The following is a 43,675-nucleotide window of genomic DNA, read 5'->3' as shown; positions in this document are numbered from 1 at the left end:
CGACGGCACCACCTGGGTCACCGCGGGCAGCTTCACCCATGCCATGACGGTGTCGGCGACCGGGGTCTTCGCCTCGAACAGCTCTAACGCCAACGGCTTCACCGCGCTGGTCGACTATTTCGAGACCGGCACCGACCCGATCCAGAACGAGGACGGCACCATCACCCCGGTGAACCTGCCGCCGGTGGCCGGCGACGATGCGCTGACCACCGCCGAGGACAGCCCGCTGACCTTTGCCGCGGCCACGCTTCTGGGCAACGACAGCGACCCCAACGGCACCGCGCTGTCGATCACCGCCATCACCCAGCCGGCCAACGGCACGCTGACCAACCTCGGCAACGGCAGCTACACCTACACCCCCACCGCCGGCTTCTCGGGCAGCGACAGCTTCACCTACACCGTCTCCGACGGAACCCTCACAGACACCGCAACCGTCACGGTCCTGGTCGGCAACCCGATCAACGTCTGGTACGGGCTTGAGCAAAGCTTCGGCGCGCCCGGCGAGGGCCAGCGCATGATCAACATCCTCGGCAATGTCGGGGACGATGTGGTGTCGCTCAGCTATTCGCTGAACGGGGCCGCCTTCCAGACCCTCTCGATCGGGGCGGACACGCGGCGACTGCAGAACCCCGGCGATTTCAACATCGACATCGACTATGCGCGGCTGAACGGCACGGCGGTCGATGACGTGGTCACCATCCGGGCCACGCTGGGCAATGGCCAGATCTACACCCGGGATGTGATCGTCAACTACCAGGCCGGGCAGACCTGGGCGCCGAACTACAGCATCGACTGGGCGACGGTGACGAACCTGCAGGATGTCGTCCAGGTGGCGGACGGAACCTGGGCCCACAGTGCCGCCGGCGTGCGCCCGGTGGACCTGGGCTATGACCGGCTGCTGGTGCTGGGCGATCAGGCCTGGGACAACTACGAAGCCAGACTGACCATCACCATGCACAACCTGACGAACGAGGACCCGCGCGGACGCGACGGCGGGTCGTTGATGCTGGGGGCGCTGTGGGACGGGCATACCGATGACCCGATCCGGAACTGGCAGCCGAAATCCGGCTGGGAACCCGGCACGATCTTCCAGTACAACACGCCGAATGCCGCCTTCTCGATCTACAGCTACGACGACTACAGGGTCCGGCTGGACCGTGAACCTTTCGTCCTTCAGGAAGGCCACACCTACAACTTCACCCTTCGGGTCGAACAGACCGGCCTCTACGACCGGCTCTACAGCCTGAAGGTCTGGGAAGTGGGAACCTCGGAACCCGTCGGCTGGACGGTGCAGGGCCTGGAAACCTTTACCCTGGCCGAACGGCCGGCGACCGGCTCGCTTTATCTGAACGCGCACTACTACGACGTCACCTTCGGCGACATCGCGGTGACCGAAATCACCGGGCGCGACATCATCCAGGGCGACAGCACCGCCGAGCGTCTGGTCGCGGTGAATCCCGGCAGCGCCGCGCCGGGGCGCGGCGAGATCGACGTCTTCGTCGGTGACGGCGGGGCCGATGTCTTCGTCTTCGGCGATGCCAACGGCCGCTACTACGATGACGGCAACGCGCAGAATGCCGGGCAGGGCGACTATGCCTTCGTCTGGGATTTCGTCTCGGGCACCGACCAGATCGAACTGGCGGGCAGCGCCGCGAACTACCTGCTCACCAGCAACGCCGCCGGTCTGCCTGCGGGCACCGCCATCTGGTGGGACAACGCCGCCGGCCCGGATGAGCTGATCGCCGTGCTGAACGGGGTCTACGGGCTGAATCTGGGCAGCAGTGATTTCCGCTTCACGGAGACGTTGCTTGTCTGATGACCTTCCCTGCGGTCTGTCAACATCACCTTGAACATCCGCCGGAAATGGCGAAGGTTTGCATGTCTCCATAATTGTGCCCAAGATTCATACCAATGTCCTGTTGACCAAGCATCGCACCATTTAAGTGCAGCCCCAGTGGATCGGAGAGTTCTCCCATGAAGACCGCAATTCTGGCCGGCGGCAAAGGCACCCGTCTGGCCGAGGAAACCAGCGTTCGCCCCAAGCCGATGGTCGAGATCGGCGGCAAGCCGATCCTGTGGCACATCATGAACATCTATTCGCATTACGGCTTCAACGACTTTGCCGTCGCGCTGGGCTACATGGGCGACCACATCAAGCGCTACTTCGTCGAATACGGCATGCTGTCGGGCAGCCTGTCGCTGGACATGAGCCTGCATGACCCGGTGGTGCGGCGCGAGAAGGACATCTCGAAGTGGAAGATCGACCTGGTCGAGACCGGCGAGGAAACCCTGACCGGCGGGCGGATCAAGCGGCTCAAGCCCTATCTGGGCAATGAGACCTTCATGCTGACCTGGGGCGACGGGGTGTCGAACATCGACATTCCCCGGCTGATCGCCTTTCACAAGTCGCATGGCAAGCTGGCCACCGTCTCGGCGGTGCGGCCGCAGGCGCGCTACGGGCACATGCGCTTTGACGGCGACCGGGTGACTGCCTTCGAGGAAAAGCCGCAGACCGCCGAAGGCTGGATCAACGGCGCCTTCTTCGTGCTGGAACCGCAGGTGATGGACTATATCGAGGGCGACATGGTGATGTTCGAACATGCGCCGATGGAAAACCTGGCCAGGGACGGGCAGTTGATGGCCTTCCGGCACGAAGGCTTCTGGGCGGCGATGGACACGCTGCGCGACAAGCATACCTTGCAGAAACTGTGGGACTCGGGCGACCGGCCCTGGGCGATCTGGGAAAAATAAAATGCGTGTACTCGTGACGGGCCACCGCGGCTATATCGGAACGGTTCTGACCCCGATGCTGGTGGCGGCAGGGCATGATGTGGTGGGGCTGGACAGCGATCTTTACGAACGCTGCACCTTCGCGCCCGGGGGCGAGATGCCCCAGGTGCCGACGCTGCTGAAGGACATCCGCGATGTCACGCCGGCCGATCTGCTGGGGGTCGATGCGGTGCTGCACCTGGCGGCGCTGTCGAACGATCCCTTGGGCGATTTCCGCCCCGAGACGACCTATGAGATCAACTTCGAAGGCACGATGAAGGTGGCCCGTGCCGCCAAGGCCGCCGGCGTGTCGCGCTTCGTGTTCTCGTCCTCGTGCTCCAACTACGGCGCCGGCGGGGCGGATTTCATCGACGAGAACGGCGCCTTCAACCCGGTCACGCCCTATGGCGAAAGCAAGGTGATGTCGGAACGCGGTCTGGCCGAACTGGCCGACGACGGATTCTGCCCCACCTTTCTGCGCTCGGCCACCGCCTATGGCGTCAGCCCGCGCATCCGCTTCGACCTGGTGCTGAACAACCTGGTCGCCTGGGCGGTCACCACCGGCCGCATCCACATGAAGTCGGACGGCACGCCCTGGCGCCCGATCACCCATATCGAGGACATCAGCCGCGCCTTCGTGGCCACCTTGGCCACCCCGGTCGAAAAGATCCGCAACGAGGCGTTCAACGTCGGCGTGACCGAGCACAACTACCAGATCCGCGAACTGGCGCAGATCGTGGCCGATGTGGTGCCGGGCTGCGAGGTCTCGTTCGCCGAAGGCGCCGGCCCCGACAAGCGGTCCTACCGGGTGAACTGCGACAAGATCCGGCGCGTGCTGCACGGGTTCGAACCGCAATGGGATGCCCGCAAGGGCGCGCAGTCGCTGTATCAGGCCTATCTGGCGCAGAAGCTGACGCTGGAGGAATTCGAAGGCCCGCGTTACCAGCGCATCGGCCATATCAAGAAGCTGATCGCCGACGGCATCATCGACACCACGCTGCATCACACCCCGCAGGCGCTGGCCGACCGCCAGGCCGTTTCGGCCCAGGCCTCGGCGCCGGATTTCACCGCCGATGCGGCCAAGGTTTCCTGCATTTCCTGCGGGCATCACGGGTTGCAGCCGATTCTTGACCTTGGCCTGATGCCGCGCTCGGACGGGCTGCTGGATCAGGCGGCGCTGGCGCGGAAGGAATCGCTGGTGCCGCTGCGGCTGGGCTACTGCCCCGGCTGCACCCTGGTGCAACTGCTGGAAACCCGCCCCCCGGAAGAGATGTTCGGCGAGGATTACCTGTATTTCTCGTCCTTTTCCGAAGACCTCTTGCGGCACAGCCGCGACAACGCCGAAGCGCTGATTTCCCGGCGCGGGCTTGGGCCGCAAAGCCTGGTGGTCGAGATCGCCTCGAACGACGGCTACATGCTGCGCAACTTCAAGGACAAGGGCATCCGCGTCCTGGGGGTTGACCCGGCCCGGCAGCCGGCCAGCGCCGCGCAGGCCAAGGGCATCGACACGGTGATCGACTTCTTCGGCACCCGCGTCGCCGGCGAGTTGCGCGCCAAGGGCCTGCGGGCCGATGTCATCATCGCCAACAACGTGGTGGCCCATGTCGCCGACCAGAACGATCTGGTTGCCGGAATGGCCACGCTTCTGGCCGATTCCGGGGTGATCTCGGTCGAGTTTCCCTATGTCCGCGACCTGATCGACTTCATCGAGTTCGACACGATCTATCACGAACACCTGTGCTACTTCTCGGTCGGCTCTGCCAAGGCGCTGTTCGAACGCCACGGGCTTCACCTCAACGACGTGCAGCGGGTGCCGATCCACGGCGGCTCTCTGCGGCTGACCTTCGGCAAGACGGCAGCGCCCTCCGATGCGGTCGAAGGCATCCTGGAAGAGGAACGCCAGCTTGGCCTTGACCACTTCGACTACTACGCCGATTTCGGCCAGCGCGTGCGCGATTTCCGCGACCGGGCCCGCAGCCTGATCGCCGGCCTCAAGGCCGAAGGCAAGCGCGTCGCCGCCTATGGCGCGGCCGCCAAGGGCACGATCATGCTGAATTTCCTGGGCCTGAATGCCCGGGTCGTCGAATATGCGGTGGACAAGAACACCCACAAGCAGGGCAAGTTCATGCCCGGGGTGCGGGTGCCGATCGCCGACCCCGCGCGTCTGATGTCGGACCGGCCGGATTATGTGATGATCCTGCCGTGGAACTTCCGCGACGAAATCCTGCGCCAGCAGGCCGCCTTCGTGCAGTCCGGCGGGCGGTTCATCGTGCCAATTCCGGATCTTGAGATCGTCGCGGCCTGACCGGACAGGAGAGGACCATGACCGCAATCAGTCGCTGCCCGGCCTGCGGCGGAACCCACCTGTCCCAGCTCTATCGGCTTGAGGCGATTCCGGTGCAAAGCTGCGTCCTTCTCGACAGCAGCGCCGAGGCGCGCGATTTCCCGCGCCGGCCACTGCAGCTGATGTTCTGCGACGGTTGCGGCTTCGTCTTCAACGCGCTGTTCGATCTGGCGATGGTGGACTACGCCTCGACAACCGAGGAAAGCCAGCACTTCTCGGGCACCTTCAACCGCTTTGCCCGCGACCTGGTGGCCGAGATCGCCTCGCTCTATGCCCTGCGCGGCAAGCAGACGCTGGAAATCGGCTGCGGCAAAGGCGATTTCCTGCAGGAACTGGTGCGCCAGACCGGCGCCTTCGCGCTGGGCGTGGACCCCGGTTTCATTCCCGAACGCCTGCCCGGCGCGCATGGCCAGGACATCGCCTTTCAGCGCGAATACTTCACGCCCGCGACCATCGCCACGCCGCCCGATTTCATCGTCTGCCGCCACACGCTGGAACACATCCCGGAAGTGGGCCGGTTCCTGTCAGAGATCGGCAGCGTCATCGGCGGGCGCAAGGATGTGGGGGTGTTCTTTGAGACCCCCGACGTGCGCCGCGTGCTGGCCGAAGGCGCGTTCTGGGACATCTACTATGAGCATTGTTCCTACTTCACCCTGGGCAGCCACGCCCGGCTGTTCCGCCGCGCCGGGCTGGATGTGACGCGGCTCTATCTGGCCTATGATGACCAGTACATCATCCAGTATGCCGAACCCGCGGCAGGCCGCCCGCCATTGGCGGCCGAGGATGATCTGGACGCCGTCCGCGCCCTGGCCGCCGCCTTCCCGGCCAAGGTGGCGCAGGTCCGCGCCCATTGGACAGACTTCGTCCGGTCGCGCCATGCGGCCGGCAAGCGGGTGGCGATCTGGGGCGGCGGCTCGAAGGGCGTGTCCTTCCTCACCACCAACGGCCTTGGCCCCGAAGTGGCGCAGGTGATCGACATAAATCCGTTCAAGCAAGGCAAGTATCTTCCGGGCACCGGCCACCAAGTCAGCAGCCCCGACAGCCTGACAGACGCGCCGCCGGATACGGTGATCGTGATGAACCCGATCTACCTGCCCGAAATCGGCGCGCAACTGGCCGGCATGGGCCTGTCGCCCGAACTGGTGGCGGTATGAGCCTGGATCGCCATTGCCCGGTCTGCGGCACCGGCGCCCCGGTTCCGGTGTTCGACCTGGGCAACGTGCCGGTGGTCTGCAACCAGCTCTGGCCCGATGCCGCCAGCGCGCGCGCCGCACCGGCGGGCGATGTGCGGCTGGTGCGCTGCCCGGCCTGCGCGATGATCTGGAACGCTGCCTTCGATCCGGCCCGCATGGTCTATGCGCCGGGCTATGAGAACGCACTGCATTTCTCGCCCAGGTTCCAGGCCTTCGCGCGCGACCTGGCCGCCGGTCTGGTGGCGCGGCACCGGCTGGCCGGCCGCCATGTGGTCGAGATCGGCTGCGGTGACGGGCACATGCTGGCGCTGATGGCCGAGAACGGGGTGGCCAGCGCCACCGGGTTCGATCCGTCGATGGCCGGCAAGGACAGCCCCTTCGCCCGGCAACCGAAGGTGCAGATCGTCCCCGAGTATTTCCGCTCGGACCAGCTGGACCGGCCGTTCGACGCCATCGTCTGCCGGCATGTGCTGGAACACCTCGATACACCGCTGGCGCTGATGCAGGACATTCGCCGCGCCATCGGCCCGCGCGCCGTCCCGGTCTATTTCGAGGTTCCGAACGCCGGCTGGATGCTGGACGCGGTCTCGATGTGGGACGTCATCTACGAACACGTCGGATATTGGAGCGCGCCATCCATCGAAACCCTGTTCCGGCGTGCCGGTTTCGCCCCGGTTTCCGTCTCGACCGGCTATGACGCGCAGTTCCTGATGGTCGAGGCCCTGCCCTGCGACCCGCAGCCAGACGCCATCGCCCCCGGCACCGACCGGATCGCAGCCTCGGCCAATGCCTTTGCCGCCGCAGCCGCCGCCGAACTGGGCAAGTGGCGGGGCCGACTGTCCGGGCTTGCCGGCAAGGCCGTGATCTGGGGGGCCGGGTCCAAGGGCATCACCTTCGCCAATGCGCTTGGCCCAGAGGCCGCCGCGCCGCTGGCCGCGATGATCGACCTCAACCCCCGCAAGCACGGGCTGTTCGCGCCCGGCATGGCACTGCCCGTCTGCCCGCCCGCACAACTGGCCGAAATCCGCCCCGACCTTGTGCTGGTCGCAAATGCGCTTTACGCCAGCGAAATCATGGCTCAGGTGCAGGATATGGGCGTCGCTGCTGATTTCGGCGTGATCGCGGGATAGGACCGTTGGCTGAGCAAGACAGTTTCGTCGTCTCCAAACGCCTGGTCGTGATCAACTCGGCCAGTTCCCTGCTGGCGCGGATCGTGAACATGACCGTGCTGCTGTGGATGTACCAGTATCTTCTCAAGCGGATCTCGCCCGAAGAGTTCGCGGTGCTTCCGGTGGTGTCGGCGCTGATGGTCTTCGCGCCGCTGTTCTTTTCCTTCTTCACCGGAGGCATCAGCCGCTATGTCGTCGAGGCCTATGCCAAGGGCGACAGGGACCGGGTGACGACCATCGTCAGTTCGATCTTCCCGCTGCTCGCTGCGATGGCGGTTGTCTTCCTTGCCCTGGGCCTGCTGTTTGCGGTCAACATCGAGAAGGTGCTGAACATCGCCCCCGGAATGGTCATCCCGGCCCGGGTGATGATGGCGTTGCTGGTCGTCAACTTCTTCATCCAGATGCTGGTGATCCCCTTTGCGACCGGCTTTCACGTCCGCCAGCGGTATGTCGAACTGAACCTTCTTGGCATCGCGCGCGATGTGTTCCGGATCATGCTGCAACTGGTGTTCCTGCTGGGCATCGGCCCGCAGGTCGTCTGGGTCGTGGTCGCGACCGTGGTGGCCGAGACGATCTTTTCGGCAGTGATGGTCCGGCGGTCACTTGCGCTGGTGCCGGAACTTCGGTTGCGATCGGGCGCCTATGACTGGGGCCAGGCCCGGCGGCTGCTCAATTTCGGCCTCTGGACGACGCTCGGTCGTCTGGGTGCCGTGATGAGCACCAACGCCGCGACCATTCTGCTGAACCTCTATGGTTCGGCGGTGGATGTCACCAGCTACTATCTGGGGGCAACCTTCTATCGGCAGATCAACAGCACCGTCGCCCTGGCGACCCAGCCGCTGCAGCCGGTGCTGACCGCGATGCATGCCCTTGAGGACCGCCAGCGACTGCGTGCGACGGTGTTTCGGGGCGGGCGCTATGCGATGTGGGTCACGCTTGTGGTGGCGGTGCCGCTGGTGATCTATGCCAACGATTTCATCGCGCTCTATCTTGGTGGCGCCTATTCGCAGGCCGGAATGGTCACGATCCTGTTCATGCTGATCCTGCCTTTCACCCAGCCCACTGCCCTGCTGGCAATGACCGCCATGGCCAAGGAACAGGTCAAGGTGTTCTTCCTGCCGGCCTTTCTGTTCCAACTGGCCGGGCTGGTCCTGATGTTCGCCTCGCTGACGCTTACGGACACAGGGGCGATCGGGGTCGCGCTGTCGCTGACCGTATCGGTGGTCGGCTCCCAGATCCTCTACTACTGGCCGTTGTGTTTGACCATGACGGATGCCCGGATGTCCGATTTCCGCGATCAGGTGCTGGTGCCGGGGGTACTGCCCGCCGCGGCCGGCATGGTGGTCTGGGGCGGCTTGCGCCTGCTGCGCGCCCCCGACACCTGGTCCTCGCTGATCGGCTTCGGGGCCGCCGGGGCGCTGGTCTACGCCATCGTGCTGTTCGGCTTCTGCCTGAACCCGGGCGAACGCGCCGATCTGCGCAAGGTCTTCGGCCGGCTGCTGGGCCGCAACAGCGGCACCTAGGCCGTTACGCATTGTTTTCCCAATTGTTTCCACCTCGGGCGTTGCCCGAATCAAGCTCCTGTGGAAGCGTCGGATTTGTAAATATTCTGCAACGCTTTCGTGACATGCATTCCACTGAGACGTCGCAACGACCTGGCCTTTTGCGTCATCCCTCGATCAGGATGGCAGGCCTGGCCGGATTGGTGCTGTTCCTCATCCTGCTGTTCGGCGCCAAGCTTGGTCCCTTCCGGCCGGTCGATTTCCTGCGCGATCCGGCGGCGCTGCACGGGTTCAACCCGTTCCACGGGATGGTGTCGATACTGGGCATCCTTGCGCTGGCCTGCTCCGGCACCGTCTGCCTGTTCGCCGCGCGCCATTGCCGGCACGAGGCTTCGTTTCTTTCCGCCGCCGGTCTGTTCAGCCTGGTCATCGCCGCCGACGATCTATTCCTGCTGCACGAAGAGGTGGGGCCGCATTGGCTGGGCCTTCCCGAACCGGCCATCCTGGCCGCCTACGGCCTTGCGGCGGTGGCGATCGCGGTCCGCTTCCGCGACCGTCTCTTTGGCGCCGATCCTCTCGGCCTCTGGCTGGCGCTGGTCTTCCTGTCCGGCTCTGTCCTCAGCGACCAGTTCGAAGTGGTTCACGGACAGAACGGCTATATCCTGGAAGACGGGCTCAAGTTCGTCGGCCTGGTGACCTGGGCCGGGTTCTGGATTGGCCGGGCCGGCCAGGCGCTTGGCCGCCGCTAAGGCGGCGAGCTGCCGGCCGTCAGCCTCGGGATCGCTTCAGCAGGGCGGGGAAGACCCATCCGGCCGCACAGATCGCCGCTTCCCTTGTCCAGACACGCTGGGCCAGGGCCTCGCGGCACAGATGACGCGCGGTCCGGGTGTCTCCGGCGTTGGCATGCAGCTTGGCGCGGTAGCTCAGCAGTTGGACCAGCCGCCGCCGCACGGCCGTGCCGAATGGGTCGTGGCGGTGCCGCTCCAGGCTGCGCCGCAGGATGGCGATGATGTTATCCAGGTTCTGCTGCCGCCAGCGAAGCGAGGAAGGCTGGGTCAGGTTGCCGTCGGCGCCTTCGCCGCCGTCGCGGATCATCAGGATCGGCGACAGCAGGGCAAAGCCTCCCTCCTCGGCCAGCCGGAACAGCAGATCCATGTCCTCCGAAATCCGCAGCGTCGCATCGAAGCCGCCGATCCGGGTCAGCGCCGCACGCCGGACAAGGCAGGTCTGGATCAGCAGGCCGTGGCCGCGGCGGTGGCACAACTGAAAAAGCGGCGCGCGGTCGGTCTCGACCGGGTGGGGCGAGGCATGGCCAAGCTGCTGGAACCGGCCGGCATCGGGGGCATTTTCCCAGGCCCAGTTCGTTGCCGACAGGACCACGCCGGGATCGGCCATTGCCGGAACCTGAAGCGCCAGCTTTTCGGGGCGCCAGACATCGTCGCTGTCCAGAAAGGCCACCAGGTCGAACCGGGCCAGGCTGATCCCGTGGTTCCGGGCGGCCGCCACCCCCTGGTTGGCCTGCGCCACATAGCGGATGCGCGACCCGAAGCGTTCGGCCAGGGCAGCTTCGGTGCCATCCGATGACCCGTCGTCCACAACGATGATCTCGTCAGCGGGCCGGGTCTGGGCAAGCACGCTGTCGATGGCACGCGGGACCAGCATCCTGCGATTGTAGGTCGGGATCACCACACTGACGCCGGGAAGCGCGCTTTCCAAGCCGGGACTCACGACCCGTCGTACTGCCGGAACAACCGCCGGCGCCGCTGCGGGTCCGCGCTTCCGAAGACCAGAATCTCGGCGGCCACGCGCAGGTTCTGCCGCAGCCGCGCCCGCCGGCGCCAGGTTTCCCCCAGCAAGGGCCCAAGGCAGCGCAGGCGCTGGGCCGCGGAAAGACCGATGCCCGCCGGCGTCTTCCAGATTTGCCGGACCATGTGCCAGTCCGGGAAGGTCATCTTCTGGGACCGGCCGGTGAACCAGCGCTGATAGGCCTGGCTGTCCATCAGCAGCGCCGTCGATTGGGCGGCGTGACGGCGCAGCCTGAACAGCGGCTCGGGAACGATGGCAAAGGTGCCCAGCAGCGCCAGCCGATACAGCAGCACGTTGTCGCCACCCTTGTGGTTGCCGATCAGATCGGTGCGCGCCAGCGCGTCGCGGCGGATCAGGCCGAAGACCTCATAACAGCGCCGGCCGTGCAGCATGACCTCGCGCAGGCGGGCCACCGGATCGGCCGGGTCGGTGGCGAAGTCGGGCTTGAACAGTTCCTCGTTCTGGCCGTCGTCGCTGAAGACCGTGGTGTAGCTGTGGCTCAGCACCGCGGCACGGTCGGCCTGCAGCCGGGCATGGGTCTTTTCCAGGAACGCCGGCTCCATCAGGTCGTCATGGGCGCACCATTTGAAGTATTCGCCCTTGGTGTCATGGAACAGGAAGTTGAAATTCCCTGCGGCGCCGATGTTTTCCGGATGGGTCACAACCCGGATGCGACGGTCGCGGGCGGCATATTCGCGGCAGATCTCGGCCGTCTTGTCGGTCGAGGCATTGTCCGAGATGACCAGTTCGAAATCGCCCATGGTCTGCGCCAGGATCGAATCCAGGCAGTCGCGCAGGTATCTGTCGCCGTTGTAGACGGGCAGGCCAAGACTGATGGGTATCATGAACTCCTCCCAGGCCATCCGTCCGGGTGTCGGAAACCGCTATCTGAAATACCAAGGCAGGAAAACTATTCACCGCCTTCGGTGTCCCGACAAGGCCAAAAGCGAGGCGGATTCGTGGCCGGTGACGCCGGCCTAAGGATTGCCCAGCAGCGTCCGCAGCCGCCGCACGGCGCCCAGGGTCGCGCCCGGCCCGCCGGCCACCGGCGCCAGATCGGCCAGTCTCGGGGCTGGCTGGCGCAACGCATTGCGGAAGATCGCGTCATAGTGGTAGGCCTCCGCGGGATCGGTGCCCTGCACCACGATATTGCTGCCGATCTGCTGGCCCCGTTTGCCCGACCAGATGTTCTCTTCGACCGTCGCGCCATCGGGCGCGACCACGCCCGCGATCGTTCCGCGCTTGCTTGGCAGGCCGACCACCGTGTTGCGGCGGATGGTGATGCGGCTGCCTTCGTTCACCGAGATTCCACGCAGCATTGCCGTTGCGATGATGTTCTCCTCGATCAGGATGTCGGCATGCCCGCCGTCACCGGCGACGAAGATGCCCTGGGCATAGGGGCTGTTCTGCGGCAGGAAGACGTTGCCCCGGATGGTGACTCGCCGCGACGGGCCGCCCTGGAACTGCATGAAATCCTCATGCGCGCCCTCGGCAGGAAACATCCGCTCGGGGCCGGTGTTGTTCTCGACCAGCACGCCATCGACGCCGGCGAACTTGAAACTGTCCTCGCCGATGTCCTCCATCCGGTTCTCGGCCACCGTGACGTCGCGGGCGCCGAAGACGGCGATGCCGTGCTTGACGTCATGCACCCGGATGCCAACAAGGCGCAGGCCTTCGCCGCCCTGGATGTAGATGCCGAAATGGCCGTCGAAGACATCGTCCACGCGCCCATTGACCTCTGCTTCGACGATCTCGATGCGGTTGCTGTCCTCGATCTCGACGACGCGGCTTCGCGCAGCGCCGTTGCCGGGGTGGCTGACGTGAATTGCCACAAAGCGCAGCCCGTCGGACCCGCTGACCGAAAGGCTGTCGAACACCGCCCCGCCCGGCCGGGCGGACCGGATCGTGATCGGCGGATCAAAACGCTGCCCGCGAAGCTCGACCGCACCATAGTCGCCCGGCGCCAGCAGGATCACGTCACCCGCCGAGGCTTCCGACAGCGCCGAACCAAGCGCCTGCGCATCCTCGGCGTGAAGGGTCCCGGCCAGGGCGGCCGCGGCCCGGCCCAGGATCGCAAGACCCAGGCCCAGGCCAAGGCCCAGACCCAGCCGTATGCCCGGGCGGATCATGTCTCGTCCGGCGGTCTGCGCGGCCGGGAATAGCGCGGCTGCGGGCGGGCGGCGTCGGTGTTGGCAGCCTCTGCCGGCGTGTCCGGTTCAGCCGGGCGCTTGACCGCAGGCGTCCGCCGAAGCGCCAGTCCCTGCCGCCGCACCGGGGCTGACGTCACTGGCTCCGTCGCAGTGTCGGCATCCCTTGCATCGGTCAGAAAGCAGCTGCCGCAGCCCAGCAGGAACATGAAGAACACATAGACGGTATTCCAGTAGTGCACCGTCCAACCGGCCATGAAAAGGCCGGCAAGCGAGATCAGGTATCCCTTCCGGTAGTCCGCCCAGCGCGCGCTCAGACCCTTTCGGAACAGCACCGCCAGGACGATCCCGAAAAAGACCACCTGCAACAGGACCCCGGCCAGAAGCCCGTGGCGCATCGCCGGCAGCAGCCAGAACATGTCGACGCTGGACACCATGCCCATCGGCCGCTCCCAGTCGTTCCGGCCGATGCCGAACAGCGGGTTGTTCATCACCGAGGCCGAGCCGTGTTCCCAGATCCGCAGCCGGTTCCAGGCTGTGCTTGGGTTGAAGGCAACAAAGGAAATCAGGATCTGCGCCGGACTGCGATTCGAGAACAGGGAAATGACCGCAAAGCCTGCCAGAGCCAGGCCGCCCAGCACGGCCCAGCGCTGACGGACGGACTTGAACACCCGGTCCCAGCCGATCAGCAGAACCTGCGCTGCCATCGCGGTCATCGGACCCGACGACAGTGACGTCACCGTCGCCACGATCACCGCCCCTGTCTGCAGCCAGCGCCGGATCAGGCTGCGGCCATGGCCCAGAACGTAGTAGGTCAATGCAACGAAACCGGAACAGAAGACACCGAACAGAATCGGATGTTCGAACACGGACTGGGCGCGCCGAAAGCCCCAGCGCGGTTCCATCGTCACGATCCGGTAGGAACTCTGGACGGCCCGGGAAAGCTCAAGCGCGATGCTGCGTCCGGTGATCGACTCGATCACCGCCAAGGGCAGAAGCGCGATGAGAATCCAGAACAGGAGCCGCACCACCCGGTGCAGATCGTCGGGCGTGCGCACGAAGAGCCGGCCCAGAAGATAGGCGCCCATCGTCTCGATGAAGATGATGCCCCCGGCCTCGATCGCAGTGCCGGCGCCGTGGATGACGCCAAAGCTCAGGGCCGCCCAGAAACAGAACAGCAGCAGGGCGATGTCGGGCATCCGCACCCGTCCCGCCCTGCCCATGAGCCACATCGCAAGGAAGGGCAGGATGGTCAGGAACAGCACAACCCGATAGGCCGAAAACCGCAAGGGACCGATCTGGAAGATGAAGGGAATGACCAGGGCAATCAGGAAGATTGCCACGATGGGCGCAAGCCTGACGCCGGCGACGGTCGCCCTGGTCTTGGTGCCGGGCGCTGTCCGGGGCTGTTTGCGGCTGGCAGAGACGGTCATGCCCACCCCATGTCGAACTGCCGGCGCAGGTCCGCTTTTCCCGTTGAACCTCGCCCCATGCCGATGCCACAGTCCGCCTTGCCCCCCCGCCAGGCTGGCGCCAATGCCCGGAGCAGGACCTCATGCCCATCGTACGGATCGGACCGAAGCTTGTCTACTTTGCCCATGTGCCGAAATGCGCGGGCAGCTCGGTCGAGGACTACCTTCACGACCGGTTCGGCGCGCTGGCGCTGGTTGACCGCAAATACATCTCGGTCCCGCCGGACCTGCGCTGGACGCGCTCTTCGCCGCAGCATGTGGATTGGGCGGCCCTGGCGCGGATGTTCCCGGCCGATTTCTTCGACGCCTGCTTTGCCGTGGTGCGCCATCCGCTGGACCGCGCGGTCAGCGCCTTCCGCTTCCAGGCCGAAGTCGAAGGCACCGTGCCCGAGGGAATCGGGTTCGGCGATTGGCTTCAGGCCGAGGCCGCGGCGCGGCAGGGCGATCCCTACCGCAGCGACAACCACAGCCGCCCGCAAAGCGATTTCCTGCCGCCCGTCGGGGGCGCGCTGCCCTGCACGATCTTCCATATGGAACACGGGCTGGACGCGCTGATCCCCTATTTCGACGCGCTGGCCGGCGTCTCCGCCGGGCCGCGCGCGCTGCGCCACACCAACAAGGCCGGACACAACACCGCAGGCGGGGCGCGGCGCCAGATCGGCGAGATCAAGCCCGACGCGGCCGATCGCGCGCTGGTGGCCGAGATCTACTCGGCCGATTTCGCGCGGCTTGGATACCATCCCGACCAGCGCGCGCCGCTGGCCCCTGCCCCGGCCCTGTCGGCCCAGGTCATCGCCCAGGCCACCGCCGAACGCGCCCGCGCCCAGCGACCGTTGTGGAAACTGGCCGACAAGATCGCCCGGCGCCTGCGGCGCTGGCAATGGGAATGAAGCGGCTGGCCGGCTGCGCATCGTCCTAGACGCTTTGCTGCCGGCACAGGCCCAGCTTTTCCATCAACGACCGCCACAGAAAGCCCGGGTCGTTCTTCAACCCCTCGGCATAGAACTTGCGCGCCATCCGCTTCTTGCCGTGCCGGGCCAGGATGCGGCCGATTCTCCACATCATCATCCCATAGGCGGCGGGATAGCGGGCATAGGCGGCGCGGTTGCGCTTGACGATGCGGATCAGGCCGATCGCCTTGGCCCGCTTCAGCTTGGAAATCCCGTCCGGCGAGGAAAAGGCCATCACGACCGGATCGGGAAACTCGGCAATCCTGGTGTGCTGGGCCAGCGAAGAGGTGAAGGCCCAGTCCGCATTCGACCGGGTCACATCGTCGAACCACATCGGTTCGGGATAGCAGTCGCGTCGGAACAGTGCGTTCTGCAGGCTGATCCGGTTCTCGACCAGGTATTTCTTCACCTGGTCCTCGCCCGGTTTCATGACCCGATCCGGGGGCGGGCGCATCGACACAAGTCCGACGCCGTAACGGCCATCCGGCCCGCCGCCGTAAAGCACCTTGGAATGGGTCACGACGCCAACTTCGGGCATCTGCTCCAGCAGGTCCATCTGCCGCTTCAGCTTGTTCGGCAGCCACAGGTCGTCGCTGTCCTGAAAGGCGATGAAGCGCCCCTGTGCCGCGGCAAGGCCGGTATTGCGCGCGGCCGAGGCACCGCCGTTCCGCTCGCGCCGGAGGAAGCGCACGCGCGGGTCGCCCAGGCCTTCGACAATCGGGCGCAGATCCTCGGTCGAGGCGTCGTCCACCACGATGAGTTCAAGATCGCGATAGGACTGGTCCAGTACGCTGCGCATCGAATCGGCAAGGCTGGCGCTGCGGTTGTAGACCGGCAGAATGACCGAGACGGTGGCACCCATGAATGACTCCGGAAAAATCGATATGCGTCGAAGGTTATCCCGGCCATCGGGCGATGTCATGGCAAACATGGGGCGGGGGCCGGTCTCGCGTGCTTGTTGCGCGGGTATTCCTGTGCGACACAGGGCGGGTCCGCGCCCGACACGGCCGGCCATTGACCCGCTCTGATTGGCCTGACGATTTGGAACCTGCCCCGCCCCGCCCCCCGATCATTACGCCCGCGGGTTTCGGCCCCAAGGTGCATCGCTCTGCCTTCCAGAGGCTGCGCGACGAACTGCCGGGGTTCATCAAGAAGAACCGCGGACTGCTGGTCAAGCCGGCGTTCTGGTCGCTTGTGGGCCGGCTGATCGTGACCCGCGTCACGGCGCCGCTGCGGCAACGTCCCGGCGATCCGGTGCTGTTCGTGGCCACACACCACAAGGTGATGACCACCTATTTCAACGCCGTCCTGTGGCTGCTGTCGCGGGGGCTGGGACTGCGCTACCAGAAGGTCAATTCCGAACAGCCCAAGCCGGCGTCGCGGATGGTGCTGTCGATGCACGGCAAGCTGGATCTGCCGCGCCTTGGGCGCTATCGCGGGGTCCATGTGATGCGTGATCCGCGCGACATGATCGTGTCGGGCTACCATTACCACAAGTGGACCCATGAGGACTGGGTCCACCGCCCGGACGAGACCGGGACAAGCTATCAGCAGAAGCTGAACCATGCCGACAAGCGCGCCGGACTGTTCATGGAGATCGACCACTTCATCTTCTACTACCGCGACACGCTCGAACGCTGGAACCTGGATGACCCGGACATCCTGGAAGTGTCCTACGACAGTCTCATGGGCCCGGACCGTGCCGCGGAATACGCGCGCATCTTTGCCCACCTCGGGCTGACCGGGCGCCATCATGCCCTGGCGGTCGATCTGATGCGCCTGTTCGAGGCCGGCAGCCGCACCGGCCGCAAGGCAGGTGCCGTCGCGCAGAAAAGCCATCTGCGCAGCGGCAAGTCGGGCCAGTGGCAGGCCGAGCTGGAACCCGACCACATCGCCTATATCGAACGCGAGTTGGGTCCGGTGCTGCGCAAGTTCGGCTACTGACCGCGCGGCTGCTCGGGCCAGCCGGACCACCATTCGCCCCGGCGCCGCCAGATCTCGGCCCAGCTCTCGGCGGCCTGCCGGCGGCCCAGAAGCCGCGTGCCCCAGACCCGGCTCAGCGGCCACAGCCGGAACACCGCCAGGCCAAGCGGCCGCTGCCAGGCCGGGAAATGCCGCTTGATCAGCAACACCTTGGCCCGCAAGAGCCGCACCATCTTGTCGGCCCGCACCTTTTCCGAGGCCCCTGCGTAATGCACGATCTCGGCCGCGGGGGTGATCCGCGGCCGGGCACCGATGGCACGGGCGCGCAGGCAGAGATCGGCCTCCTCGCCATACATCACGAAGCTCAGGTCGAACCCGCCCAGCCGGTTCCAGACCTCGCGCCGGATCAGCAGGAAGCAACCAGTGACGATGTCCACCTCGCGCTCGCTGTCGCGCGCCCAGCCGGCATAGGCCTCGGGGTTGAAGATCGGGCTGGCGCGGAACAGGCTGCTCAACCCCAACGCCTGACTGACCACCGCCCACAGCGACATCCGTCGCCAGCAGTTGGTCGGGTTCAGGCTGCGGTCGGCATTCAGCGTCCGGCCGCCCCAGATCATCGCCTCGGGCCGGGCCTCGGCAAAGGCCACCAGCCGGTCGATCGCGCCATCCAGCACGACCGTATCGGGGTTCAGCAGCAGCAGGTATTCCCCCCGGGCATGAACCGCCGCCAGATTGTTGGCCTTGGCAAAGCCGTGGTTCACCGTCTCGGCCATCAGCGCAACACCCGGGAAGGCCGCCGCGATCGCCGCCGCCGAACCGTCGGCCGAGGCGTTGTCGACCACGATCACCTCATGCGGCACCCGGGTTTCCGCCGCGACCGAGCGCAGGCAGTCCAGCGTCATCTCGCACGTGTTGTAGCTGACCACGATGATGGAAAGCTTGGGCCTGATCGTTTCAGGTTTCACTCTGCGTCCCGCCTGCCCGCCGCTGCCTCTGCCGCCCGTGAACGCCTAGCGCCCGCATCCGGCCAATTGCCCGCGATACATCTCGGCCCGCGCGCCCACCTTGTCCGCCACCTCGACCAGCCAGGGCTTGCCCAGGTGGCTTTCGCTGACATAGCCGGTGCGGCCCTCGTGATAGGCCAGGTACTGCGCCTCGGCGTCGTCCAGGGCAATCCCCAGGCTGCGGTTCGTTTCCGCAAAGTACCAGCCCATGAAATCGGTCGCGTCGTCGATGCTGTCGCGCTTGGCCCCGCGCCCGCCTGCGGACTGCTGGTATTCCTCCCAGGTCCCGTTCAGTGCCTGGCTATAGCCATAGGCCGTGCTCTGCCGTCCCATCGGGATCACCCCCAGGGCAAAACGGTGCGGCGTCCGGGCATTGCCGACGAACTTCGATTCCTGGTGGATCACCGCCATCTGCACCCAGACCGGCACGCCCCAGCGCCGTTCGGTGGACTGCATCGCCCGCAGATACTGCGGCCGTTCGCGGATGATCGCGCAAGCGTTGTCCAGATCGCGGGGCGCCGCATATTGTCGCCCGCCCCCGCATGAGGCCAGCAACAGCAACAGCAACGCCGCACGGAGAAACCTGCTCATCTGCCCCTCGTGCGTTTCTTTTGCGGCGCAGGATAGCGCAAAGCCACGGCAGGGAAAACCGGGGATACCAGACCCCGCCGTTCAGTTCTGCGAGAGCGCGCCAACCCGCCGGTCGGCAGGACTGTGATTCGGCACGGCACAGACTGTTTCCCTCGAATCAGGGGCCTAAAGCCGCCGCCCGGATGGACATTTTGCCCATCCAGGCGTAGTAACCAAGCTGGGGGACTTCGTCGGATGCATACAGCACACGCCAAATATCACATCGGCCAGGTGCTCCGGCATCGCAAGCACCCCTTCCGCGGCGTGGTCTTCGACGTCGATGCAATGTTCTCGAACACCGACGAATGGTATGAGAACATCCCCGAGGAAAGCCGCCCCTCGAAAGACCAGCCGTTCTACCATCTGCTGGCCGAAAACGACCAAAGCTACTACGTCGCCTATGTGTCCGAGCAGAACCTCGTGCCCGACGACACCGGAGAGCCGGTCGATCACCCCGACCTGCCCGATCTGTTCGGCGATTTCGAGGATGGTCGCTACCCGCTGACCTTCCACCTGAACTGACCTGACCTGGCAGGCGTCGGCGCTTACCGCTTGTTCACGCTTCCGCCCTAACCTTGCCCTTGCCGAAACAAGGGGACAAGGAAGATGCAACTCGATTCCAAGATGCAGGGCACAACGCTGGTCATCCGCGCGCTGGAAGACCGGATCGACGCCGCCGGCGCGATCCAGTTCAAGGAACGCATGCGCGATCTGACCGCCGTGCCGTCGACCCGGGTGATCCTGGATTTGGCGAGCGTGCATTTCCTTGATTCCTCGGGTCTGGGTGCCGTGGTCGCGGTGATGAAGCTGCTCGCCCCTGACCGCCGGCTGGAACTTGCCGGGCTGACCCCCACGGTCGAAAAGGTGTTCCGCTTGACCCGCATGGACACCGTCTTCACCATCCACCCCGGGCTTGAAGCCGGGCTGCGGCAGGCCGGCTGAACGGGTGGTGCTGATCGCGATGCACGACGTCTCGATCGAAATGGTCAGCGACCCGCTCTCGGTGCGCGATGGTCTGCGCCGGGCACTGGGTGCCCGGCCCTTCGATCGACTCGCCGTAGCAGACCGAAGCACGGCCGAAATCGTTCTGGCCGAGGTGCTGAACAACATCGTCGAACATGCCTATGCCGCCGGCCCCGGCCCGATCCGGCTGTGGGTCGGGCTTGAACCCGGCCAGCTCTGCATCCGGATTGAAGATGAGGGTCGGCCGATGCCTGACCACCGTCTGCCAACCGGGCAGCTGCCCACGCCGGAAGACCTGGCCGAGGGCGGGTTCGGCTGGCATCTGATTCGCTCGCTGTCCTCGGACCTGCGCTATGATCGGCGCGGTGCGGTGAACTGCCTGTGCTTCCGGCTGCCTGCGGAACAATCCACGGGCTGATCCGGGGATCGTCGCCAAGTCTACGGAAGTGTCACAGATTGGCCCGATTTTACCCGCATTGCCGCCGGTGCGACCCCGCATAACCGAACCTGTAGCTGCTTGAAGCTTCACCTCGGCGCCGGGATCAACAGCCCCCACCCAGTTCCGGCGCCGAGGTTCTCTCCCCATCCCGCAGATGCTTGGCAGGCCCGCCTGCACCGCCTAGGCTGCCCGAAAAGGGGGCCGGCATGCGCGATTTCCATCTTCCCGGGCGATCCGCCGTCCTGGCGATGAACGCCATGGCCGCCACCTCGCATCCGCTGGCCAGCCTCACCGCCATCGAGACGCTGAAGGCCGGCGGAACCGCTGCCGATGCCGCCATTTCCGCCGCCATGGTTCTGAACATCGCCGAGCCGCAGATGTGTGGTCTGGGCGGTGATTGCTTCGTTCTGGTCAAGCCCGCGGGGTCCGAAGAGGTGCAGGCCCTGAACGGTTCGGGCCGCGCCCCCGCCGGCCTGTCGGCCGATGCCCTGCGCGCCGCCGGCCATGCCCGGATGCCGATCCACGGCATCGAGACCGTCACCCTTCCCTGCGCCGTCGATGCCATGCTTTCCCTGCATCAGGCACATGGCCGCCTGCCGCTGGTACAGATCCTTGCCCCCGGCATCCGCGCGGCCGAGGACGGCGTCCCCGTCGCCCCGCGCACCGCCTATGACTGGGCCGAGGACATCTGCGCCCTCACCGGCGATGCCCGCCGGTTCTTCACCCTGAACGGCGCCGCCCCGGCCCCGGGGCAGGTCTTCCGCGCCCCCGGTCAGGCCGAAGTGCTGCGCCGCATCGCCCGGCAGGGTCGCGCCGGCTTCTATGACGGCGAGGTGGCTCAGGACCTTGTTTCTTCCCTCCGCGCCCTGGGCGGCAGCCACAGCGCAGACGACCTTGCCGCCACCCGCGCCACCTGGGGCCAGCCGGTCGCCGGCAGCTACGGCGATGTCGAGCTGCTGGAACACCCGCCGAACGGCCAGGGCGCCACCGCGATCCTGCTTCTCAACATCCTCAAGCACTTCGATCTGAAATCCCTGGCGCCGTTCGGCCCCGCCCGCGCCCACCTGGAGGCCGAGGCGGCGAAGCTTGCCTATGACGCCCGCAACCGCTTCATCGCCGACCCCGCACCGCGGCTGGCGCACATGCTGTCCGACGCCACCGCCGAACGGCTTGCCGCCCTGATCGACCCGGCGCGCGCCATGCCCGATCCGGCCCCGATGACCGAGGCGATCCACCGCGACACCGTCTATCTGACGGTCGTCGACCGCGACCGCATGGCCGTGTCGCTGATCTATTCCGTCTACTGGGGCTTCGGCTCCGGCCTTGCCTCGGCCCGTTTCGGCATCAACTTCCAGAACCGTGGCGCCGGGTTCAGCCTGATCCCCGGCCATCCGAACGAAGCCGGGCCGGCCAAGCGCCCGATGCACACCATCATCCCCGGCATGCTGCGCCGGGCGGGCCGCGTGGTCCTGCCCTTCGGCGTCATGGGCGGCGCCTACCAGCCCACCGGCCACGCCCGCCTGGTCTCGAACCTGGTCGATTTCGACCTGAATCTGCAGGCTGCCATCGACGCGCCGCGCAGCTTTGCCGGCCCCGACGGGTTCGAGGTCGAGCGTGGCTATTCCACCGAAACCCGTGCCACCCTGGCGCGGATGGGCCATGCGGTGACGGTTCCGGGCACGCCCCTGGGCGGCGCGCAGGCCATCCTGATCGGCGAAGACGGCGTCCTGACCGGCGGCTCCGACCCGCGCAAGGACGGCTGCGCCCTGGGGTATTGAATGGACTACGACACCGCCACCCGCGACATCCTCGCCCTCACCCAGGGCGAGACCGACACCATCGCCCTGATGGCCACCCTCGCTTGCGAGATCCACGCCCGCCACCCGTTGTCGGACTGGACCGGCTTCTACCGCGTCGTGGCGCCGCAGCTTCTGAAGATCGGCCCCTACCAGGGCGGCCACGGCTGCCTGGTGATCCCGTTTTCGCGCGGCGTCTGCGGCGCCTGCGCCCGCACCGGCCAGGTGCAGAACGTCCCCGACGTGGACGCCTTCCCCGACCACATCGCCTGTTCTTCGACCACCCGGTCCGAACTGGTGCTGCCGGTGCGCAACGGCCAGGGAGACCTGCTGGCCGTGCTGGACCTCGATTCCAACACCCCCGCCGCCTTCACCGCCGCCGACGAGGCCTGGCTGGTGCCGCTCCTCGCCACCGTGTTCCGGGACGCCGCCTGATGGCGCAGGGCTCCTGCCATTGCGGCGCGGTTGCCTTCCGGGTGGACGGCCCGCTGCGCCCGGTGATCGACTGCCATTGTTCGCAATGCCGCAAACAGTCGGGGCACTTCTGGGCCGCGACCTCGGCCGCCCATGCGGATTTCCATCTCCTGCGCGACGATGGCCTGGCCTGGTACCGCGCCAGCCCCGCGGCGCGGCGCGGCTTCTGCCGGCACTGCGGCAGCTTCCTTTTCTGGCAGCCCGAGGGCGAGGACCGCCTCTCGATCGCCGCCGGCTGCCTGGACGGCGCGACCGGCCTTGCCACCACGGAAAGCTGGTTCCACGAGGATGCGGGCGACTACTACGATCCGGCCGGCGGCCCACCGCCCCGGCTTGCCATGGCCCCCGTCACCCTGCAGGGCGCCTGCCTCTGCGGCGCGAACCGGTTCACCTTGCCCGGCCCGATGGGAGAGGTCTGGGCCTGCCACTGCATCCAGTGCCGCAAGATCTCGGGGCACTATTCCGCCAGCTTCGACGCGCGCGAAAGCGATGTTACCTGGCAGGCGCGGCATCTGGCCGAATACGTCACCCCCGGCGGCGGACGCCGCGGCTTCTGCCCCAGCTGCGCGACCTCGCTCTTCTTCCGCGCCGCCGACGGGGCCTTCTCGGTCGAGGCCGGCTGCATCGCCAACCCCACCGGCGGACGGATTTCCGAACACATATTCACATCTTTCAAGGGCGACTACTACGACATCACGGACGGACTGCCCGCCTGGCCCGACGCCGGCGGCTGAACGAAACTGCGGATGGTCTGCACGGCACCCTCCAGCGCCGTCCCGGCCTCATCCTTCAATGCCGCCTCGCGCAGGCGTCGCGCCCAGTCGGTCGCGTCGTCCCGGCCAGCCACCAGAGCGATCCCCTCCAGCACCCGGTCGAACCTGGACAGCCCACGCGACAGCGTATCCGAATAACCCTTCACCAATCGCCGGCACCGGATCACCTCCACCGCCAGCGACGGGTTGCTGTCCAGATGGCCGAGCGCCGTGGCCAGCCAGGCGTCGCGATGTGCCACCTCCTGCGCATGGCGCAGGGTCAGCCGGCGCCAGGGTTTCAGGCCGGCCAGCGCGTACAGCCGCACATAGCCCCACAGGCTGTCGGTCCGCAGCCGCTTGCCTCGGCGAAAGAACCAGCCCAGCCGCCGCATGCGCTGGGGGCTGGCGCTGACCCAGGCGCCCAGGGGGCGCGGCAGCAGGCCCGCCACCTCTTCCGCGCGCGGGTGCAGGAACTCGGTCAGCTGCATCAGCTGGCCCTCGGCCGCGCCCATTTCAGCGCGAATCTGCTGGAACCGCAGGCCGCGCGTCTTCAGGTCTGCCACCCGGATGACATCGTCATAACACATGGCGTTGGCCAGGTATTTCGCCGCCTCGCGCGTCAACTCCCAGGGCGCGCGGTCCCGGGCCAGTATCGCCTCCAGCCGCGACAGATACTCGGCGCCATAGCGAAGATCCTGGAAATCCACCACTTTCTGCAGACCAGCCAAGGCCATTTCGGCCACCGGAGCCGGCAGCGCCCGGCCCCGCTCGGCCAGCCGGTTCCACTTCTGCAGCTTTCCAGGCGGGCCGCTGACCCTTGCCTCGGGCGACGGCAGCGGTGGCGCGACCGTCGCCCCCGGGCCTTTCTCCGCAGCCTCAAAGCCTGCCGAGAACGCGGCCAGGCTCGCCTCAACCCCCTTGCCGCCCGCCCGGATCGCCGCCTCGAAGGCGGACCGGGGGAAAGGCAGCGCGCCGCTGGCCGCCAGCGCCCCGAACAGCGTGGCCGAAATCACCGAACCCGTCCGCACCGCCGCCGCCTCGAAATCCGCCGTGATCAGCCGCTTTGCGGCTTGCGTCGCCGCTTCGCGCACGGCCTCGGCATCGGCCAGACCGTCGCCCGGCACCATCTTTTCGCTGACCGCCAAATTGCGGTGGGTCGAGGCGATCAACGTGGTCCTGTCCGGCGTGACAAAGCCGCGCAGGATCGCCCGCCCGGCCTCCATCCATTCGGCAGCAATCATCACATCCACATCGCCCGCCGACGGCATCAGGCTGAAGACCGGCGTGCGCGTGCCGGCCGGGGCCATCTCGAGGTAGTAGATCGTGGCCCCGGTGCGCTGGCTGACGCCGGCCACGCTGGTGGCCTGCGCGGCATAGCCCTGCGCACGGGCCAGGTCCTCGATCCAGCCGGTCAGCACCCCGCCGCCCTGGCCGCCGACGGCATAGATCGCCAGCTTCAGGATCGTCGCGATCCGCGCATCGCCATCGCCGGGCGCAAGGGATTTCCGAACGCTCATGCGGAAAAGGTCAGCCGACGGGCGTCGCGGCGGCGGGCGAGCCAGCCGATGATGCGGCTGGAAAAGGCGGACCAGCGGGTTTCCAGCTTGCCCGGGTTATGGACCAGGTCGGCACGGTAGAAGCTGGGGCAAAGCACGGCCGCATCCGCCACCTCGCCGCAGTTGCCGCAGCCGACGCAGGTCTGGTCGATGTGGGCCACAGGGTCGTCGCGCAGCGGGTCACCGGTGTGCCGCAGGCCCAGCGAGGGGCAACCCGACAGCCGCATGCAGGCGTGGTCGCCGGTGCAGACGGCCTCGTCCACGCCGAACCGCGGCGCCTCGACCCGCCGCCCCTCGGCAATCGCCTGGGCCTTCCGCGGCCGTTCGCGGCGCTGCTTGTTCAGCATGCATTCGCTGCTGGCGACAATCACCTTCGGCCCCGGCTGCTTGGTCGTCAGCGCCTCGTGCAGCAGCGCGCGCAGGCGCGGCACATCATAGGTGTTGTCGATCTGGCGCACCCACTTGACGCCGACGCCCTTCACGGCCTCGGAGATGGGGTGCTGGGTGGCCTTGCTGGCGTTGTCGGCGCGGCTGGACATCACGTCCTGCCCGCCGGTCGCGGCGGAATAGTAGTTGTCCACCACCACCACCAGCCCGTCCGACTTGTTGAACACCATGTTGGTGATCGAGGACGACAGCCCGTTGTGCCAGAACCCGCCGTCGCCGATGAGGCTGATCGGCCGCCGCTCGCCGCCGCCGTCAAAGGCACCGTTTGCGGCCGGCCCCAGCCCATAGCCCATGGTCGCCCCGCCGATCTCGAATGGCGGCAGCGATCCGAACAGGTGGCAGCCGATGTCGGCGGCGATCTGGTGCTTGCCCAGGTCCTGCTCGACCAGCTTCAGCGCGGCGAAGATCGGCCGTTCCGGGCAGCCGGTGCAAAAGCCGGGCGGGCGGATCGGCACCACCCTGGACAGGTCGGGCAGCCTGGGCTTGTCCAGGTTCGGCGCCCGGACGGTGGCGGGCAGCGTCTCTGGCGCGGCCTGTCGCAGAAAGCCGGTGACGCCTTCCAGCAGCGCCTGCCCGGTGTATTCCCCGGCCATCGGCAGCAGGCCCTTGCCGTGCAGCTTCACGGTCACGCCGGCGCGGTAAAGCATCGCGGCGAGCTGGTCCTCGATGAACGCCGGCTGGCCCTCTTCCACCACCAGGACGTGATCCTTGCCCTGACAAAAGCCCAGGACCTCGGTGGCGACCAGCGGATAGGTCACGTTCAGGCAATAGACCGGCACCTCGGTGTCGCCATGAATGTCGGCCAGGCCCAGCCGCTGCAGGGCCCGGATCACGCCGTTGAACATGCCGCCCTGGCAGATGATGCCGATGCGCCCGCCGGCGCCGAACTGTTCGTTCAGCTTCCGCTCCAGTATGAACCGCTCGGCATTCGGCCAACGGGTCTTCACCTTGTCCTGCTCATGCGCGAAGGACATCGGCGGCAGCACGATCCGGGCGAAATCCGAACGCGGGTTCGACAACGCCTCGCGCACCGTCAGCGGCGGGCGGCGGTTGTCGCGGCAGGGGAACTGGCCGGTCACATGGCAGGACCGGATGCGCACCATCAGCATCACCGGGGTGTTCGTCGCCTCGCTCATCTCGAAGCCGTCGCCGACGGCCTTGACGATGCTGGGCAGGTTCGGCCGCGGGTCCAGCAGCCAGAACTGCGACTTCATCGCAAAGGCATGGCTGCGCTCCTGCATGATGCTGGAGCCTTCGCCGTAATCCTCGCCGACGATCACCAGCGCGCCGCCGGTGACCCCCGACGACGACAGGTTCGCCAGTGCGTCCGAGGCGACATTGACGCCGACCGCGCCCTTGAACGTCACCGCGCCGCGGATCGGGTAGTGCACCGAGGCCGCCAGCATCGCCGCCGCCGCCGCCTCGTTGGCGCTGGCCTCGAAGCGGATGCCAAGGTCCGCCAGCAGGTCCTGGGCATCGGCCAGCACATCCATCAGATGACTGATCGGTGCCCCCTGATAGCCGCCGACGTAGCCGACGCCATTCTCCAGCAGCGCCTTGGTCAGCGCCAGGATGCCCTCGCCGGTGAAGACCTCGCCGGCGCCCTTGCGCAGATCTGCGACTTCCGCCTTGAACGATCGTTCGGCCATGGCTCATCCCCCCCGTGCAATGACAGCCGGCGCGGCGCGGCTATCCTCGCGGCACCAGCGCCAGTGCCCGGATCGGAGAGCCGGTGCCGTTCCGGATCTTCAGCGGCGCCGCGATCAGGATCGCCCCCTTCGCCGGCAGCCGGTCCAGGTTGGCCAGCGAGGCCAGCCCGTAGCGGTTGTTCTTGTGCAAGAGGTTGTGCGCCGGATAGGGCGGGGTCATCCCCCCGGCCTGCCCCGCATCGGTGCCGATGCACTGGCTGCCCCAACCGACGATGCCCTTGTCGATCAGGTATTGCACCACTTCCGCGGTCGGCCCCGGCGTGTGCGGCCCGGTCTCGTTGGCATTCAGGAACAGGCCTTCGTCATGCGCACGGGCATCCCAGTCGCTGCGCAGCACCACCCATTCGCCGGCCTTGATCTCGCCGTACTGCGCCTCCCAGGCCCTCACATGGTCGATGGTCAGCAGGAAGTCCGGGTCCGCCGCACATTCTCTGGAAAAATCCAGCACGTTCACCGGCGCCACCAGCCGCTGCACCGGCAGGCTGTCGGTAAAGCCGTCGGCATAGTCCTTGCCGGTGATCCAGTGGTGCGGCGCGTCGAAATGGGTGCCGCTGTGCTCGCCCAGCTCCAGCCAGTTCCAGGCCCAGAACGGCCCGTCCTTGTCATACTCGCTGATCCGGTGAATCCGGATCGGCGGGGTGTCCTTGGCGAAATCCGGCGGCAGCTTCAAGAGCGGCGTCTCGGGGCCCAGCACGCCCGAGCAGTCCACCACCTCGACCCCGCCCGAGGCCAGCATCCCGGCCAGCTGGCCAAGCACGTTTGCGGCTGTCATTGTCGTCTCCCTGACCCGGGCGCAGCTCCGCCCCACCTTCTGCCATGCTAGACAGACCGGGGGGCCTTCGCCAATCCCTCACGCGGCCGGCGCAAGCAGTCAGGCGCTTCGGTCCCAGCCCGGCAGCCAGTCAACCCTGTCGCAGCCGGCAAACCGCGCCAGCCGGTCCAGTTCCGCCGCAAGCCGCGCCTGCCGCCCCGTGCCCATCCGCACCCCGGCCTCGGGCCAGACCGCCCGCACCTTCAGCGCCGCCCCGTCGCGATGCGCCTTGGCATCCAGCCGGCCGACCAGCCGGTCGCCTTCCAGCAGCGGAAACACGTAGTATCCGAACTGCCGCTTCGGTTCCGGCACGAAAACCTCGATGCGGAAGACAAACCCGAAAAGGTGTTCGGCCCGGGCGCGGTCGCGCAGCGCCGGATCAAACGGCGACAGCACCCGCAGACGGCCCGGCGGCTCGGGCGGCACCTCGTCCAGAACCTCCGGCCAGACCACCACGCGCCGCCGGGCGCCGGTCCAGCCCCCGACCTCGGCCTCGACCACCCGCCCCGCGGCCACGGCCCCGCGGACCCAGCCCTTTGCGGCCTCGGGCCCCACCAGCCCCCAATAGGCCGCCAATTCGCCGCTGGTCGCGAACCCCAGCCGGTCCAGCGCCGAGGAACAGGCCCAGTCCACGGTCTCGGCCTCGTGATACGCGGCCCCCCGCGCCGCTGCGGGAATCACCCGCTCGGTCAGGTCATAGACCTTGCGGAACCCGTCCCGCCGGCACACCGCCAGCTCGCCCACCCGCCACAGGTATTCCAGCGCCGCCTTCGACGGGTGCCAGTCCCACCACCCGCCCTTGCCCCGCGCCTCGCCCTCGCCCACCTCGGACGACGACACCGGCCCGCCGTCGGCGACCTGCTTCAGCACCGCGTCGAACTTTTCGTGAAACCCCTCGCGCTGCCAGCCGGTCCAGCTCTCGACCAGCCGCCCCCGGTCACGCGCGAAGCGGTGCTTCCAGTGCCCGTAGACCGAAACCGGCAGCACGCTGGCATCATGCGTCCAGTGTTCCCACAACACCCGGTCACGCTCCAGCAGCGGCTTCAGCGCCTCGGGCCGATAGCCTTGACGGCGTGACCACAGGATCATGTGATGCGCCCGCTCGACCGTGTTGATGCTGTCGACCTGGACAAAGCCGATCCGGTCGATCAGCGCTCCCAGCGCCGCCCCCGACGACGGCCCGACCGGCGCCTCGGCCAGCGCATGCCGGTCCAGAAACAGCCGTCGGGCGGTCAGATTGTCGATCACGGGCAGGGCCATGCTCATTTGCTAACAGCCGGACGCAGGTTTTGAAACATCCTGCAGCAAACCCGCTGCAATCGTGACCCCGCACGGCCTTGATCCTTGCGCCCGCCTGAATAGGTGGGCCTCATGCCCCGCAAAGGAGTGCCGATGACCCACGACATGCCGCTGATCACCACCATGGCCGTTGGCCTTGTCATGGCCTTGGTCCTTGGCATGTCGGCGCATCGGCTGCGGCTGCCGCTGATCGCGGGCTACCTGGCGGCCGGGGTGATCATCGGCCCCTTCACGCCGGGCTTCGTGGCCGATCAGGACATCGCCGCGCAACTGGCCGAGATGGGGGTGATCCTGCTGATGTTCGGCGTCGGCCTGCACTTCTCGCTGGCCGAGTTGCTGGCGGTGAAGACCATCGCCATCCCCGGCGCGCTGGGTCAGATCGCGGTGGCCACCCTCGCCGGCTCCGCCCTTGGCTGGCTCTTGGGCTGGGGCATCGGCGGCGGCGTGATCTTCGGCCTGGCGCTGTCGGTCGCCTCGACCGTGGTGCTGTTGCGGGCCCTGCAGGAACACAACCTGGTCGAGACTCCGCAGGGCCGCATGGCGGTGGGCTGGCTGATCGTCGAAGACCTTGTGATGGTGCTGGCCCTGGTGATGATCCCGCCGCTGGCGGGCCTTCTGGGCGGCACCGCGCAGCCGGTCGATGCCGACACGGCCGAGGTGGCGCGGCTGGGCCTGGGCGTCATCGGCGCCACGGTGGCGATCACCGTGGCCAAGGTCGCGGCCTTCGTGACCGTGATGCTGGTGGTCGGGCGCCGGGTCATCCCCTGGTCGCTGGAATACATCGCCGGCACCGGCCAGCGCGAGTTGTTCCGCCTGGCGGTCCTGGCCATCGGCCTGGGCGTGGCCTTCGCGGCCTCCAGCATCTTCGGCGTGTCCTTCGCGCTGGGGGCCTTCTTTGCCGGCATGGTGATGGCCGGCAGCACGCTTTCGGCCCAGGCGATGAAGGACATGCTGCCCTTCCGCGATGCCTTTGCCGTGCTGTTCTTCGTCTCGGTCGGAATGCTGTTCAACCCCTCGATCCTGTGGGAGCAGCCGTTCTCGGTGATGGTGACCGTGCTGATCATCCTTGGGGTGAAATCGCTGGCGGCCTTCGCCATCGTGCGCGCCTTCAGCCACACCCGTCCGGTGGCGCTGACCATCGCCGCCGCGCTGGCGCAGATTGGCGAATTCTCGTTCATATTGATCGTGATGGCCGTCGACCTGGCAATCGTTCCGCCGCAGGCGCGCGACCTGGTGGTCGCCGGCGCGCTGGTGTCGATCCTGCTGAACCCGCTGCTGTTCCGGCTGGCCAACCGCCCGGTGCCGGCCTAAAGCCCGGCCCGGTCTCTCCGCGCCCGCTCGGTGGCCGATTTCAGCTGGCCGCAGGCAGCCATGATGTCCTCGCCGCGCGGGGTGCGGATCGGGCTGGCATAGCCGGCCTTGTAGATGATGTCGGCAAAGGCCTCGATCCGCTCCCAGTCCGACCGCTGGTAAGGGCTGCCGGGCCATTCGTTGAACGGGATCAGGTTGATCTTGGCCGGGATGCCGGCGATCAGCCTGACCAGCCGTTTCGCGTCTGCGTCGCTGTCGTTGACGCCCTTGAGCATGACATATTCGAAGGTGATCCGCTCGCTGTTCGACAGCCGCGGATAGTCGCGCAGGGTGTCCAGCAGGGTCTTGATGTTCCAGCGCTTGTTGATCGGAACCAGGCGGTCGCGCACCTCATCCGTGGTGGCGTGGAAGCTGATCGCAAGCTGGCAGCCGATCTCGGTCGCGCAGCGGGCGATTTCGGGCACCACGCCGCTGGTGGACAGGGTGATCCGGCGGCGGCCCAGGGCGATGCCCTCGCCATCCATCACCACGCCCATCGCATCGCGCACGGCGTCGAAGTTGTACAGCGGCTCGCCCATGCCCATCAGCACCACGTTCGAGATCAGCCGGCCCGCCGTGCTGCCCTCGCCCGGTTCCGGCCATTCGCCCAGATCGTCGCGCGCCAGCATGACCTGGCCGACGATTTCGCCGGCGGTCAGGTTGCGCACCAGCTTTTGCGTGCCGGTGTGGCAGAACGAACAGGTCAGCGTGCAGCCGACCTGGCTTGAGATGCACAGCGTGCCGCGCCCCTCTTCAGGGATGTAGACGGTTTCCACCTCATGCCCGCCGGCAATGCGGACCAGATATTTCCGCGTGCCATCGGCGCTGATCTGGCGCGAAACCACCTCCGGCACCGCGATCTCGAAGCGGTCCGCCAGCAGCGCGCGATAGTCCTTGGCCAGGTTCGTCATCGCCGCGAAATCGCGCACGCCCCAGGTGTAGACCCATTGCCAGATCTGGCTCACGCGCATCTTCGCCTGCCGCTCGGGCGTGCCCGCGGCAACCAGCGCCGCGCGCAACTGCGCGCGTGTCAGGCCGACCAGGTTCACCCGGCTGCCCTCGGGCAGCTTGCGGGGAACGGTCAGGACGTCCGGGGTGATCGGGGCGGTCATGTCGGGGCCTTGCGGGGGGGCAGGTGCCGGATATAGGGCACCGCGCGGAAAAACGAAAGCGCCCCGGGGGGGCCGGGGCGCCGGTCTGCCTTGCGGGTGCGGCCTACTTGCAGCGCGCGCCGGCGTCTTCCATCGCGGCGGTGAAGCCGCGCAAGGAGAAGGTATCCCTGGTCTGCGTGCCCTTGCCCGACTGCGCGGAAATCACCGCATCGCTGCCCGCCTTGAGCGCCTTGAGCAGGGCCGCATCATCCTCGGCGCTGCCCGGCCAGGCCCATTCGCCATCGGTGAACAGCTCGAACACGCTGCCGCCGACATCGACCTTGACGGTCGAACCGCCGGCGAACGGATAGCCGCCGGTGAAACTGATCTCGCCCGGCTTGCCGGGGCGGAAGGTCACGAACAGCAGAATGTCGCCGCGGCGCACGCTGACCGGCGCCCCGTCGCGGGTGTTCACCGTTTCCTTCGGCTTGGACACGCCCCAGCATTCCTTGGGGCTTTCCTCGACGAAGACGTTCCAGTCGGTGATCGTCGCCACCCGGTTGGTCGATTCCTGGGCGGCAGCGACGCCGGCCATCGCCAAGGTGATTGCTGCGGCGCCAAGCGCGCGGCGAAGGGCGGATGTCATGTCTGACGCAGCCTCCAAGCTGTCTTTGCCTCTGTGCCCCTGCGTGGCCCCGGCCTTTGGCCTTGTTCCTGCTGGCAGAAGCGTCCTGAACCCGATACTCCAGCTTTACTGAAAAAGGCCATAGGGCGAAAGACCCTTGGGCAGAAGATCGCACATCTGTGACGGAGGGGCAGGATGGCAAGGGTGGATGACGGCGCGGTGCCGATGGCCGAGGTCTGGCGCGGCGGGCTGTTGGAAAGCACGCATCTGGGCCATGCGGTCATCTGCGACGCGCGCGGCATCGTCCAGGCCTGGGGCAACCCGGCGGCGGTGATCTTCCCGAGATCATCCTGCAAGATGATCCAGGCGCTGCCCTTGCTGGAAACCGGTGCGGCCGCCGCGGCGGGGCTGTCGGACGCGCATCTGGCGCTGTCCTGCGCCAGCCATCAGGGCGCGCATCTGCATGTGGAAATGGCCGGCCGCTGGCTGGCAGACCTGGGCCTGTCCGAGGCCGACCTGCGCTGCGGCCCGCACGAACCCCTGGACCACGCCGAGCGCGACCGTCTGATCCGCGCGCATCAGGCGCCCTGCCAGCTGCACAACAACTGCTCGGGCAAGCATTCCGGTTTCCTGACCGTGACCCGGCACCTGAAGGCGGGGCCGGAGTATGTCGAGATCGACCACCCGCTGCAGCGCGCCATCCGTGCCGCCACCGAAGAGGTGACGGAAGAGCCCATCGCCGGCTGGGGCGTCGACGGCTGCTCGGCGCCGAATTTCGCGATGACGCTGGAAGCCCTGGCCCGTGGCATGGCGAAATTCGCGGTGGCGCGTGAAGGCCACGGTGCGCGCGAGGATGCGATGCACCGGCTGGCCCGGTCGATGGCGCTGTGGCCGGAACTGGTGGCCGGCGAAGGCCGGGCCTGCACCGAGTTGATGCGGGCCATGGGCGGCCGCGTGGCGATCAAGACCGGCGCCGAGGCGGTGTTCGTGGCGATCCTGCCCGACCGTGGCCTGGGCGTCGCGCTCAAGGTGGTGGACGGCAATTCCCGCGCCTCCGAGGCGGCGATTGCGGCGCTGCTGGTGCGGCTGGGGGTGCTGGACCCGAACCACCCCGATGCCCGCAAGCGGTTGAACCCGCAGCCGAAGAACTGCCGCGGGATCGTCACCGGAGAGGTCCGCGTCGCACCCGGCTTCGGCTGACAGCGCGCGCTTGATTTGCCGGGCAAAGCCGGGCAGGCTTGGCCCCCATGAACATGGAAGCCCCCGTTCCCTTTCCGCTGGGCCAGCACCTGGAAGACCAGGTGGCCTTTGACCGGCGAGAGCTTTCGGTGATCCTGCGGCTTTATGGCCAGATGGTGGCCGCCGGCGAATGGCGTGACTACGGCATCTCGCATGGTCGCGAGGCGGCGGTTTTCGCCGTGTTTCGCCGCACCGCCGAGCATCCCCTGTATCGCATCGAAAAGCGTCCCAGGCTGCGGGCAAAGCAGGGCATCTATGCCGTGGTCAGTGATGCCGGGCATATCCTGCGCCGCGGGCATGATCTGGCGGCGGTGCTGAAGGTGCTGGAGAAGAAGCTGATCCGTCCCGTCTGACGGCTGGCCTGCGTGGGGGCGCTTCGCCCCCCACACCCCCCGAGAGTATTTCGAAAAGGGCAAATCATGGGCGGCGGCGGGCGAGGACCGGCGTGCCTTCGGCGGCGATGCGGGTGATGGCGTCGGCGAGGGGTTCGTATGTGACGCGCATCTTGTGGCCGGTGGCGTGGAAGATGCGGTCGGGGGCGGTCAGCAGGGCGACGTGGCCTTTCCAGAAGATCAGGTCGCCGCGCTGCATCGGCGCGCCTTCGGGGATGTCGTGGCCGATGCTGCGTTGCAGGTCGCTGTCGGCGGGGCAGGGGCGGCCGGCGGCGTGGAACGCCAGTTGCACCAGGCCCGAGCAATCGACCCCGGTCACCGAGTTGCCGCCCCAGAGGTAGGGCGCGTGCAGCAGGGTTTCCGCCACGGCGACCGGGTCGGAGGCGGGTTCGTGTTCCGGGGCGATGTGGCTGGAGGGGACGAAGCCCAGCGGCGTTTCGGCCCATTTGCCAGTGTCGGACAGGACCAGCACCCGGGCGTTCAGGTACAGCGGCGTTGCCGGTCGGGCCTGCACGCGCGGCTCGGGGTAGGCGTGGGTGGCGGGGGTGGTGACGCGGTGCGTGGTCTTTGCCCAAGGGCCGAGGTCGGCTTCCGCAACCCAGCCGCAATAGCCGTCCTTTGCGGCCTGCAGGAAGGCGTGGTCATCCCGCCGGTCGATCACCGTCACCGCATCGCCGCAGATCAGCGTGCGGTCGATGGCGCCGCCGGGGTTGGCGAGCAAGGGCGCCAGAGGCGTGGCGATGCGGGCGGGTTCGCCCGTGGTGAACTCGGCCTGCACCTGGCCTTGCAGCACGGGCAGGGCCTTGCGGCCGGAAAACGGGGTCAGCCGGCGGTCCATCACAGGCCCAGCATCTGCGGCAGGGCGTTCAGGATCGCCCGCGCGCCCTGGCCTACGCCACCCTTCGGCCGGGCGGGGGCGTCGGTCGGCGTGTGGCCGTAGATGTCGAAGTGCAGGTAGCGCGGGTGGTCGGCAAAGCGGCGCAAGAACAGCGCAGCGGTGATGCTGCCGGCGAAGCCGAAGCCGGGAGCGTTGTCCAGATCGGCGATACCCGGCTCGATCACCGGCTCATAGGGGGCGTGGAAGGGCATCCGCCAGACCGGATCGAACCCGGCTACGGCGCCGGCCTCAAGCGCTTGCGCCAGGCCGCCCTCTTCGGCCCAATAGGGGGCAAGGTCGGGGCCGACCGCCACCCGCGCGGCGCCGGTCAGCGTGGCCATGCTGATCAGCACATCGGTCGGCTCGTCGCCGGCATAGGCCAGCGCGTCGCCCAGCACCAGCCGGCCCTCGGCATCGGTGTCGTTGACCTCGACCGTCAGGCCCTTGCGGCTGGTCAGGATGTCCTTCGGCTTTTGCGCATTGCCGGCGATGACGTTTTCCACCGCCGGGACCAGCACCCGCAGCCGCAAGGGCAGGTCCAGCGCCATGATCATCTGCGCCAGGCCCAGCACGGTGGCAGCGCCACCCATGTCCTTTTTCATCAGGCCCATGCCCGTGCTGGGCTTGATGTTCAGCCCCCCGGTGTCAAAGCACACCCCCTTGCCGACCAGCGTCAGCCGCGGGCCGGCGCTGCCCCAGCGCAGGTCGATCAGCCGGGGCGCGCGCGGGCTGGCGCGGCCGACGGCATGGATCATCGGAAAGTTCTGCGCCAGCAGGTCATCGCCCCGGATCACCCGCGCCTCGGCGCCGAACCGGGCGGCCAGCGCCAGCGCGGCAGCCTCCAGCTCATCCGGCCCCATGTCCTGCGCGGGGGTGTTGATCAGGTCGCGGGTCAGGAACTCGCCCTCGGCCATGGCCTGCACCCGCGCCGCGTCCACGCCCGCGGGCGCCTTCAGCCGCGGCAGATCGGGCGCCTTGCGGCCCGGGCGATAGCGCTCGAAGCGGTAACCCGACAGCAGCCAGGCCAGCGCCGCCTCGGTCGCCTGCGCCACGGTCAGCGCGCCCTCCAGATGCCAGCAGCCCCCCGGCAGCCCGGCCACCGCCTTGGCCAGGCCAAAGCGCATCCGCGCCCGCGCCTTGTCGGTGCCGAACCCGGCCACCGCGCCGGCAAGCCCTTCGGCCCCGGGCAACAGCCGCACCTCGCCCAGCGCGGCCTCGAACCCGGTCGCCTTCAGCCAGCCGGCATGGGCCGCACCGGCGCCGGCAAGAAAGCCGTCAAGCCCGTCCGAGGGGACAACATGGAACGGCAGCGAGTTGGCATCGGCGTCGGCAAAGGCAGGGGTCATGGCGCTGGGTCCGGCTGGGAAATCACCCGGCCGACCCTAGCGCAGCGCGTCCCGCCCGCAAGCCCTAGCCTGACAGATCGGCAAAGCCGTGGTCGGCGGCCAGCGACCGCTCGGCCACCCGCAAGAGCCGCGCCCAGACTGCGGCGAAGGCGGTCGAATCGCAGCGCTCAAGACAGGCGCGCGCATCCGAGGCCACCACGCCCAGGCTGACCATCCCCAGGTTTTCCGCCATCCGCTGCAACTTCTTCAGCTGCCGCGCCAGGTCGGCCAACTGGTGGCCCTTCACCTGCGCCGCAATGCCGGCCATCGCCAGCGCCAGTTCGCCCAGCGCCCGCGCCACCATCTGCTCGGCCGCCGCCGTGCCAAGGTTACGGTAGATCACCGCAATCGCTTCGCCGTCCTGGCGCACCCGTTCGCGCACCCGCAATGCCGTGACTTCGGCCATCCGATCACCCCTTGGCCCGAAGGCCCGTTCCACTCACACCCAAGGATCAGTCTGGCACCGCGTGCTTACCGCTTCGTTGCGGTTTTCCGGCACCGCGGCCATTTTGCCCCTCGTATTTTCGGCGAATGCACCCTACCTCACAGCCGGAAAAGGAGGACGCCATGCACCATGCCCGCCCGCTGCCCGCCTATCTGGTTCAGCGTTTCCACGGTTGGAAGGCCACCGCCTACCAGCAGAACCGCGCCTGGTATCGCCGGCTTGCGGCCAGCGGCCAGCACCCGCGCGCCATGGTGATCTCGTGCTGCGACAGCCGCGTCCACGTCACCTCGATCTTCGGCGCGGACGAGGGCGAGTTCTTCATCCATCGCAACGTCGCCAACCTGGTGCCGCCCTACAACCCGGACGGCGAATACCACGGCACCTCGGCCGCGGTGGAATATGCCGTGACCTCGCTGGGCGTCGCGCATATCGTCGTCCTGGGCCATTCCAATTGCGGCGGCGTCCGCGGCTGCCACGACATGTGCACCGGCCAAGCCCCCGCGCTGGAACAAAAGACCAGCTTTGTCGGCCGCTGGATGGACATCCTGCGCCCCGGTTTCGACAAGGTGGCCCACCTGCCCGAAGGCGAAATCCTTCCGGCGCTTGAAAAGCAGGCGGTGCTGACCAGCCTGGAAAACCTGATGACCTTCCCCTTCCTGGCCCAGGCGGTGCAGGACGACCGGCTGAGCCTGCACGGCCTTTGGACCGATACCGGCGAGGGCGATCTGGAATGCTACGACCCCGAGCGTCAGGCCTTCGTCGCGGTCTGAACCGTCTGCCGCGTGGCGCTTCGTTGCAGCGGCTGGCTGGCGACGCGGGCCGAGACTTCCTGCAATCCATGCACCAGGAAGACGCCCATGAACCCATGATAGGCGACGGTCGCGCCCACCAGGTGCAACAGGTAGATCCACCCCGTCGAATAGGCGGCGACGCCGATCACGCCCAGCGAGGCCACCGCCGAGATGGCCAGCGCGGCCAGCATGGCGCGGCCGTTCGGGCCCATCCGGCGGGCCACGATCGCCCGCCGCTCAAGTTCGGCCGCACCCAGCAGCAGCACAAGCGATGCGCCCAGGGACAGAGCAAGGAACTGGAACACGTCTTGCCTCCTTCTCCGATGTGACCGGCACGGAACGCCAGCTTCCGTCAGCCGTCCGACGGCAGGCCTTTCGAGCAGAAGGGATACCCCCGACTCGGCCGCTTCGCAATGAGACGGAATGCCCGGATCGGGTCTCCCTGCCGGCTTGCGCGGACCTGCGGCGAAAGGGCCTGGCCAGGGCCGTCAGCCGATCCGGCAAAGATCGCCGTCCTGCCCTTCATGACACCAGTCCAGGACAAGGCGCCGGTCTGCGGGCAACCGCCGGGCCAGGTCGCCCGCAAAGGCCAGGAATCCGGGCAGGTTCGCCGGGTTCACGCCCACCAGCACCGGCAGGGCGCGCTCAAGCGCCGTCGCGATGACGGCGACAAGTCCACGCCCTTCGGCCTCGCGCTTGCCGAACTTGTTCACGATCAGAAGCTCGGCCCCGGCAAGCCGGCGCTCGACCTCGACCCCGGCCTGTTCCAGGGCGGCGGAATCCAGCAGGCAGCCCTGGGCCAGACTGCCGCGATCCTCGCTGATCCGGATCGTCGGCCCGTCGGGAAGCACCCGCAGGTCCATGTCGCATCTGGTCCGGCCCGGACGTCCGCTGTTGATCTGCACCGTTCCGGCCAGCCGCATCCCCGCGGTTTCCAACGCGGCGGCCACCTCGGCCAGAAAGCGGTCGGTCTCGCCGCGCCCCGGGATGCTGACATAGGCAAGCTTCATCATGCCTCCTCCTCGGCCCGATACGCTACGGCAGCGCGGGCCGCCGATGCAAGACCGCTGCGCCGGGCCGACAGGTCCGCCGATGCCGCAACGGCGGCCAGACGGTCCGGGCCATCTTCACGGCAACGCCGATCACAGCGCGGGTGGGGCTGGCGCAACGGGCTTCCGGTCTGCTCGGGCAGCGATTTCGGTTCAAGGCCGGGACAGTTGCGCACCCGGTGCAATTTGACGGCGTCAAGCTGGGCGATGCCCTTGGGATCGAGATGGCGCAGGGTCGCTCAGGCCGCCGCTTCGGTGATCGCCGCGGCATTCTCCGGCGCCTCGACGCAAGGCCGCACATGGTCTGGCGGCATCGGCCGAACCTCCTGTCCCGGTGCCGGCAAGGCGCGGCCCCAGTGATGCGCCCCGCGGCGCACCTTCATTGCCGTCATGCGCGGTGGCAGGCTGGCAGCGAGCATCGCCAGCCGGTCGCGAGGCTCACGGGCCGATCACTCCTCCGTCGGACAGCGCCATCCGACGTGGCACTCTGCATCAGCGGGCGGGTCGGGCCTCTGCCCCCATCGGCGGCAGCCCCGGCCCCTTCGACGCGGGCCGGATCGGCCCGGACCGGCCCGGATCGGCGGGGCACCCGGGGCAGCATCGCCAGCCGGTCAGACAAGGCCGCACGGCGCCCTGGTCCGGCGATTCCTTAACAAATCATGAAGATGCGGTTGCAAGCCATTGAAAGGATTGGGTCCGATTCATGTCCCATCATGGGACACCCTGCCGGGTCCTTTGCGGCCTGCCCCCTGTAACACTGCCCCGGCCCATGCTACCCACACCCCCGCCATGACCGCCTCCCGCAACCCTCGCCTCGGCATCCTCCTGATGATCGCCACGGTCGCCGCCTTTGCGGCCCAGGACGGGTTTTCCCGCGGTCTGGCCGGGGAATACAACACCCTCATGGTGGTGATGATCCGCTACTGGGCCTTCGCGGCGCTCGTCCTGGTCCTGGCCCTGCGCCGCCCCGAAGGCCCGCGCGCCGCCACCCGCACCGCCCGCCTGCCCGCCCACCTGCTGCGCGGGGTCCTGCTGGTGACCGAGATCTGCCTGATCGTCTGGGGCTACACCCTGATCGGCCTGATCGAAAGCCACGCCCTTTTTGCCGTCTGCCCACTGCTGGTCGTGGCCCTGTCCGGCCCCCTCCTGGGCGAGCGGATCGGCCCCGCGCGCTGGCTGGCGGTGGCGGCGGGGATGGTGGGGGTGGTGGTCCTGTTGCGGCCCGGCGCCGGGGTGGTCTCCTGGGCCGCGCTGCTGCCGCTGACCTCGGCGCTGCTTTTCGCGCTGTTCTCGGTCCTCACCCGCCTGACCTGCCGCGACGAGCCGACCTTCCCCGCGTTTTTCTGGCCCGCCGTCACCGGTGCGGCCCTGATGACCGCCATCGGCCTGCCCAGCCTTGAACCCGTCGCCGCCGCCGACCTGCCCGCGCTGTCGGCCTATTGCGCCATCGCGATCCTGTCGAACTGGCTGATCCTGAAGACCTACGAGCAGATCGAGGCCGCCCGGGTCCAGCCTTTCGCCTACCTGCAGATCGTCTTTGTCACCGGCATCGGCATCACCGTCTTCGACGAGGTGCTGACCCTGCCCATCGCGATCGGCGCCGGCATCGTCATCGCCGCCGGCCTGTTCGCCCTGTCGCTGGAGCGGGCCCGCTCATGAGCACGCCGCAGAACACCCGCCTTGGCATCTGGCTGATGATCGCCACGGCCACCGTCTTCGCCGCACAGGACGGCGTCTCGCGCCATCTGGCCGAGGCGACCAACGTCTACATGGTGGTGATGATCCGCTTCTGGTTCTTCGCGGCCTTCGTCATCGCCCTGGCGGCACGCGCCCCGGGGGGCCTGCGCGCCGCCGCACGCACCGGCTACCCCGGCCTGCAGATCGCCCGCGGAGTGATCCTGGTGGTCGAGATCTGCATCATGGTGCTGGCTTTCGTCTCGCATGGCCTGATCGGAAGCCATGCCGTCTTTGCCTGCTATCCGCTGATCGTTGCCGCCCTGTCCGGCCCGGTGCTGGGCGAGAAGGTGGGCTGGCGGCGCTGGCTGGCCATCGGGGCCGGCTGCCTGGGGGTGCTGATCCTGCTCAACCCCGGCGCGGGGGTGTTCACGCCATGGGCGCTGGTGCCCTTTGTCGCGGCCTTCATGTTCGCGATCTACGGCCTGTTGACCCGCTATGTCGCCCGCAAGGACACCGCAGCGGTCAGCTTCTTCTGGACCGGCACCGTCGGCGCGCTGACGATGACGCCGGTCGGCCTGTGGCACTGGCAGCCGATGCTGCCCGCCGACTGGCTGTGGATGGCCACGCTGTGCTGCACGGCGGCGCTGGGGCACTGGCTGATGATCAAGGCCTATGCGGTGGCCGAGGCCTCGGCGATTCAGCCCTTTGCCTATCTGCAACTGCCGCTTGTCTCGATCATCGGGATGACCGTCTTCGACGAGACGCTGCGCGCAAACGTGGTGATCGGCGCGGCCATCGTGGTAGGGGCGGGGATCTTCACGCTGTGGCGCCAGCGCCTGCGCGAAAAGCAGGTGCTCCGCGGCTAGGCCGGTTGCCCCGCAGGGCCGGCCCGCGTAATACCGCCGCAACCACCCGGAGGTTCCCGATGCCCGCGCCCAAGCCCGTTGTCCTGTGCATCCTTGACGGCTGGGGGATCGGGCAGATCCCCGAATTCTCGGCCCCCGCTCAGGCCAATGTGCCCACTTTCAACCGGCTGATGGCGGAATGCCCGAATGCCACGCTGGTCACCTTCGGCCCCGACGTCGGCCTGCCGACCGGTCAGATGGGCAATTCCGAGGTCGGCCACACCAACATCGGCGCCGGCCGGGTGGTGGCGATGGACCTTGGCCAGATCGACCTTGCCATCGAGCAGGGCAGCTTTGCCCGCGAACCGGCGCTGCAGGACTTCATCGCCAGGGTCATGGCCGCGGGGGGCACGGCGCATCTTGCCGGCCTCGCCTCTCCGGGCGGGGTGCATTCGCACCAGAGCCACATCGCCGAGGCGGCCCGGGTCATCGCCGCCGCCGGTGTGCCGGTGCTGGTGCATGCGCTGACCGACGGGCGCGACGTGCCGCCGCGGTCGGCCGCCGAGCAGGTGGCGGCGCTTGAATCCGCGATGGGCCCGTCGGCCCGCATCGCCACGGTCATCGGCCGCTACTGGGCGATGGACCGCGACAATCGGTGGGAGCGGGTGGAACAGGCCTTCCGCGCCATCGTGCAGGGCCAGGGCGTGGCCACCGCCGCCAGCGCGGCCGAGGCCATCGCGCAGGGCTACGCCCGCGATGTGACCGACGAATTCCTGCCCGCCACGGTGATCGGCGGATATAGCGGCATGCAGGACGGTGACGGGCTGTTCTTCATCAACTTCCGCGCCGACCGCGCGCGCGAAATCCTTGCGGCCATCGGCGACCCGGGTTTCACCGCCTTTGCCACCGGCCCGCGGCCGCGGTTCTCGGCGCTCTTGGGGATGGTGGACTATTCCACCGCCCACAACGCCTATATGACCACGGTCTTTCCCAAGCAGGACATCGTCAACACGCTGGGCGAATGGGTGGCGAAACAGGGCCTGACCCAGTTCCGGCTGGCGGAAACCGAGAAATACCCGCACGTCACCTTCTTCCTGAACGGCGGGCGCGAGGTGCCGTTTCAGGGCGAAGACCGTTTCATGCCGCAGTCGCCCAAGGTTGCCACCTACGACCTGCAACCGGAAATGAGCGCGCCCGAGGTCTCGGACCGCTTCGTTCGGGCCATCGAACAGGGCTATGACCTGATCGTGGTCAACTACGCCAACCCCGACATGGTGGGCCATACCGGCAGCCTGCCCGCCGCCATCAAGGCCTGCGAGGCGGTGGACGCCGGGCTGACCCGGGTGGTGGCGGCGCTGCAACGGGCGGGCGGCGCGATGATCGTCTGCGCCGACCATGGCAACTGCGACCTGATGGTCGATCCGGCGACGGGGGGGCCGCACACGGCGCATACGACGAACCCGGTGCCGGTGATTCTGGTCGGCGGCCCGCCGGGCGCGCACTTGCGCAACGGCCGGCTGGCCGACCTGGCGCCCACGCTGCTGCAGCTGATGGGCCTGCCGAAGCCGCCCGAGATGACCGGGGAAAGCCTGATCGCATGATCCGCCGTGCCGCCCTGCTGCTGGCCCTGCTGGCCCTGCCCGCGGTTGCCGAGACGGTGGCCGAGCAGGCGGAAAAGGCTTCGGCCGACCTGACGGCGGCCATCGCCGCGCTGCAGACGGCAGAGGCCTCGCGCGACCGGGTGGCCGCGCTGACCCAGACGATCCGCGCCTATGAGCTTGGCCAGGCGGCAATGCGCGAAGCGATGCGGCAGGCCGAGTTGCGGCAGACCACCCTGGCGATGCGCTTCGACACCAAGCGCGAGCGGATTGCCCAGCTGCTGGGCGTGCTGGAGCGGATGGAACTGTCGCCCGGCCCGCTGTTGCTGCTGCACCCCGAAGGTCCGCTGGGCACCGCACGATCAGGCATGATGCTGGCCGAGGTCACCCCCGCGCTGCAGGCCGAGGCCGAGGCTCTGAAGGCCGAATTGCAGGAACTGGCCGACCTGCGGGCGCTGCAATCCGCCTCGGCCGGCACCCTTGCCCAAGGGCTGGCAGCGGCGCAGGACGCGCGGACCGCATTATCGAAGGCGATCTCGGACCGCACCGACCTGCCGAAGCGGTTTGCCGAAGCGCCAGAGGAGTTGCGGCTGCTGGTCGAATCCGCCGATACGCTGGAATCGCTTGCGGCCGGCCTGGCGCTGAACACCGCCGAGGCCGGCAACACCTCTTTCGCCGGCACCATGGGCGCCCTGCCGCTGCCGGCGATGGGCACCTTGATTCTCCGCCCGGACGAACCCGATACCGCAGGCGTGCGCCGCCCCGGCATGGCGCTGGCCACCCGCCCGCGCGCCCTGGTCACCGCGCCCTGGCCGGCGACGATCCGCTACATCGGACCTCTGCTCGACTACGGAAATGTGATCGTGCTTGAACCCGGTGACGGCTATCTGTTGGTGCTGGCAGGGCTTGGAACGCTGTACGGTGAGGTGGGAAACGTGGTTGCGGCCGACGCACCGCTGGGGCTGATGGGCGGGACCGACACGGTTTCTGCCGAACCGACGACGGCAGACCCGGTGGACACTGGCGCACGCGACACGGAAACGCTTTACTTGGAATTGAGATTGGGGGCCGCGCCGGTGGACCCGACAGAATGGTTCGCCGCGACGGCGACGACAGGAAACTGAGGAACCGATGAAGAAACTCGTGATGGCCGCCG

43 protein-coding genes (1 of these 43 running past the window's edge) are annotated in these 43,675 nt (G+C 67.7%); 24 read left to right on the top strand and 19 right to left on the bottom strand.

Features of this window, described 5'->3' with window-relative positions; all coding sequences use genetic code 11:
- The 7 genes from LHP98_RS17140 to LHP98_RS17110 all read left to right on the top strand — a co-directional run.
- Positions 1 to 1,816, top strand: a 1,816-nt coding sequence (locus tag LHP98_RS17140; RefSeq protein ID WP_227253782.1) for an Ig-like domain-containing protein, incomplete at its 5' end; no start/stop codon positions are given.
- Positions 1,817 to 1,974: 158 nt separating this feature from the next.
- Positions 1,975 to 2,751, top strand: coding sequence for a glucose-1-phosphate cytidylyltransferase (rfbF, locus tag LHP98_RS17135; RefSeq protein ID WP_227253781.1), 777 nt, complete (start codon positions 1,975 to 1,977; stop codon positions 2,749 to 2,751).
- A 1-nt stretch (position 2,752) separates the two neighbouring features.
- Complete coding sequence (locus LHP98_RS17130; protein ID WP_227253780.1) at positions 2,753 to 5,074, top strand: NAD-dependent epimerase/dehydratase family protein; 2,322 nt, start codon at positions 2,753 to 2,755, stop codon at positions 5,072 to 5,074.
- 17 nt (positions 5,075 to 5,091) lie between these two features.
- Entirely contained in the window at positions 5,092 to 6,267 is a 1,176-nt protein-coding gene (locus LHP98_RS17125) for a class I SAM-dependent methyltransferase (RefSeq protein WP_227253779.1), read from the top strand.
- The gene (locus LHP98_RS17120) at positions 6,264 to 7,436 is read left to right on the top strand and encodes a class I SAM-dependent methyltransferase (protein WP_227253778.1); all 1,173 of its coding nucleotides are present in this window, start codon (positions 6,264 to 6,266) and stop codon (positions 7,434 to 7,436) included. The genes LHP98_RS17125 and LHP98_RS17120 overlap by 4 nt, the downstream gene beginning before the upstream one ends.
- Positions 7,437 to 7,441: 5 nt before the next feature.
- Positions 7,442 to 8,998, top strand: a complete 1,557-nt coding sequence (locus tag LHP98_RS17115; protein ID WP_227253777.1) for a lipopolysaccharide biosynthesis protein — start codon at positions 7,442 to 7,444, stop codon at positions 8,996 to 8,998.
- Positions 8,999 to 9,159: 161 nt separating this feature from the next.
- A complete protein-coding gene (locus LHP98_RS17110; RefSeq protein ID WP_227253776.1) occupies positions 9,160 to 9,726 on the top strand; it encodes a hypothetical protein in 567 nt (188 codons plus the stop codon).
- Positions 9,727 to 9,745: 19 nt separating this feature from the next.
- On the opposite strand, the gene LHP98_RS17105 is transcribed toward LHP98_RS17110, so the two are convergent.
- The 4 genes from LHP98_RS17105 to LHP98_RS17090 form a co-directional block, all read right to left on the bottom strand.
- Positions 9,746 to 10,693, bottom strand: a complete 948-nt coding sequence (locus tag LHP98_RS17105; protein WP_227253775.1) for a glycosyltransferase family 2 protein — start codon at positions 10,691 to 10,693, stop codon at positions 9,746 to 9,748.
- 8 nt (positions 10,694 to 10,701) lie between these two features.
- Complete coding sequence (locus tag LHP98_RS17100; protein WP_227253774.1) at positions 10,702 to 11,628, bottom strand: glycosyltransferase family 2 protein; 927 nt, start codon at positions 11,626 to 11,628, stop codon at positions 10,702 to 10,704.
- Positions 11,629 to 11,760: 132 nt separating this feature from the next.
- Positions 11,761 to 12,912: a right-handed parallel beta-helix repeat-containing protein gene (locus tag LHP98_RS17095; RefSeq protein WP_227253773.1), complete on the bottom strand. Its 1,152-nt coding sequence runs from the start codon at positions 12,910 to 12,912 to the stop codon at positions 11,761 to 11,763.
- Positions 12,909 to 14,363 (bottom strand): O-antigen ligase family protein, encoded by a 1,455-nt coding sequence (locus tag LHP98_RS17090; protein ID WP_227253772.1) that lies wholly within the window; start codon positions 14,361 to 14,363, stop codon positions 12,909 to 12,911. The genes LHP98_RS17095 and LHP98_RS17090 overlap by 4 nt, the downstream gene beginning before the upstream one ends.
- 122 nt (positions 14,364 to 14,485) lie before the next feature.
- Between LHP98_RS17090 and LHP98_RS17085 the strand changes: the two genes are divergently transcribed.
- On the top strand, positions 14,486 to 15,292 hold the full coding sequence (locus LHP98_RS17085) for a sulfotransferase family 2 domain-containing protein (RefSeq protein WP_227253771.1): 807 nt from the start codon (positions 14,486 to 14,488) through the stop codon (positions 15,290 to 15,292).
- 25 nt (positions 15,293 to 15,317) lie between these two features.
- On the opposite strand, the gene LHP98_RS17080 is transcribed toward LHP98_RS17085, so the two are convergent.
- Positions 15,318 to 16,214, bottom strand: coding sequence for a glycosyltransferase family 2 protein (locus tag LHP98_RS17080; protein ID WP_227253770.1), 897 nt, complete (start codon positions 16,212 to 16,214; stop codon positions 15,318 to 15,320).
- A 236-nt stretch (positions 16,215 to 16,450) separates the two neighbouring features.
- On the opposite strand from LHP98_RS17080, the gene LHP98_RS19635 reads away from it, so the two are divergent.
- Positions 16,451 to 17,296, top strand: a complete 846-nt coding sequence (locus tag LHP98_RS19635; protein WP_227253769.1) for a sulfotransferase domain-containing protein — start codon at positions 16,451 to 16,453, stop codon at positions 17,294 to 17,296.
- On the opposite strand, the gene LHP98_RS17070 is transcribed toward LHP98_RS19635, so the two are convergent.
- Positions 17,290 to 18,240 (bottom strand): glycosyltransferase family 2 protein, encoded by a 951-nt coding sequence (locus tag LHP98_RS17070; RefSeq protein ID WP_227253768.1) that lies wholly within the window; start codon positions 18,238 to 18,240, stop codon positions 17,290 to 17,292. The two genes, LHP98_RS19635 and LHP98_RS17070, sit on opposite strands and share 7 nt — an antisense overlap.
- A 45-nt stretch (positions 18,241 to 18,285) precedes the next feature.
- On the bottom strand, positions 18,286 to 18,870 hold the full coding sequence (locus LHP98_RS17065) for a lytic transglycosylase (protein ID WP_227253767.1): 585 nt from the start codon (positions 18,868 to 18,870) through the stop codon (positions 18,286 to 18,288).
- A 234-nt stretch (positions 18,871 to 19,104) separates the two neighbouring features.
- Here LHP98_RS17065 and hspQ point away from each other — a divergent pair, with 234 nt between their 5' ends.
- The 6 genes from hspQ to LHP98_RS17035 all read left to right on the top strand — a co-directional run bounded on the left by hspQ (position 19,105) and on the right by LHP98_RS17035 (position 23,315).
- On the top strand, positions 19,105 to 19,431 hold the full coding sequence (hspQ, locus tag LHP98_RS17060) for a heat shock protein HspQ (protein WP_227253766.1): 327 nt from the start codon (positions 19,105 to 19,107) through the stop codon (positions 19,429 to 19,431).
- A gap of 84 nt (positions 19,432 to 19,515) precedes the next feature.
- Complete coding sequence (locus LHP98_RS17055; protein ID WP_227253765.1) at positions 19,516 to 19,851, top strand: STAS domain-containing protein; 336 nt, start codon at positions 19,516 to 19,518, stop codon at positions 19,849 to 19,851.
- A gap of 7 nt (positions 19,852 to 19,858) precedes the next feature.
- Positions 19,859 to 20,290, top strand: a complete 432-nt coding sequence (locus tag LHP98_RS17050) for an ATP-binding protein (protein WP_227253764.1) — start codon at positions 19,859 to 19,861, stop codon at positions 20,288 to 20,290.
- A 227-nt stretch (positions 20,291 to 20,517) separates the two neighbouring features.
- Positions 20,518 to 22,089 carry a gamma-glutamyltransferase family protein gene (locus LHP98_RS17045; RefSeq protein ID WP_227253763.1) on the top strand — a complete coding sequence of 524 codons (1,572 nt, stop codon included), beginning with the start codon at positions 20,518 to 20,520 and terminating at the stop codon, positions 22,087 to 22,089.
- Positions 22,090 to 22,542, top strand: coding sequence for a GAF domain-containing protein (locus LHP98_RS17040; RefSeq protein ID WP_227253762.1), 453 nt, complete (start codon positions 22,090 to 22,092; stop codon positions 22,540 to 22,542).
- Complete coding sequence (locus tag LHP98_RS17035) at positions 22,542 to 23,315, top strand: GFA family protein (RefSeq protein ID WP_227253761.1); 774 nt, start codon at positions 22,542 to 22,544, stop codon at positions 23,313 to 23,315. Before LHP98_RS17040 ends, LHP98_RS17035 begins: the two co-directional genes overlap by 1 nt.
- Here the strand turns inward: LHP98_RS17035 and LHP98_RS17030 are convergent.
- The 4 genes from LHP98_RS17030 to LHP98_RS17015 form a co-directional block, all read right to left on the bottom strand.
- Entirely contained in the window at positions 23,267 to 24,850 is a 1,584-nt protein-coding gene (locus LHP98_RS17030) for an indolepyruvate oxidoreductase subunit beta family protein (RefSeq protein WP_227253760.1), read from the bottom strand. The two genes, LHP98_RS17035 and LHP98_RS17030, sit on opposite strands and share 49 nt — an antisense overlap.
- A complete protein-coding gene (locus LHP98_RS17025; RefSeq protein WP_227253759.1) occupies positions 24,847 to 26,985 on the bottom strand; it encodes an indolepyruvate ferredoxin oxidoreductase subunit alpha in 2,139 nt (712 codons plus the stop codon). Before LHP98_RS17025 ends, LHP98_RS17030 begins: the two co-directional genes overlap by 4 nt.
- Before the next feature lie 40 nt (positions 26,986 to 27,025).
- Complete coding sequence (locus LHP98_RS17020) at positions 27,026 to 27,817, bottom strand: cyclase family protein (RefSeq protein WP_227253758.1); 792 nt, start codon at positions 27,815 to 27,817, stop codon at positions 27,026 to 27,028.
- A 99-nt stretch (positions 27,818 to 27,916) separates the two neighbouring features.
- On the bottom strand, positions 27,917 to 29,116 hold the full coding sequence (locus LHP98_RS17015) for a winged helix-turn-helix domain-containing protein (RefSeq protein WP_227253757.1): 1,200 nt from the start codon (positions 29,114 to 29,116) through the stop codon (positions 27,917 to 27,919).
- Between the two features lie 132 nt (positions 29,117 to 29,248).
- Between LHP98_RS17015 and LHP98_RS17010 the strand changes: the two genes are divergently transcribed.
- Positions 29,249 to 30,466, top strand: a complete 1,218-nt coding sequence (locus tag LHP98_RS17010; protein WP_227253756.1) for a cation:proton antiporter — start codon at positions 29,249 to 29,251, stop codon at positions 30,464 to 30,466.
- Here LHP98_RS17010 and rlmN read toward each other — a convergent pair.
- A complete protein-coding gene (rlmN, locus tag LHP98_RS17005; RefSeq protein ID WP_227253755.1) occupies positions 30,463 to 31,617 on the bottom strand; it encodes a 23S rRNA (adenine(2503)-C(2))-methyltransferase RlmN in 1,155 nt (384 codons plus the stop codon). The two genes, LHP98_RS17010 and rlmN, sit on opposite strands and share 4 nt — an antisense overlap.
- Before the next feature lie 103 nt (positions 31,618 to 31,720).
- Positions 31,721 to 32,242, bottom strand: coding sequence for an invasion associated locus B family protein (locus LHP98_RS17000; protein WP_227253754.1), 522 nt, complete (start codon positions 32,240 to 32,242; stop codon positions 31,721 to 31,723).
- Positions 32,243 to 32,416: 174 nt separating this feature from the next.
- Here LHP98_RS17000 and LHP98_RS16995 point away from each other — a divergent pair, with 174 nt between their 5' ends.
- Complete coding sequence (locus LHP98_RS16995; protein WP_227253753.1) at positions 32,417 to 33,421, top strand: asparaginase; 1,005 nt, start codon at positions 32,417 to 32,419, stop codon at positions 33,419 to 33,421.
- Positions 33,422 to 33,468: 47 nt separating this feature from the next.
- The gene (locus LHP98_RS16990; protein ID WP_227253752.1) at positions 33,469 to 33,813 is read left to right on the top strand and encodes a DUF2794 domain-containing protein; all 345 of its coding nucleotides are present in this window, start codon (positions 33,469 to 33,471) and stop codon (positions 33,811 to 33,813) included.
- Between the two features lie 64 nt (positions 33,814 to 33,877).
- Here the strand turns inward: LHP98_RS16990 and LHP98_RS16985 are convergent, their stop codons facing one another.
- From LHP98_RS16985 to LHP98_RS16975, 3 genes are all read right to left on the bottom strand, one after another.
- On the bottom strand, positions 33,878 to 34,690 hold the full coding sequence (locus LHP98_RS16985; RefSeq protein ID WP_227253751.1) for an NlpC/P60 family protein: 813 nt from the start codon (positions 34,688 to 34,690) through the stop codon (positions 33,878 to 33,880).
- Positions 34,690 to 36,075 (bottom strand): leucyl aminopeptidase family protein, encoded by a 1,386-nt coding sequence (locus LHP98_RS16980; RefSeq protein ID WP_227253750.1) that lies wholly within the window; start codon positions 36,073 to 36,075, stop codon positions 34,690 to 34,692. The genes LHP98_RS16985 and LHP98_RS16980 overlap by 1 nt, the downstream gene beginning before the upstream one ends.
- Positions 36,076 to 36,139: 64 nt before the next feature.
- Complete coding sequence (locus tag LHP98_RS16975) at positions 36,140 to 36,520, bottom strand: hypothetical protein (protein ID WP_227253749.1); 381 nt, start codon at positions 36,518 to 36,520, stop codon at positions 36,140 to 36,142.
- A gap of 161 nt (positions 36,521 to 36,681) precedes the next feature.
- Between LHP98_RS16975 and LHP98_RS16970 the strand changes: the two genes are divergently transcribed.
- Positions 36,682 to 37,329: a carbonic anhydrase gene (locus tag LHP98_RS16970; protein ID WP_227253748.1), complete on the top strand. Its 648-nt coding sequence runs from the start codon at positions 36,682 to 36,684 to the stop codon at positions 37,327 to 37,329.
- Here LHP98_RS16970 and LHP98_RS16965 read toward each other — a convergent pair.
- The 3 genes from LHP98_RS16965 to LHP98_RS16955 form a co-directional block, all read right to left on the bottom strand.
- Entirely contained in the window at positions 37,308 to 37,655 is a 348-nt protein-coding gene (locus tag LHP98_RS16965) for a hypothetical protein (RefSeq protein WP_227253747.1), read from the bottom strand. The genes LHP98_RS16970 and LHP98_RS16965 overlap by 22 nt on opposite strands.
- 183 nt (positions 37,656 to 37,838) lie before the next feature.
- A complete protein-coding gene (locus tag LHP98_RS16960; protein ID WP_227253746.1) occupies positions 37,839 to 38,363 on the bottom strand; it encodes a DUF2478 domain-containing protein in 525 nt (174 codons plus the stop codon).
- Between the two features lie 275 nt (positions 38,364 to 38,638).
- Positions 38,639 to 38,782: a hypothetical protein gene (locus LHP98_RS16955; protein WP_227253745.1), complete on the bottom strand. Its 144-nt coding sequence runs from the start codon at positions 38,780 to 38,782 to the stop codon at positions 38,639 to 38,641.
- A 406-nt stretch (positions 38,783 to 39,188) separates the two neighbouring features.
- Between LHP98_RS16955 and LHP98_RS16950 the strand changes: the two genes are divergently transcribed.
- The 5 genes in view from LHP98_RS16950 to LHP98_RS16930 are tightly spaced (at most 59 nt apart) and all read left to right on the top strand, a layout consistent with a single transcriptional unit that may run on beyond the window.
- Entirely contained in the window at positions 39,189 to 40,058 is an 870-nt protein-coding gene (locus LHP98_RS16950) for a DMT family transporter (RefSeq protein ID WP_227253744.1), read from the top strand.
- Positions 40,055 to 40,942 (top strand): DMT family transporter, encoded by an 888-nt coding sequence (locus LHP98_RS16945; RefSeq protein WP_227253743.1) that lies wholly within the window; start codon positions 40,055 to 40,057, stop codon positions 40,940 to 40,942. The genes LHP98_RS16950 and LHP98_RS16945 overlap by 4 nt, the downstream gene beginning before the upstream one ends.
- Before the next feature lie 59 nt (positions 40,943 to 41,001).
- Positions 41,002 to 42,522 carry a 2,3-bisphosphoglycerate-independent phosphoglycerate mutase gene (gpmI, locus tag LHP98_RS16940; RefSeq protein WP_227253742.1) on the top strand — a complete coding sequence of 507 codons (1,521 nt, stop codon included), beginning with the start codon at positions 41,002 to 41,004 and terminating at the stop codon, positions 42,520 to 42,522.
- Positions 42,519 to 43,643 (top strand): murein hydrolase activator EnvC family protein, encoded by a 1,125-nt coding sequence (locus LHP98_RS16935; protein WP_227253741.1) that lies wholly within the window; start codon positions 42,519 to 42,521, stop codon positions 43,641 to 43,643. The genes gpmI and LHP98_RS16935 overlap by 4 nt, the downstream gene beginning before the upstream one ends.
- Before the next feature lie 7 nt (positions 43,644 to 43,650).
- Positions 43,651 to 43,675, top strand: the beginning of a protein-coding gene (locus LHP98_RS16930; RefSeq protein WP_227253740.1) for a S41 family peptidase. 1,328 nt of this gene lie beyond the right edge of the window; the window shows 25 of its 1,353 coding nt (coding positions 1–25); it begins with the start codon at positions 43,651 to 43,653; the stop codon falls past the right edge of the window.

Origin of the sequence: Rhodobacter sp. Har01, from assembly GCF_020564565.1 — a bacterium.
Taxonomy (GTDB): domain Bacteria; phylum Pseudomonadota; class Alphaproteobacteria; order Rhodobacterales; family Rhodobacteraceae; genus Pseudogemmobacter.
Note: the sequence above shows the minus strand (reverse complement) of the source record. Positions and strands in the feature narration are given on the sequence as shown.

What these genes read in the sequence shown, in the direction of transcription:
- rfbF (WP_227253781.1), top strand. Translation starts at nt 1,975, where the DNA reads ATGAAGACCGCAATTCTGGCCGGCGGCAAAGGCACCCGTCTGGCCGAG.
- LHP98_RS17130 (WP_227253780.1), top strand. Translation starts at nt 2,753, where the DNA reads ATGCGTGTACTCGTGACGGGCCACCGCGGCTATATCGGAACGGTTCTG.
- LHP98_RS17125 (WP_227253779.1), top strand. Translation starts at nt 5,092, where the DNA reads ATGACCGCAATCAGTCGCTGCCCGGCCTGCGGCGGAACCCACCTGTCC.
- LHP98_RS17120 (WP_227253778.1), top strand. Translation starts at nt 6,264, where the DNA reads ATGAGCCTGGATCGCCATTGCCCGGTCTGCGGCACCGGCGCCCCGGTT.
- LHP98_RS17110 (WP_227253776.1), top strand. Translation starts at nt 9,160, where the DNA reads ATGGCAGGCCTGGCCGGATTGGTGCTGTTCCTCATCCTGCTGTTCGGC.
- LHP98_RS17100 (WP_227253774.1), bottom strand. Translation starts at nt 11,628, where the DNA reads ATGATACCCATCAGTCTTGGCCTGCCCGTCTACAACGGCGACAGATAC.
- LHP98_RS17095 (WP_227253773.1), bottom strand. Translation starts at nt 12,912, where the DNA reads ATGATCCGCCCGGGCATACGGCTGGGTCTGGGCCTTGGCCTGGGCCTG.
- LHP98_RS17090 (WP_227253772.1), bottom strand. Translation starts at nt 14,363, where the DNA reads ATGACCGTCTCTGCCAGCCGCAAACAGCCCCGGACAGCGCCCGGCACC.
- LHP98_RS17085 (WP_227253771.1), top strand. Translation starts at nt 14,486, where the DNA reads ATGCCCATCGTACGGATCGGACCGAAGCTTGTCTACTTTGCCCATGTG.
- LHP98_RS17080 (WP_227253770.1), bottom strand. Translation starts at nt 16,214, where the DNA reads ATGGGTGCCACCGTCTCGGTCATTCTGCCGGTCTACAACCGCAGCGCC.
- LHP98_RS17065 (WP_227253767.1), bottom strand. Translation starts at nt 18,870, where the DNA reads ATGAGCAGGTTTCTCCGTGCGGCGTTGCTGTTGCTGTTGCTGGCCTCA.
- hspQ (WP_227253766.1), top strand. Translation starts at nt 19,105, where the DNA reads ATGCATACAGCACACGCCAAATATCACATCGGCCAGGTGCTCCGGCAT.
- LHP98_RS17055 (WP_227253765.1), top strand. Translation starts at nt 19,516, where the DNA reads ATGCAACTCGATTCCAAGATGCAGGGCACAACGCTGGTCATCCGCGCG.
- LHP98_RS17045 (WP_227253763.1), top strand. Translation starts at nt 20,518, where the DNA reads ATGCGCGATTTCCATCTTCCCGGGCGATCCGCCGTCCTGGCGATGAAC.
- LHP98_RS17040 (WP_227253762.1), top strand. Translation starts at nt 22,090, where the DNA reads ATGGACTACGACACCGCCACCCGCGACATCCTCGCCCTCACCCAGGGC.
- LHP98_RS17035 (WP_227253761.1), top strand. Translation starts at nt 22,542, where the DNA reads ATGGCGCAGGGCTCCTGCCATTGCGGCGCGGTTGCCTTCCGGGTGGAC.
- LHP98_RS17030 (WP_227253760.1), bottom strand. Translation starts at nt 24,850, where the DNA reads ATGAGCGTTCGGAAATCCCTTGCGCCCGGCGATGGCGATGCGCGGATC.
- LHP98_RS17025 (WP_227253759.1), bottom strand. Translation starts at nt 26,985, where the DNA reads ATGGCCGAACGATCGTTCAAGGCGGAAGTCGCAGATCTGCGCAAGGGC.
- LHP98_RS17020 (WP_227253758.1), bottom strand. Translation starts at nt 27,817, where the DNA reads ATGACAGCCGCAAACGTGCTTGGCCAGCTGGCCGGGATGCTGGCCTCG.
- LHP98_RS17015 (WP_227253757.1), bottom strand. Translation starts at nt 29,116, where the DNA reads ATGGCCCTGCCCGTGATCGACAATCTGACCGCCCGACGGCTGTTTCTG.
- LHP98_RS17010 (WP_227253756.1), top strand. Translation starts at nt 29,249, where the DNA reads ATGACCCACGACATGCCGCTGATCACCACCATGGCCGTTGGCCTTGTC.
- rlmN (WP_227253755.1), bottom strand. Translation starts at nt 31,617, where the DNA reads ATGACCGCCCCGATCACCCCGGACGTCCTGACCGTTCCCCGCAAGCTG.
- LHP98_RS17000 (WP_227253754.1), bottom strand. Translation starts at nt 32,242, where the DNA reads ATGACATCCGCCCTTCGCCGCGCGCTTGGCGCCGCAGCAATCACCTTG.
- LHP98_RS16995 (WP_227253753.1), top strand. Translation starts at nt 32,417, where the DNA reads ATGGCAAGGGTGGATGACGGCGCGGTGCCGATGGCCGAGGTCTGGCGC.
- LHP98_RS16990 (WP_227253752.1), top strand. Translation starts at nt 33,469, where the DNA reads ATGAACATGGAAGCCCCCGTTCCCTTTCCGCTGGGCCAGCACCTGGAA.
- LHP98_RS16985 (WP_227253751.1), bottom strand. Translation starts at nt 34,690, where the DNA reads ATGGACCGCCGGCTGACCCCGTTTTCCGGCCGCAAGGCCCTGCCCGTG.
- LHP98_RS16980 (WP_227253750.1), bottom strand. Translation starts at nt 36,075, where the DNA reads ATGACCCCTGCCTTTGCCGACGCCGATGCCAACTCGCTGCCGTTCCAT.
- LHP98_RS16975 (WP_227253749.1), bottom strand. Translation starts at nt 36,520, where the DNA reads ATGGCCGAAGTCACGGCATTGCGGGTGCGCGAACGGGTGCGCCAGGAC.
- LHP98_RS16970 (WP_227253748.1), top strand. Translation starts at nt 36,682, where the DNA reads ATGCACCATGCCCGCCCGCTGCCCGCCTATCTGGTTCAGCGTTTCCAC.
- LHP98_RS16960 (WP_227253746.1), bottom strand. Translation starts at nt 38,363, where the DNA reads ATGATGAAGCTTGCCTATGTCAGCATCCCGGGGCGCGGCGAGACCGAC.
- LHP98_RS16955 (WP_227253745.1), bottom strand. Translation starts at nt 38,782, where the DNA reads ATGAAGGTGCGCCGCGGGGCGCATCACTGGGGCCGCGCCTTGCCGGCA.
- LHP98_RS16950 (WP_227253744.1), top strand. Translation starts at nt 39,189, where the DNA reads ATGACCGCCTCCCGCAACCCTCGCCTCGGCATCCTCCTGATGATCGCC.
- LHP98_RS16945 (WP_227253743.1), top strand. Translation starts at nt 40,055, where the DNA reads ATGAGCACGCCGCAGAACACCCGCCTTGGCATCTGGCTGATGATCGCC.
- gpmI (WP_227253742.1), top strand. Translation starts at nt 41,002, where the DNA reads ATGCCCGCGCCCAAGCCCGTTGTCCTGTGCATCCTTGACGGCTGGGGG.
- LHP98_RS16935 (WP_227253741.1), top strand. Translation starts at nt 42,519, where the DNA reads ATGATCCGCCGTGCCGCCCTGCTGCTGGCCCTGCTGGCCCTGCCCGCG.